General features: G+C 35.1%; 48 protein-coding genes, 1 other RNA gene and 2 pseudogenes (1 of these 51 running past the window's edge). 12 read left to right on the forward strand and 39 right to left on the reverse strand.

Features of this window, described 5'->3' with window-relative positions; genetic code table 11:
- Positions 1-363 precede the first annotated feature (363 nt).
- Positions 364-624, reverse strand: coding sequence for a GlsB/YeaQ/YmgE family stress response membrane protein (locus Q0Y84_RS01030; protein WP_297949932.1), 261 nt, complete (start codon positions 622-624; stop codon positions 364-366).
- A gap of 354 nt (positions 625-978) precedes the next feature.
- Between Q0Y84_RS01030 and Q0Y84_RS01035 the strand changes: the two genes are divergently transcribed.
- Together Q0Y84_RS01035 and Q0Y84_RS01040 are read left to right on the forward strand one after the other, a co-directional pair.
- Positions 979-2,133, forward strand: a complete 1,155-nt coding sequence (locus Q0Y84_RS01035; RefSeq protein ID WP_297949934.1) for a GH25 family lysozyme — start codon at positions 979-981, stop codon at positions 2,131-2,133.
- 136 nt (positions 2,134-2,269) lie between these two features.
- The gene (locus Q0Y84_RS01040; RefSeq protein WP_297949936.1) at positions 2,270-2,881 is read left to right on the forward strand and encodes a DUF5052 family protein; all 612 of its coding nucleotides are present in this window, start codon (positions 2,270-2,272) and stop codon (positions 2,879-2,881) included.
- Positions 2,882-2,918: 37 nt separating this feature from the next.
- On the opposite strand, the gene Q0Y84_RS01045 is transcribed toward Q0Y84_RS01040, so the two are convergent.
- On the reverse strand, positions 2,919-3,377 hold the full coding sequence (locus tag Q0Y84_RS01045) for a hypothetical protein (protein ID WP_297949938.1): 459 nt from the start codon (positions 3,375-3,377) through the stop codon (positions 2,919-2,921).
- Positions 3,378-3,870: 493 nt separating this feature from the next.
- Here Q0Y84_RS01045 and xerS point away from each other — a divergent pair, with 493 nt between their 5' ends.
- Positions 3,871-4,941, forward strand: a complete 1,071-nt coding sequence (xerS, locus tag Q0Y84_RS01050; RefSeq protein WP_297949940.1) for a tyrosine recombinase XerS — start codon at positions 3,871-3,873, stop codon at positions 4,939-4,941.
- A 607-nt stretch (positions 4,942-5,548) separates the two neighbouring features.
- Here the strand turns inward: xerS and Q0Y84_RS01055 are convergent.
- Both Q0Y84_RS01055 and Q0Y84_RS01060 read right to left on the reverse strand, forming a co-directional pair.
- A complete protein-coding gene (locus Q0Y84_RS01055) occupies positions 5,549-6,427 on the reverse strand; it encodes a DegV family protein (protein ID WP_297949942.1) in 879 nt (292 codons plus the stop codon).
- Between the two features lie 68 nt (positions 6,428-6,495).
- Entirely contained in the window at positions 6,496-6,912 is a 417-nt protein-coding gene (locus tag Q0Y84_RS01060; protein ID WP_297949943.1) for a MarR family transcriptional regulator, read from the reverse strand.
- Positions 6,913-7,191: 279 nt separating this feature from the next.
- Here Q0Y84_RS01060 and Q0Y84_RS01065 point away from each other — a divergent pair, with 279 nt between their 5' ends.
- Entirely contained in the window at positions 7,192-8,883 is a 1,692-nt protein-coding gene (locus Q0Y84_RS01065) for an NFACT RNA binding domain-containing protein (protein ID WP_297949945.1), read from the forward strand.
- A gap of 69 nt (positions 8,884-8,952) precedes the next feature.
- On the opposite strand, the gene Q0Y84_RS01070 is transcribed toward Q0Y84_RS01065, so the two are convergent.
- The 11 genes and pseudogenes from Q0Y84_RS01070 to Q0Y84_RS01120 all read right to left on the reverse strand — a co-directional run bounded on the left by Q0Y84_RS01070 (position 8,953) and on the right by Q0Y84_RS01120 (position 20,665).
- A complete protein-coding gene (locus Q0Y84_RS01070) occupies positions 8,953-12,144 on the reverse strand; it encodes a carbamoyl phosphate synthase large subunit (RefSeq protein WP_297949947.1) in 3,192 nt (1,063 codons plus the stop codon).
- 4 nt (positions 12,145-12,148) lie between these two features.
- Positions 12,149-13,204: a carbamoyl phosphate synthase small subunit gene (locus tag Q0Y84_RS01075; protein WP_297949949.1), complete on the reverse strand. Its 1,056-nt coding sequence runs from the start codon at positions 13,202-13,204 to the stop codon at positions 12,149-12,151.
- 4 nt (positions 13,205-13,208) lie between these two features.
- Positions 13,209-14,120, reverse strand: coding sequence for an RluA family pseudouridine synthase (locus Q0Y84_RS01080; protein WP_297949951.1), 912 nt, complete (start codon positions 14,118-14,120; stop codon positions 13,209-13,211).
- Positions 14,113-14,577 (reverse strand): signal peptidase II, encoded by a 465-nt coding sequence (gene lspA / locus Q0Y84_RS01085; RefSeq protein ID WP_297949953.1) that lies wholly within the window; start codon positions 14,575-14,577, stop codon positions 14,113-14,115. Before lspA ends, Q0Y84_RS01080 begins: the two co-directional genes overlap by 8 nt.
- A gap of 6 nt (positions 14,578-14,583) precedes the next feature.
- Entirely contained in the window at positions 14,584-16,260 is a 1,677-nt protein-coding gene (locus Q0Y84_RS01090; protein WP_297949955.1) for a formate--tetrahydrofolate ligase, read from the reverse strand.
- A complete protein-coding gene (locus tag Q0Y84_RS01095; protein WP_366791244.1) occupies positions 16,260-16,595 on the reverse strand; it encodes an EbsA family protein in 336 nt (111 codons plus the stop codon). Before Q0Y84_RS01095 ends, Q0Y84_RS01090 begins: the two co-directional genes overlap by 1 nt.
- A 146-nt stretch (positions 16,596-16,741) precedes the next feature.
- Positions 16,742-17,763: pseudogene (locus tag Q0Y84_RS01100) on the reverse strand (ABC transporter substrate-binding protein); the annotation flags it as partial.
- A complete protein-coding gene (locus Q0Y84_RS01105; protein WP_297950098.1) occupies positions 17,675-17,860 on the reverse strand; it encodes a hypothetical protein in 186 nt (61 codons plus the stop codon). The gene Q0Y84_RS01105 and the pseudogene Q0Y84_RS01100, both read right to left, overlap by 89 nt.
- A 283-nt stretch (positions 17,861-18,143) precedes the next feature.
- A complete protein-coding gene (locus Q0Y84_RS01110) occupies positions 18,144-18,995 on the reverse strand; it encodes a DNA/RNA non-specific endonuclease (RefSeq protein WP_297949956.1) in 852 nt (283 codons plus the stop codon).
- Positions 18,995-19,666, reverse strand: coding sequence for a hypothetical protein (locus Q0Y84_RS01115; RefSeq protein ID WP_297949958.1), 672 nt, complete (start codon positions 19,664-19,666; stop codon positions 18,995-18,997). The genes Q0Y84_RS01110 and Q0Y84_RS01115 overlap by 1 nt, the downstream gene beginning before the upstream one ends.
- Positions 19,667-19,795: 129 nt before the next feature.
- Positions 19,796-20,665: a 1-acyl-sn-glycerol-3-phosphate acyltransferase gene (locus Q0Y84_RS01120; protein WP_297949960.1), complete on the reverse strand. Its 870-nt coding sequence runs from the start codon at positions 20,663-20,665 to the stop codon at positions 19,796-19,798.
- Between the two features lie 66 nt (positions 20,666-20,731).
- On the opposite strand from Q0Y84_RS01120, the gene Q0Y84_RS01125 reads away from it, so the two are divergent.
- Positions 20,732-21,844: a glycosyltransferase gene (locus Q0Y84_RS01125; RefSeq protein WP_297949962.1), complete on the forward strand. Its 1,113-nt coding sequence runs from the start codon at positions 20,732-20,734 to the stop codon at positions 21,842-21,844.
- 105 nt (positions 21,845-21,949) lie between these two features.
- A complete protein-coding gene (locus tag Q0Y84_RS01130) occupies positions 21,950-22,162 on the forward strand; it encodes a hypothetical protein (protein ID WP_297949964.1) in 213 nt (70 codons plus the stop codon).
- Positions 22,163-22,198: 36 nt separating this feature from the next.
- Here Q0Y84_RS01130 and Q0Y84_RS01135 read toward each other — a convergent pair whose 3' ends face one another.
- From Q0Y84_RS01135 to hsdR, 8 genes are all read right to left on the reverse strand, one after another.
- On the reverse strand, positions 22,199-22,645 hold the full coding sequence (locus Q0Y84_RS01135; RefSeq protein WP_297949966.1) for an HIRAN domain-containing protein: 447 nt from the start codon (positions 22,643-22,645) through the stop codon (positions 22,199-22,201).
- A 233-nt stretch (positions 22,646-22,878) separates the two neighbouring features.
- Positions 22,879-23,640 (reverse strand): hypothetical protein, encoded by a 762-nt coding sequence (locus Q0Y84_RS01140; RefSeq protein ID WP_297949969.1) that lies wholly within the window; start codon positions 23,638-23,640, stop codon positions 22,879-22,881.
- A gap of 73 nt (positions 23,641-23,713) precedes the next feature.
- Positions 23,714-25,135: a restriction endonuclease subunit S gene (locus tag Q0Y84_RS01145; RefSeq protein WP_297949971.1), complete on the reverse strand. Its 1,422-nt coding sequence runs from the start codon at positions 25,133-25,135 to the stop codon at positions 23,714-23,716.
- Positions 25,125-26,576, reverse strand: coding sequence for an N-6 DNA methylase (locus Q0Y84_RS01150; protein ID WP_297949973.1), 1,452 nt, complete (start codon positions 26,574-26,576; stop codon positions 25,125-25,127). Before Q0Y84_RS01150 ends, Q0Y84_RS01145 begins: the two co-directional genes overlap by 11 nt.
- A gap of 14 nt (positions 26,577-26,590) precedes the next feature.
- A complete protein-coding gene (locus Q0Y84_RS01155) occupies positions 26,591-27,172 on the reverse strand; it encodes an RloB family protein (RefSeq protein ID WP_297949975.1) in 582 nt (193 codons plus the stop codon).
- The gene (locus Q0Y84_RS01160; protein WP_297949977.1) at positions 27,147-28,454 is read right to left on the reverse strand and encodes an ATP-binding protein; all 1,308 of its coding nucleotides are present in this window, start codon (positions 28,452-28,454) and stop codon (positions 27,147-27,149) included. Before Q0Y84_RS01160 ends, Q0Y84_RS01155 begins: the two co-directional genes overlap by 26 nt.
- Before the next feature lie 93 nt (positions 28,455-28,547).
- A complete protein-coding gene (locus tag Q0Y84_RS01165) occupies positions 28,548-29,336 on the reverse strand; it encodes a CPBP family intramembrane glutamic endopeptidase (RefSeq protein ID WP_297949979.1) in 789 nt (262 codons plus the stop codon).
- 20 nt (positions 29,337-29,356) lie between these two features.
- Positions 29,357-32,575: a type I restriction-modification system endonuclease gene (hsdR, locus tag Q0Y84_RS01170; protein ID WP_297949981.1), complete on the reverse strand. Its 3,219-nt coding sequence runs from the start codon at positions 32,573-32,575 to the stop codon at positions 29,357-29,359.
- 183 nt (positions 32,576-32,758) lie between these two features.
- On the opposite strand from hsdR, the gene Q0Y84_RS01175 reads away from it, so the two are divergent.
- The 3 genes from Q0Y84_RS01175 to Q0Y84_RS01185 all read left to right on the forward strand — a co-directional run bounded on the left by Q0Y84_RS01175 (position 32,759) and on the right by Q0Y84_RS01185 (position 34,352).
- Complete coding sequence (locus tag Q0Y84_RS01175) at positions 32,759-33,502, forward strand: DUF2207 domain-containing protein (protein ID WP_297949982.1); 744 nt, start codon at positions 32,759-32,761, stop codon at positions 33,500-33,502.
- A 131-nt stretch (positions 33,503-33,633) separates the two neighbouring features.
- Positions 33,634-33,966, forward strand: coding sequence for a hypothetical protein (locus tag Q0Y84_RS01180; protein WP_366791220.1), 333 nt, complete (start codon positions 33,634-33,636; stop codon positions 33,964-33,966).
- Positions 33,966-34,352 (forward strand): hypothetical protein, encoded by a 387-nt coding sequence (locus Q0Y84_RS01185; protein WP_366791246.1) that lies wholly within the window; start codon positions 33,966-33,968, stop codon positions 34,350-34,352. Before Q0Y84_RS01180 ends, Q0Y84_RS01185 begins: the two co-directional genes overlap by 1 nt.
- Before the next feature lie 65 nt (positions 34,353-34,417).
- Here Q0Y84_RS01185 and Q0Y84_RS01190 read toward each other — a convergent pair whose 3' ends face one another.
- The 4 genes from Q0Y84_RS01190 to Q0Y84_RS01205 form a co-directional block, all read right to left on the reverse strand.
- On the reverse strand, positions 34,418-35,425 hold the full coding sequence (locus tag Q0Y84_RS01190) for a DUF4767 domain-containing protein (protein ID WP_297949984.1): 1,008 nt from the start codon (positions 35,423-35,425) through the stop codon (positions 34,418-34,420).
- A gap of 12 nt (positions 35,426-35,437) precedes the next feature.
- The gene (locus Q0Y84_RS01195; protein ID WP_297949986.1) at positions 35,438-36,499 is read right to left on the reverse strand and encodes a hypothetical protein; all 1,062 of its coding nucleotides are present in this window, start codon (positions 36,497-36,499) and stop codon (positions 35,438-35,440) included.
- Positions 36,500-36,658: 159 nt separating this feature from the next.
- Positions 36,659-37,885, reverse strand: coding sequence for a metallophosphoesterase (locus Q0Y84_RS01200; protein ID WP_297949988.1), 1,227 nt, complete (start codon positions 37,883-37,885; stop codon positions 36,659-36,661).
- 105 nt (positions 37,886-37,990) lie between these two features.
- Positions 37,991-38,356, reverse strand: coding sequence for a pyridoxamine 5'-phosphate oxidase family protein (locus Q0Y84_RS01205; RefSeq protein WP_297949990.1), 366 nt, complete (start codon positions 38,354-38,356; stop codon positions 37,991-37,993).
- 360 nt (positions 38,357-38,716) lie between these two features.
- Between Q0Y84_RS01205 and Q0Y84_RS01210 the strand changes: the two genes are divergently transcribed.
- Positions 38,717-39,994, forward strand: a complete 1,278-nt coding sequence (locus Q0Y84_RS01210) for an extracellular solute-binding protein (RefSeq protein ID WP_297949991.1) — start codon at positions 38,717-38,719, stop codon at positions 39,992-39,994.
- A 55-nt stretch (positions 39,995-40,049) separates the two neighbouring features.
- On the opposite strand, the gene Q0Y84_RS01215 is transcribed toward Q0Y84_RS01210, so the two are convergent.
- From Q0Y84_RS01215 to Q0Y84_RS01235, 5 genes are all read right to left on the reverse strand, one after another.
- On the reverse strand, positions 40,050-41,282 hold the full coding sequence (locus Q0Y84_RS01215; RefSeq protein ID WP_297949993.1) for a metallophosphoesterase: 1,233 nt from the start codon (positions 41,280-41,282) through the stop codon (positions 40,050-40,052).
- Between the two features lie 3 nt (positions 41,283-41,285).
- Positions 41,286-42,410 carry a class I SAM-dependent RNA methyltransferase gene (locus Q0Y84_RS01220; protein WP_297949995.1) on the reverse strand — a complete coding sequence of 375 codons (1,125 nt, stop codon included), beginning with the start codon at positions 42,408-42,410 and terminating at the stop codon, positions 41,286-41,288.
- Between the two features lie 65 nt (positions 42,411-42,475).
- Positions 42,476-42,843, reverse strand: an RNA gene (rnpB, locus tag Q0Y84_RS01225) — RNase P RNA component class B.
- 26 nt (positions 42,844-42,869) lie between these two features.
- On the reverse strand, positions 42,870-43,283 hold the full coding sequence (locus Q0Y84_RS01230) for a DivIVA domain-containing protein (RefSeq protein WP_297949997.1): 414 nt from the start codon (positions 43,281-43,283) through the stop codon (positions 42,870-42,872).
- 93 nt (positions 43,284-43,376) lie between these two features.
- Positions 43,377-43,946, reverse strand: a complete 570-nt coding sequence (locus Q0Y84_RS01235; RefSeq protein WP_297949999.1) for a DUF1273 domain-containing protein — start codon at positions 43,944-43,946, stop codon at positions 43,377-43,379.
- Positions 43,947-44,014: 68 nt separating this feature from the next.
- Between Q0Y84_RS01235 and recU the strand changes: the two genes are divergently transcribed.
- Together recU and Q0Y84_RS01245 are read left to right on the forward strand one after the other, a co-directional pair.
- Complete coding sequence (gene recU / locus Q0Y84_RS01240; RefSeq protein ID WP_297950001.1) at positions 44,015-44,644, forward strand: Holliday junction resolvase RecU; 630 nt, start codon at positions 44,015-44,017, stop codon at positions 44,642-44,644.
- Positions 44,645-44,646: 2 nt separating this feature from the next.
- Positions 44,647-46,968, forward strand: a complete 2,322-nt coding sequence (locus Q0Y84_RS01245; RefSeq protein ID WP_297950003.1) for a PBP1A family penicillin-binding protein — start codon at positions 44,647-44,649, stop codon at positions 46,966-46,968.
- Positions 46,969-47,122: 154 nt separating this feature from the next.
- On the opposite strand, the gene nth is transcribed toward Q0Y84_RS01245, so the two are convergent.
- The 7 genes and pseudogenes from nth to Q0Y84_RS01280 form a co-directional block, all read right to left on the reverse strand.
- Positions 47,123-47,752 (reverse strand): endonuclease III, encoded by a 630-nt coding sequence (gene nth / locus Q0Y84_RS01250; protein WP_297950005.1) that lies wholly within the window; start codon positions 47,750-47,752, stop codon positions 47,123-47,125.
- Between the two features lies 1 nt (position 47,753).
- Complete coding sequence (locus Q0Y84_RS01255) at positions 47,754-48,398, reverse strand: DnaD domain protein (RefSeq protein ID WP_297950007.1); 645 nt, start codon at positions 48,396-48,398, stop codon at positions 47,754-47,756.
- A gap of 80 nt (positions 48,399-48,478) precedes the next feature.
- Entirely contained in the window at positions 48,479-49,777 is a 1,299-nt protein-coding gene (gene asnS / locus Q0Y84_RS01260; RefSeq protein ID WP_297950009.1) for an asparagine--tRNA ligase, read from the reverse strand.
- Between the two features lie 53 nt (positions 49,778-49,830).
- The gene (locus Q0Y84_RS01265; protein WP_297950011.1) at positions 49,831-50,328 is read right to left on the reverse strand and encodes a hypothetical protein; all 498 of its coding nucleotides are present in this window, start codon (positions 50,326-50,328) and stop codon (positions 49,831-49,833) included.
- A 5-nt stretch (positions 50,329-50,333) separates the two neighbouring features.
- Positions 50,334-53,111 (reverse strand): annotated as a pseudogene (locus tag Q0Y84_RS01270) (helicase C-terminal domain-containing protein); the annotation flags it as partial.
- A gap of 14 nt (positions 53,112-53,125) precedes the next feature.
- Positions 53,126-56,725 carry a helicase-exonuclease AddAB subunit AddA gene (gene addA / locus Q0Y84_RS01275; RefSeq protein ID WP_297950013.1) on the reverse strand — a complete coding sequence of 1,200 codons (3,600 nt, stop codon included), beginning with the start codon at positions 56,723-56,725 and terminating at the stop codon, positions 53,126-53,128.
- Positions 56,726-56,727: 2 nt separating this feature from the next.
- Positions 56,728-57,671, reverse strand: the 3' portion of a protein-coding gene (locus Q0Y84_RS01280) for a PD-(D/E)XK nuclease family protein (RefSeq protein WP_297950015.1). It continues 2,536 nt past the right edge of the window; the window shows 944 of its 3,480 coding nt (coding positions 2,537-3,480); its start codon lies beyond the right edge, outside the window — the gene reads right to left on this strand; it ends in the stop codon at positions 56,728-56,730.

Genomic DNA, 57,671 nt, shown 5'->3' on the forward strand with positions numbered 1-57,671 from the left:
ATTTTGTCTGGATTGAATAGAGCTTGAGCAAAATCTTTGGTAAAATCATTCATGAAGGAGTTCTTCTTTCTGTATGTTGTTTATTTGTTCAAATCAATCATACGAGAAAGGAACTCCTTTTTCTAATGTTTAAAGAAATAAATTTAAGGAATCATTCCATCCTTACACAAACTATTTTACAGTCTCCATATTTAGCTATGGGAATATACAATGAAAGTTGTACTTTTTAGTGTTTATCATCAATTATTTAACACTTTATCTCCCCTCCTCCACAACCAGGGCAGGAGAAAAAGAGCCAAATCAGTCAAAATCACACCTGATTCAGCTCTTTTATAATCTAGCTAGAAAATAATTTGAATAATATTAATCCGCTGCGGGGCTAATTTTATTCATAATGAAGGCAACGACGATTACCAAGATAACTGCACCTAAAATTGATGGTACAATTGCCATATCAGCAACTTTCGGCCCCCATTCTCCTAAAAGAGCTTGACCTACGGAAGAACCAATCAATCCGGCTAAAATATTAGCAATCCAATTCATTGATTTACCATGTCCGGTTAAAGCACCAGCAATTAAGCCGATTACGCCACCGACAATTAATACCCAAATCCAATGTAGCATTTTGATCACCTTTGCTTTCTTGCAAAATATCTTATCACATTTCTAATTAAACAAAGCACTTTCTTTAACTATCTTTATTTTACGTGATTGACTTGATGATTGCCATTACTTAACTATATATTTCAGTTATCTTATACTTTTCTTTAAATTTTAAGCATATTTCTTGCAATTAAATTAAGCGACAAAATATCTCAATTTGATTGCAATCATTTCGGTTTGATTACTAATAGATTAATAAATTATCACGACTATTGCCTTTTAGTGATTACGTCTGTAATCTATAAAGTGTAAAAAATAAACACATTATATGAGAGATATAGATACATTTCTCTCCACTGATATGGAGGAATTAATTTGTTTAAAAAAAGAGTAATTGTCAAATTGGCTTGTGCTACTATGCTAACTAATGCAGGAACTAGACTTTTACCTCAAATGAATCAATTCATTGGTTCAAACAGTATTGTACAAGCTTCATCAACTTCTGTTGCAGCTAAAGCATTGGGGATTGACGTTGCTAGCTATCAAAGTGCTGACTTAACTGCTCATGCCAAGGCAGGATCTCAATTTGCTATTGTTAAAGTAAGTGAAGGTACGACTTACCGCAATCCTAAAGCAGCCAGCCAAATTAAATCAGCTATTGCTAACGATATGATGCCAATGGCCTATCATTTTGCAACATTTAGTTCAAATGCTTCCGCTGCCAAACGCGAGGCTCAATATGCTATTTCTTCAGCCAAGGCCTTAGGCTTACCTGCTGGTTCCTATTTAGCTTGTGATTATGAAACTGGTCAAGGTAATATCATCACTAACGGTAAAAATGTTACAGCCAATGCAATTATTGCTTTTATGGATCAAGTCAAAGCTGCTGGCTATCAACCACTTCTTTATGCTAGTTCATCAGTTTTACAAAATAATATTAATACCCCATCAATTGTAAAAAAGTATCCTAATTCACTCTGGGTGGCGGCATATACTATTTCAGGTCGTGTAGATAAACCTAATTTTAAATACTTCCCTTCAATGGATGGAGTAGCAATTTGGCAGTTTACAGACAACTGGCGTGGAATGAATACCGATGGTAATATTGCTATTTTGCCATTATCAATCTCGGGCGCTCCGGTCTCACAAGCCCCTAAAGCCTCAAATGTTAAGAAAACCGCTACTGTAATGTACAAATCATATGAGTATGATAAAAATGGTAATCGTACTGGTAGCTTTTATAAAGCATATGATTCTATCACTTACTATGGCAATAAAGTGAAAATCAACAGCAAATCAATGATTCGCGTTGGTGAAGATAAATATGTTATGGCAAGCAATGTGTTAGGCAATTCGAGAGTATTCAAGGCCGATGCCGCTGTTTACAAAAATAATGGTTCAGTAAATACTAAATGGGCCACCAAAAAATCAGGTTCACCAATTAAAACATATGGCCCTAAACACTACATCAATAACGAAGCATACTACCGTGTTGGCAAAAATGCTTACGTTAAAGCAGACAAATTCTAATTTATTTCAACCAGTAAGTGCATAAACTTACTGGTTTTTTCATGTGCATCCCTAACTCCATAATTCATTTCCCTGCATCCCTTGATAGATCATGATAAAATTAAAGCATTATATTAGAAACGAGGATCTGACAAAAATGAAACTGAAAAAGAAGCTTGCACTCTTCTTTGGCTTAGGAGCACTATTGCTGTCTCTTACCGCTTGTAGCAACTTCCAAAACTGGGAACTATCTATGCGTTCTAAGATCGGTGCCTTACCATTAACTGTATCAACTTATGATTCTAATGGACAAAAAATTGACCAGATTAGAGCTAAGTCAGTCAATATTCATATCGACAAAAAGATGTCACAAAAAAATAGTACTGGAACTGAAAAATCTAGCGTAATTGACGTTGACTACGGCAGTAATCGCATGATTCATGTTGGCTCTACAATGATTGCATACGAAGGATTAAAGAATTACGAAGATTACTTTAATAAAAAAGTTAAAATTGATGATCAAAATCGTTCTGTTCCATTATTAAATACGATGTATCAAAACTTTAAAAATGACTGGAGTGGCAGTTCTAGAGTAGTTATGATTAGAAGTCAACTAGGGATGCCAATTGCTGTCTTTGTTGGTAATCATGTGTCCATTCATAAGAGTGATATGAAGAATGCGACTCAGTTTGTCATTGATGGACACCGATTATTTGTCTATCGTGCTGATTACACCGTATATCCAATGTCAAGTTTAAAAGCTAATTAACCAAAAAGCCAATCCTTAGTTGAGGACTGGCTTTTCTTTATTTATCATTAATTAAAGCATTAAATGCATCATTAGTTTCAACAATGTCTCCCATTACTTGGTTAATCCAATCATTGAGCTTATCATTGTTATAATTTGCTAAACCACCTTCGGTATCGCCAATATCTGCAATACCATTATTAAAATCTACCATCTCAGTAATTAATTTTTGAGCAAATTCTTTAGTAGTACCACCAAAATTGTCCGCAAAATTATTTACATCCCCATAAGCATCAGCAATATCCGTGAATACTGTTACAGTTTTACCAAAAGTCTCACTTAAGTTATTTACATCTTCTTGAGTTGGTACCGTCAATTCTTCATCTTCATTACTCAACTGTTCATCTAGTCTAACTCCAATATCGTTTAAAACTAAATGCCCATCATACAAACGATTCAATAATTTGATGCCACTAGGATTTTTGGCTTGAAAGTTTACACTAATTTCTTCTGTCATGATTTTTCCTCATCTCACTAAAGTATTTCTATCTATTGTACAATGTTTAGTAAAAAATTACGACTAACAAGAAAGATAAACTATTTTTATAAAAAATGTTATATTTTACTTGATCATTACTGCTAAAGGGCATAAAATAAGCAATTGAAAGTATGTTGTACCATACAAACAACATATGTTTGTAAGTAATACTTGAGTTACTTAATGTAATTTGGCTTTACTTACTAACGAGCAATCACTGTTGCTATAATTAGAATGCTGAGAGTTTTTCATAAGCGTTGCTAGTATTCTAGTTATAGTAACATGATTATCTAAGTTAAGTTAGTTGCAATCATATCCTTTACGTTAGTACTATAGATATTTACGTTTGAAATGAACGCAAGTAATTTTAAATTAGACTGTTTTTATCACCTATTCTTAAGAATAGGTGATTTTTTATGACTAAGATCTTCATATGATATAATATAAACATTAGTTCGCGAAGGGAGTAAATATGGAAACTGCTAAATACTTAGAATTAATTCAGATTGAGTTAAACAAGCTACCTGATTTTGTTAAACAATTTAATCTTGGTACTAACCACTCATTAACTACTACTTATCAGTATTTAACCGAGATTCGTCGTTTCTTTAATTGGCTACGTCAAGAGAACATCTCCTCCGCTCCGGATAATATGCATGTTACTACAGATACCTTAGCTAACCTAAGAAGAAATGACATAATGATGTACATCGATTACTTAGGTCATACCCGAAACAAACAAGGACGATTGAATTCTCCTACGACGATTAATCGCTCAATTAATGCTTTGCGTTCACTATTTAAATTCTTAACCATCACTGCTGATAATAATCATGGTGAACCTTACTTCGAACGTAATGTGATGCTTAAGATTAATTCTCTGAATGATACGCAAACCCTTAATTATCGTGCACACGTACTAGAAAGTCATATGTATACTGGCAAGTTGAAATTTGAATTTTTAAAGTTCATTGATCAAGATTACATTAATCAATGCAATCAACAAGCTAAGACTGGATTTAAACAGAACAAAGAACGCGACTTAGCAATTGCAGCATTAATTTTAGGTACTGGTATTCGGGTATCTGAATGTGCTGGAGTTGATCTAAGCGATTTAAATTTAAAAGAAGCTGTATTAGATGTAACTAGAAAAGGTGGTCAAAAAGATAGCGTGCCAATTGCCTCCTGGACACTTCCTTACATTAAGCAATATAAGGATATCCGCAATGAACGGTATCATGTTGATGATAAACAAGTAGCCTTCTTTCTAACCCAATGGCACGGTCAAACACGTCGTATTACTACTAATGCTATCGAAAAAATGATTAATAAATACTCTGCAGCCTTTGGGCATCCTCTCACTCCACATAAGCTTCGTCATACAGTAGCCTCTGAGCTCTATGAAGTAACCAAGGACCAAGTATTAGTGGCACAACAATTAGGACAAAAAGGCACCTCAGCAACCGATTTATATACTCATGTTGATCAAAAGAAGCAGCGGGCTGCATTAAATGAAATAGCTAAAGAAGATCAAAAAAACTGAATAGTTTCTAATTAATTCAAAAACCGAGTTGGAAGTATTGCATGTTCTAACTCGGTTTTTATATTGGAGATCTACGATAGAGATCACAATTAAATTTATAATCCTGCCAATCTTTGGCAATAATACTATAGCTTTACTTTAGCTTTACTTTTATATTCCTTTTGCTTTTTGCTTTGATTACTAGCTTACACTATATCCCCTATGGAAGGCAGCATCATTGCCGAAGAAGTGCTCAGAGAGTTATCTAAATTTTGACAATCCTTAATAAATAAAAGCATTATCCATTATTGGGGATACATCATATTTTTCTGCTCTGTCCACCAGTAGAAATATCTGCAATTGTACAGATAGACTGTTTTTGGTAATTTGCCTGAATTAATATTTGTACTTTCAGCAAAATTGTATTCCATAGATCGTAATAATATAAAAGTTATGGCTATTTGTGGCTGTCTTTAGCTATAATTATATTGTTATAAAATTCGAAAAGACTGCAATTTGAAAAATATTATGGGTGGGCTTGTCTTTTACAATTGATAATATAAATATTATTATCAATTCAAACATAAAAAAAGCGTAGCTTTCACTACACTTCTTAATCCAGTTTATTCTATTTTAGTTCAAGCTTATTAATATCAAGCATCCAAGCAATCGCAATAGATTTTTCGCCTAAGTGTGTAGCAATTACTGGACTAAATTCAGCAACATCAACCGGTTTATCTGGGAAGTTTTCGTTGACAAACTGCTTAATTTGCTCTGCTTGCTTCAAATCATTTGAGTGAAATACAAACAAACGTAGCTTATCTTTATAAGGCAAGTCTGCTGTCTTTTCCAAGGTTAATTTTTCAACTTTAGAAACTGCGCGCTTTAACGATCTAATCTTATCAAAAGCAACGATCTTTCCTTCTTCATTAAAAGTCAGCAAAGGTTTAATTTGAAGCATTGTACCAATAAAGGCACCAGCATTGCTCAAACGACCACCACGACTAAGGTTTTTAAGATCATCTACCACAAAGAATTCATCAATTGTCTTACGTATCTCATCTAGCTTCTTTAAAATGGCTTCTGGTGTCATACCATTTTTGATCATTTTTGCAGCAGCTAATACTAAGTAACCTTGCAATCTAACAGTCATTTTAGAATCATATGGATACAAATTATATTCAGGATTATTGTGAGCCATATTTACCATATTTTGGTAAAAGCCTGAAATACCACTAGATAGGGTAATAGCGATAATGGCTTCATAGCCCTCTTCATGGAGCTTATTACATAGCTCTATCATTTTACCCATGCTGGGTTGTGAAGTTTTAGGAAAAGCAGCACCTTCCCGTTCCATTTCAAAAAGTTGTGCAGAAGTAATATTAACGCCTTCTAAATATTCTTTATTCCCCACAATAACAGGAATAGGAACTACATTAATATTGTTGTCTTTAACTTCTTGATCAGTTAAGACACTGGTGCTGTCAGTAACTAATGCAATTTTCAATTTATTAATCCTTCCCATTTTTATTAATTATATAGGAGAATTATAGCATAAAGGCGCCTATTACGCACCTATTCCATTTTTTCTAAAGACACAGAAGTATCAGCAACTCGACTTAATTGCTTAATAAAAAAATTAGCAGCATCTCTATCAAAATAGATAAATAGCAAATTCTCAATTTTAGTCAGAGTTTTTTTAAGCTCTCGTGCTTTAGCAGCACCTGCTTCACTCAAATTCACAATTTTGCTTGAGTCTTTTTCTGATCTAGCAATATTGATAAAACTTTTGGTTTTCTTTTGTTGTAATTGTCGACTTAATGTTGATAGTGAGATATTAAGTGCCTCGGCCAGTTTCCCCATCGCCAATGCTTGATTCTCATTTTCATCAAAAAACAGCAAAATTCGAGTTTGTGAAATATTTAAGCCACATTTGTGATTTATTTCTTTTTTCACTCGATCCGCAATCGTACTAAAAAATAATACATCCATACGTATGGTCCTTTTTCCAATGTAGATTAACTATATACATGTATTTTATCATTAAATTAAGCATTTGATAATACTAAAAGGGTTATTTATCAGATTGTTGTATAACACAACACATTAATCTGGTTGTATTATGCAACGTTGCAATATTGCCAAGGCACGTGAAACAATTGGCCTTAGTCAATGAGCTAAAGCATCAATTAGTTTCGTCTTATAAATATAATTGTTTTAGAAACTATCCAAAAATTGATATAATATTAAGCGTATTTTGAGGTGATATTTATGGCATTTGATGGATTATTTATCCATAGTTTATTACAAGACTTAACTCCTACCCTAGTAGGTGGTCGTCTATCAAAAATTTATCAACCATTTGATCAAGACTTAGTCTTAATTTTTAGAAAAAATAGAAAGAATTATCAATTTTTAATTTCGGCCAATGCACAATATCCAAGAATGTATTTGACCAAGCAAAATATTGCAAACCCTGACAAAGCACCTATTTTCGTAATGGTATTGCGAAAATACTTAGAAGGATCCGTTCTACAATCTATTGAGCAAGTGGGACTAGATCGAATTATAAACTTTCATTTTAGCAATCGAAATGAATTAGGTGATCAAGTTAAACTTGTACTTTCAGTAGAATTAATGGGACGGCATAGTAACGTCATTCTCTACAATCAAGAAGACAATCATATTATCGATTTGCTTAAACGAATTAATCCTGATGAAAATAGAGCTCGGATTTTATTGCCAAAGGCTAAATATGAACTGCCACCATTAAAGCCAGGCATAAATGGTTTGACTTTATCAGAAACAGAATTTAAGCAACTTAGTAATGAAAACGAATCTAGTGACCTTGTCCAAAAGATGGATGGTTTAGATAAGGATGACCGAAACGAGTTATTAGGTTATCTCGAAGACGACTATAGTTATTCATCTTTTAAAACCTTCTTTACCCAATTTGATAATCCTCGTGCATTCGTCTTAAAGACTTCTAGAAATAAAAGAAAGATTTTTTGCTACTTGCCATATCATTTAGACTTAGAAAAAGAAAGTTCTAATCCTGATTTAAATGCTGGCCTAGATGAATTTTATGAATATCAAGCAACTCGTGATTGGGTTAAGCAACGTGCCAGCCAAGTTGAACGTGTGGTAAAAAATGAACAAAAGAAATTAACTAAAAAAGTTAAAAAGCTTGAAAAGCAGTTAGATCTAGCTGAAAAATCAGAAGGCTATCGTATTAAAGGAGAAATATTAAACGCGAATTTAGCTCAGGTAAAACCTGGGATGAACAAAGTTTCGTTGCCTAACTATTATGAAAATAATGCTCCTCTTGAAATTAAGTTAGATCCTGCTCTCTCACCTGCTCGTAATGCGCAAAAGTATTTTACTCGTTATAAAAAGTTAAGAGATTCTATTAAACACGTTAATGAACAACTTCGAATTGCCAAGGAAAATATTCGCTACTTTGATTCAATTCAAACAGCTATTGATAATGCTGATCCACAAGATATTGATCAAATTACAGATGAATTGATTAATCAAGGATATCTTCATAAGCAAAAGAAGAATAAACGTAAAAAGAAAATTACTGAACGTAATTTAAATGAATTTCGACTTTCGTCTGGTAAACATGTGCTAGTTGGCAAAAATAATTATCAAAATGATTGGTTGACTTTAAAGAAGGCCAATAAATCTGACTACTGGTTCCATGTTAAAAATATACCAGGATCACATGTGATTTTGCGTGATGATCAACCTACCGACCAAGATATTAAAGAAGTAGCTGAAATTGCAGCATACTTTTCCAAAGCTAAAAATTCTGCTCACGTGCAAGTTGATTATGTTCAAGATAAACGAGTTAAAAAGCCGAATGGTGCTAAACCAGGTTTTGTAATCTACACTGGACAGAATTCAATTGAAGTAACTCCCGAAGAAAAAGAAGTTATGAGTAAAAAAATAGAAAAATAAAAAAGTCATCAAATTTAGAATTTGATGACTTTCACTGAAGCAAAGCTATATTGGCTTTGCTTTTTTTATTTAAATCGGTTGTGTTGTTAAAGCTAATGATTCTAAAACATCTAAAATTAATTCTGCTGTTTCAATACTTGAAAAAACAGGGATATGCGTATTTAACGCTTCATCTCTAATACGTAAAGCATCTTCACTAGCTGCATCAGATAAATTAGTAATATTAACAACCATCACAATTTTATGTTGACGAATTTTATCTAGCAAATTTCTAGGATTTTTATGAACCTTTTCGACTACTCCTGTAGTAATCCCAGCTTCCGCAAACATATTAGCTGTTCCTTCAGTAGCAATTAATTTAAAACCTAAGCAGTCAAAACGGCGGGCTAATTTTGTTACTCGGTCCTTATCTTCATCTCTAACTGAGATAAAAATTGTACCATAACTTGGAATATGTAAATCACTTGCTTCATAACCTTTATATAAAGCTTTAGCTAGCTGCGTATCACGCCCCATTACAGAACCTGACGATTTCATATTTGAATCAAAAGTATTTCCACTTGAATAATTTAGAAACGAAAATACTGGCATCTTAATATGAATAAAGTCGCTCGTTTTCCATAAACCATTTGGATAACCTAATTCTACCAAATTTTTACCAATTAAGGCCTCTGTAGCACAAGCAGTAATATCCTTGTCTAGTGACTTAGATAAAAAAGCTACATTATGTCCAGCATATGGTTTGATTTGCAATAAATATAGATAGCCATTAACAAACAAATAGTGTAAGTTAAAAATTCCTTTTGTTCTTAATTTTTTAACTAATTTAATCGATGCTTGTTCAATCTCACTTTGCTGTGCTGCAGTCAAATTTTGTGGTTGAATTACTGCAATCGAGTCAGACGCATGCGATCCAGTTTGTTCTAGATGCTCAACTATCCCTGGCAAAGTAACATTATCTCCATCAGAGATAGCTGTTACTTCGTATTTATTTCCTTCAATAAAACGAGAAATGGCTATTTGATCAAGTTGGTTTTCAGCTAAATATTTTTCGATTGCTGGGATATCATAAACAACAGCAGATTTTTGCTTGTTTTCTTTATTCATGCCACCAATCAACAATGGGAAGCCATATTCAGAAGCAAAAGCAAAAACTTGATCTTTATCGGTTGTCTTCAATGCTGGTACTCGCTTTAAATCGGTAAATTGTTGATTAAGCAAGGCATTAATTCTATCACGTGGATCCTCATTTACTTTTTGCCCAATAATATGCAGACCACATTCTTCTAATTCCTTACTCAATGCACTAACTCTCTTGCCAGAAAATTGCACTAATACATCAGTAATATGTTCTCGTCGAGCAACGGTCAGGATGTTTTCAACTGTAATTGAGTCAAAATAAACCCGATCGATATTCTTATAGCTTGAAGAAATTGATTCATCATTATTTGATAAAAGCACTGTAACATAGCCATTCTTATGTAAAGTTTTAGCTGCATGCGCAATCATATAATCAAATTCACTAGTTACTGAAACCTGTAATGGCAACATACCCAAAATTAATATCTTCTTTTCAGCAGATAGATCATGCGCCTCGTTTTGAACGCCATATGCGCCATAATATGCACAAACATTAGGTCTATAGATACCTGCCGATCCATCTATCTTCAAATATGATGGCTGCAGATTTATTTCATTAAGCAAAGCACGCACTTCAGTAACTGGCTTTTGTAAAATTTTAGCTAACAACGGGTTAAAGAAGCCGTAATCTTTCGCTTCATGCAGTAAATCAGCTGAAGGTTCATCTTGGTTTTGCCACAAATCCTGTCCAATTTTTACAATATGAAGCAATTTTTGGTAATAAACTGGATGCAAATAGATTACTTTTTGCAATTCAGAGTATGGTATTTCTTGTTCAATTGCAGCCAACAATTTTATTAAATGTAATTCATCGGGATGCGCTAGATCAGTTAAAATATCAGCAGTAGATTTTTTGATTTCTTGAATAAAAACCTGCCAACCTAATTCTAAGTTAATTGTTGCATCTATTCCTTTTAAAAATGATGTTTCAAAATTACGACCAACGCCCATTGCTTCCCCACTGGCTTGCATCCGACTACCTAATAAATAATGATTATAACCAGATTCCGCAAATGACCAATATGGCATTTTAATTGCAACGGCATCTAATGTTGGCTCAATTGAAGCATTAAGTCCAGATAGTGGGTCAGTAATTTCATTCAAACGATAACCAATTGCCACTTTGCTGACAATATAACCAACATCATACATACCGATTCTTTGTGCCCAAACTGAGCTTCGAGTTAAACGGGGGCGAATAGTCAATAATTTTGACTGAATTTGAGTACCATGATGTTTAACTGCAAAATGAAAACTAGCAAAACCAACTAATTCAAGTTTAGAAATGATCTTTCTAACAGCTGCTCTTAACTCTTGAATATGATCATTATTTAAGGTTAAAGATGGCATTACTACTGCAGAGTCCCCTGAATTAATACCTACCGCTTCAATTGATCCAGCAAAATTAATAAATGCTAAATTACCATCTTTATCGCGAATCACATCAACGATAATTTCTTCCCAAGTAGATAAATCTTCAGTCAAACGATAATTCTTCCAGGTAAAATTATCGTTTTGTTTTTCTTCTTTAAAGTAATTAACTAAGTCTTGGGCATTTTCAAATCGTAAATGCTCATTGTGAACAAAGCGATTGTATTTGGTAACCAACACTGGGAAAGTAACTTTTTCATTAATAATTTCTAATGAATTATCCAAATTATCTTGAATACCTTGACTAAGTTCCCAAGATTGACCGGTATCAATATGCAATTTAGTCAATAATTCAGTTCTTTTCTGCTGATTACCCATTTGCAAAGCACGAGAATTCAAAGTTAGTAATTGAATCCCCATTTGCTCTAAAATACCATCTTGCAAGAGCTTATGTGCAACCTTCAAGCCATTAGTCGAACCATACGCAGTCATAATGGCATCTGGTTCTTCCATTCGTAAAATTCTTTTAAGAAAATCGAGTGTCATTGGCTCAAGGTAAACAGTTACGCCAGGTCTTTTATCAGTTGAAATTGTAGCTGGATTAGGATTAACTAAAACAACTTGAATTCCCTCTTCTGTCAGGGCATTAATTGCCTCAGTTGCCATAAGATCCATTTCTGCAACACTACCGATTAAAGTAGGGCCTGATCCGATAATTAAAACTTTATCTAAATCGTTTTCTAATGGCATATAACTACCCCATCATTTGTAAAAAATAATCAAAAATTTCATCTGCATCATTACTGCCAGGTGCACCTTCGGGATTAAAAGCAGTTGCGATTAACTTATCCTTGTTATTCCAAAAACCAGCTAACAATTCACTATGTAAATCAAAATATTCCCGATTCATATTCATCCTCACACTGTCGGGCAGAGCTAGTTGATCAATATTCATAGATGTCTGCCAAATCGTATTAGTATTTTGCTCAATAACTGGATAATTAATACCGTCAAATCCTTGTGGCAGCTTAACTAATTCAAAACCAAGATAATCACTTAGAACCAAGAAACCTAAGCCAATACCCAAAATTGGATACTTACCATAAAAATGATCTAAAACAGGGATTAGCTTATCAATAATTTCTTCTGGTTTCCCAGGACCATTAGAAATAATAATTCCTTCAGGTCGCAAGTTCTCAATATCAATTGAACTAGCATTATAAGGCAAAACTGTCGCATTCACCTTCCGTAAAGATAGAGCCCGCAACATGGAGTGCTTCAAGCCTAAATCCAGAACCGCTACAGTTCTACCCACGTTTGGAGAGGCATATGCATTCTTAGTTGAAACAGTCGCAGATTTATTTTTAGGTAAAACCAATGCCTTAATCTGATCAAAAGCATGCTCATCATCGGTATCCATGATTGACGCCTTGATGGTGCCTTCTTCCATTAAACGATGAACTAGTGCACGAGTATCAACCTTAAAAATTGCAGGAATATTCTTTTCTTTCAAAAAAGAACTTAAATCCTCAAAATTTTCACTATCTGAGATATTTAAAGCGATATCATTCGCAATAATCCCTTTAACTACAGGATCAATACTCTCATAATCAATTGCATTAATACCATTATTGCCAATCATTGGCGAAGTAAAGACTAATATTTTTCCCGCATTAGTTGGATCGGTAAGTGCTTCTTGATACCCAAAATTGGCTGTCTGAATTGCCAACTCACCAGTTGAAATAATACTGGCGCCAATTCCTTCACCCGGAAAAGAACTACCATCTTCTAAAATCAAATAACGTTTCATTTTATCACTTACTTGCTCGTTCTAATTTAGATAAGGTATCTTGAAAAATTTGAGGTGGCTCTACACTAAATTCGAGCCATTTACCAGTTCGTGGATGCTCAAAACCTAAAACCTTAGCATGCAAAAACTGACCATGACCTGATAAAGTCTTGCGTGGCCCATACAAAGGATCACCAGCAACTGGATGACCAATATAATCAAGGTGAACTCTGATTTGATGGGTCCTTCCGGTTTCCAGTTGACATTCAATTAAACTATAACCTTTAAATTGTTCTAGTACCTTAAAATGAGTGATTGCTTTTTTACCAGTTTCAACAACTGCCATTTTCTTGCGATCATAAGGATTGCGACCAATTGGAGCATCAATTACACCATTTTCTTCCGCAAAATTACCATGGACGATGGCTAAATAAAGACGCTTATTGGTTTTATGAGCTAGTTGGTCCTCCAATGATTCCCGCGCTTTAGGATTTTTGGCAATCATTAATAAGCCAGAAGTATCTTTATCAATCCTATGGACAATCCCTGGTCGAAATCCTTCTGGCGATTGTGCTAACTCCTTGGTATGATACAGCAAGGCATTAACCAGGGTATGATCTGGATGACCCGGTGCGGGATGTACAACCATTCCTTGTGGTTTGTTAACTACAATCACATCATCATCTTCATACACAATATCAAGTGGGATATTCTCAGGAACAACATCCAACGGTTTAACCGCTGGAATATTAACTTCTATCTTATCCCCTGCTTGAATTTTATACGATACTTTTTCATTCTTGCCATTCACTAGAATATTTTTATCTTTAACTAGTTCTTTAACCCTAGTCCGTGACAAATCTGGAATCTGTTCTGAAACAAACTTATCTAAACGCCCTTTTTCATTCTTAACTTCAAGAGAATATTCTTTAGTCATTTTGTCCTTCCTTACCTTCAACAAAAATTAGATAAATGAACACAATGATTACTCCAACCGTAATTGCGGAATCTGCAATATTAAAAATATTGAAGTGAATAAAATCAAGCTGAAGCATGTCAACCACATACTTTAAGTGCAAACGATCAATAAAATTGCCGAGGATTCCACCTAAGATGAGGGCTAAACCTACATCAAAAAGCGTATTCTTGTATTTTTTATTAAAAAGAAAGTACAAGCAGACACCGATGGCAATAATACTGATGATATAAAAGAGCCACATTTGTCCGGTTAAAATATTCCAGGCTGCACCATCATTCTGTAAATAATTGAAAGAAAGGATTCCAGGAACCACCTGATGTACTTCACCGACAGCATAATTGGCAACAATATAATGTTTAAGTCCTTGATCAGCAAGAACAACGACTAATGAAATAATTAAATATAAAAACTGCATATCTTTTTAAAATAACCCGCTAATTTTACCATTATTATCAACATCGATATCCAAAGCAGCTGGGTGCTTTGGTAAACCTGGCATATCTAAGACATGACCAGTCGTAACTACGATAAAGCGAGCACCATTTTTTAAACTAATTCCTTTGACATGAAGCTTAAAATTGGTTGGAGCACCTAACTCATTTTTATTATCACTGAATGAATATTGAGTCTTAGCAATAATTACAGGTAAGTTGGCTTTACCTAGTTTTCGTAATTCAGAGATTTGTTTTTCAGCTTTGTCGCTATATTCAACGCCTGCAGCATGATAGATCTTAGTAGCAACTTTTTCAATTTTGTCTTTAACATCGTCATCATCTGCATAAGTTGGCGTTAAATCTGCAGTATTAGAATTAGCTAGATCAATAACTGCTTGGGCAGCTTCAACGCCGCCTTTTGAGCCTTCGCCATGATAAGTAACTACTGCGGCTTTAACACCTTGTTCTTCAATTAATTCCTTGAGTAAAGCAAGTTCTTGTTCCGTATCTGAAGCAAAGCGATTGATCAGAACCATCACTGGCACATTGTATGAACGCATATTATTCATATGCCGCTCTAAGTTCTTAAAGCCTTCTTTTAATGCATCTAAGTTTTCTTCATCTAAGTAGTCAGTTGACCTTAATGACTGATATTTCAATGCCCGTACGGTAGCAACCACTACCGCAGCATCAGGTGTTTTGTCTAAGTGTTTTGAGACAAAGTCCATAAACTTTTGACCACCAAGATCACTACCAAAACCAGCTTCAGTTAAAACATAATCACTTAAATGTAAAGCTAAGTTTGTTGCAATTACTGAGTTAGCGCCGTGGGCAATGTTGGCAAAAGGTCCACCATGAACTAAAGCAGGTGTATGTTCAAGGGTTTGAACCAAGTTAGGCTTTAAGGCATTCGACAATAAGGCTGCAATCGCCCCTTGAAATCCTAATTGCTTAACATAAACTGGTTGATCATCCTTGGTATAACCGACTAACATGTCACCAATTCTGCTCTTCAAGTCATCAATATCCGTAGCTAAGCAAAGAATTGCCATTAATTCATTGGCAACAGTAATGGCAAAGCTAGCTTGGTGTTCAATGCCATTAAACTTGGAACCTTGACCAACGGTAATCTTTCTTAAAGCACGATCGTTAACGTCAAGTCCCCGTTTGAGTAAAATTCGCTCTGGATCAATATTTAAACTATTGTCTTGATAAATATAGTTGTCAACTAAAGCAGCTAAAGTATCAATTGCAGCGGTTAAGGCGTGCATGTCACCAGTAAAGTGCAAATTAATGTCTTCCATTGGAATAATTTGCGCTCTACCACCACCAGTAGCTCCACCTTTTAAGCCAAAAACAGGCCCCATTGAAGGTTCACGCAAGGCAATCATGGTATTTTGATGTAATTGATTGTGAATTGCATCCCCCAAGCCAATTGTAATCGTAGACTTACCTTCCCCAGCAGGAGTAGGTGAAATCGAAGTTACCAAGACCAACTTGCCTAACTTCTTACCACGACGAATGCGATTAATTGCTGGCCAATTAATCTTTGCTTTATCATAGCCATAAGGCTCTAAATCCTCTGCCTTTAAGTTAACCTTAGCGGCAATTTCATTAATTGGTAATTCTTTAGTTTCTTGTGCGATTTCAATATCTGACTTCATTATTGTTTATTCTTCTTTCTAGACATCATTAAAATAGAATAGTTTTGGTAATCACTTTTTAATTGATAAATCTGAAAGTTGTGCCAACTTGAACGCAAAGTCATTTGATCAACTTTTACTTTTGAACGATATGGCAATTTAAGGATTAGTTTATCCTTATCTTTTTGTAAATAAGAAAAAGTCCAAGTATAGATTGCCAACAGCACAAAAATGACCCCAACTACTATTCCAGGTATACTAATTGTTTTGTTCCCTTCATAGCCTAAGATAAAGGCGATAAACAGAACGATTAAGAGCCAGGAATAATAAGTTATTCCTGCAACTCCTAAAAATATGAAATGCCGTTTAGATTTTAGAATTTAGATCACACCCTATTTATTTAATCATGTCTATTGTATCAAAGATTTAAACAAAATAAGAGGGTTGAACTTATCGTGGTAAAAATATCGTTCAACCCTCTGATAGTATTTAAATTTATATTTTACTTACTAAACCCAACCTTATACCAAATACTATTGGCATCTGCAGGTTTAAGCGAATAGTTAACCAATTTGCTGTTAACTGCCTTAATAGAATAAGAATTAATTAGTGGTACGATATAAGCTTCATCATTCATATATTGTTGCCACTTATGGAATGCTTTAATCCGATAATCATGATTAAAGGCCTTCTTGGAATCAATGTCATCAAGTAACTTGTTATTCTCCTTGGTCGCAAATCTAGAATCGTTCATTGCACCAGTCTCACCATAAATTCCTGCAGGTGATGGTTCACTAGATAATAGCCAAGAAGCAATGTACATATCAATATTCTTATCATCTTGATCCAATTTGTCATAGAAAGAATTGAATTCCATTAATCTATTGCCAGTTAAACTTACATGTAAACCCATCTTTTTCCATTGTTGAATGTAATTCTGAATAATTGGCTCTTAGTCATCGCAGCTAAATGAATGCTTAATGGCTTGCCGTTAGGTTGTACTCTCCACTTACCCTTCTTCTTGTATCCAGCTTGATCTAATAATTGGTTAGCTTTCTTTAAATTATATGGAAAACCTTTAACCTTTTTATCAAAGTAAGCACCAAATTGTTCTGGAGTTAAAGTAGGAATTCGGGAAGTTAAACCTTGCGTATATCTTTTTTCAACTTGATTAATATTCATTGCATAAGCAATCGCTTGCCTCAAAGCTTTATTGTTCATTTTAGCCTTAGAATTCATGACGTTCTTGCCGTGTTGCCATTTACCTACTTTAAAGCCAAGATAACTATAAGCAAGAGGGATTTTCGCAACAAACTTTGTATCCTTGGCATCCTTGACAGCTTGCCATTGTGAATTAACTACATCGGCGATATCAAACTTATGACTTTTAATTGCTTGAGAAGCTGAATTAGTTGAAACAACTTGAGCCACAATTTTACTTAACTTCAGTTTCAATTGCATATGTTAAAGTACCACCTTTTTTAGTCGTCTTTTGTGCGGTTTGTTCAGGGAATTTCTTCGCACTTTTAACTGCGTTTTTATCATTTTGACCACAAGCTGCTAAGGATAAGACAGCACCGATAAGTAAACTAGCTGAACTGGATAATTTAATAACTTTCATAACTCTTTCTCTTTTCTGTAACAAAAAAAAGCCCACATCCCAATTAAGAAATGTGGACCTTGTTAATAATCAGTCAATTTCAATTAATTATTTAAAACAAAATTTGTCGCACACCATAATTTAGGATCACAAAATAAACCATCATTTTGGTGGTGGCGTCGTAATTCTACTGTTGCTAAACTTTGTGATTCTAACATGATATGTAGCTCCTTTCTTAAATAAATTTAATATTATATCAATCTGATACTTTGCTTTTGTCAATAAAAAATTTCAAAAATCTTTTTTACCCTACCCGACTAGTCCCTGTAGCATAATTCAAAGTTACACCATCTTGGACGTTAAAAATATAAATGTTGAAATGAACGGCATTTGAGTTAGTAGACTGACCTTCCATTTCAACACCGCGAGCAAGTAGCTCACTACCACGAAAGACCGGTGTTACCCGATAGCGAACATAATTGCTACAGCTTTCTTTAAGATAATCGGCCACTTGATCCTCATACCGTAACATATCTGGATCATTCAATTGTCTGGTTCCCGTCATCAGATTCTTAATATTATTGTTCTGACCGGTTAATTGATAACCGATTAGATGTGAACGATTGTACAGCCAGCCACCATCAATACGTTTATTGTGCCACCCCGTTGGATCAACGTGTAAAGGTTCGCGTTTAGCAATCGGCATCAATGACTGGTTAAGTAAAGCATTAGCAGCAGTTACTCGGTTTAAGCCATCAAGATTTCCGTATTCTTGCCAGGCACCACGATTAGTGCTTAAGTCACTCTGAGAGAAACTTGGATCATTATTATTCACGGTGATGACATTTTTGCCCGAATAATTAAGACTAGCTAACTTGGCAGCACTGACTGATTCAATATTATGCTTGCTTGTGTACTGTTTTAACTTTCTACGCAGCTTGGCAATCTTTTTATCTAAACTTTCAATTTTCTTTTCGGTTTGTTTATTTTCTTGCGTGATCTGTTTCGTCTTTCTCTCAGGACTGTGATCATATTTAACAACCGTTTTTACTTTGGCAATAACTGCTTGATTCAGATTAGGATTACTAATTACTCCACAGCCGCCAAATATAAGTAAAGCGCTAGAAGCAAGCGCAACGATTTTCTTCTTATTCATTATCTCTTCGCCTTTCTATAGCCAGCATTGATCGCATCTTGTTCACTCTTGAAATAAACGGCATTGGCAGAATTCATATGATAACCTGCTTGACCTGGCACGTGGAAAATCTTGGAATTAGCATTGCCAACAATCTTGCCGGTTTCAGCTGTATCTAAATCTCGATTACCACTGCCGCCATCGCTTTCAGTCGAGGAATCAGAATCATCTGTAGCTGAATCGCTTGTTTTTGTAGTATTTTTACGCGCTTGGCGTTGAGCTTGAGCTGCCTTTTTAGCAGCAGCTTTCTCTTTTACCTTTTCCGCCTTTACTTCTTGCACTTTCTTTTCTTTATCGCTTTGCAATTCGGCAGATAACTTATCATATTCTGCTTGCTTCTTTTTCTCTTCGGCTAATAAAACTTTGCGCTTAGCTTTAGCCTGAACTAGTTTCTTCTCACCCACCTTTTTAACGACCACATGCGTTTTAGGACTAGAGGCGGCAGTATCATCTTCGCTATCATTAGTGTTACCAATCGCACTGAAAAGTAAGAAAACAATTGCCAGTGAACTGATTGCTGACCAAGCGACTTGATGTTTCGCCTTGTTAAAAACGTACTTTTTCAACAAATAATACGGCGCTAGATAATACCAAAATAGTACCCATAGAACAATCTTCCAAAATAGATTCATTTTCACATAACACTCCCTAATATATGTTCATATACTATTAGTTTACTCTAATTGATGAATCGATTCAGGAAAAGATATAATATTAAAAAATCGCACCCCGTGCCCGTGTAGGGATGCAATTAATTGCGACTATAATGAACCGTCACGCGGAGCAAATCCAGCAATATCTTCGTAACTAAAATCAGTCGTTAGTTTTTGCCCATAGCAGTGCTCATAACAGGCTTTCTTTTGCTGAAAATCAATGGCGGCCATTTTCTGCATATTTTCTCTAGTCTTTAAGTCAGGATCAGGATAAATAGTTGGCAAAACATGCAAAATCTTTTTAGTTTTGTAAAAATCACGTTGAAATAGTTCTCTTTTAGGAGTTACTTGAATTTCGGTAAAAGTTGAAATAATTGGCTGATTAAACTTGGCAGCATAGTAATACGCCCCCTTCTTTAAAGGGCGAGGTTTCCGATAATTAAACCACAATTCTTCTTCGGGATAAATCAATATCCAGCCTGGTTTTTGCAGAACTTTTTCGACTTTTTTAGGAAAAATTCGGCTTAAATAGTGCAAATTACAATCAATTGGCAAAGAATCGAAATTTCGCACCGCCCACCCAATTAAATTAGGCATAACCAGATTGCTGGCTTCAACCACAATAAAAAGGCGCCGATGTTTCTTTAACGCTAATTTTTTCATTAATAATACATCGAACTGATTATAATGGTTCCCTGTAACAAAAGCCGTTGAACTTTTGGGTAAATTATTTAAACCTTCAATGTAGCAACGACCTGTTAAAATTTGCGCTGCCACGGCAAAAATAGCTCGAACAATTGGGTTAAACAAGCGATAACTAAAAGTTTGCGTATGTTGCCAATATTTATTGACCACTTCATTAGTATCTTTAGAATTAAGGATAGGGTCATGCAATTCAGCTTTTGCGTTAAATTGCTTTTTAGCTACATTTTTCTTAATATTGTCTATAACTTGTTGCCGCTGAAAACCAAAAATCATATTTTATCTCCAATCTACTGACTATATTATAACGAAATATTTATATCTGCACATTAAGGAGAAGTCATGAAACTATTAATTGTAATTGATGATTATTTCAATAAGAGTAACGGAATGTGTATCTCAACTCAGAGATTTGTCCGTGAATACAAAAAGATGGGACATGATGTCCGCGTACTTTCAATCGGTGAAAATGCAGACTTTCCTGTCCCAGAATTAAAAATCTGCCTTCCTTTTATTCATGGTTTGATTGCCAAACAAGGCTTCCACTTCGCTAAGCCAGTTAAAAAGACTTTAATCGAAGCAGTCACTTGGGCAGATATTATCCAAATTGAGACTCCCTTCCCTATTTCATGGCAAGCGGCCAAATTAGCTAAAAAACAAGGTAAACCAGTAGTTGGAACCTTTCATATTTATCCTCAAAATATTACAGCTTCAGTCCCTATTTTAAATAATCACTTGGGTAATTGGTGTTTTATGCTCTTTTTTAGAGAAAAATCCTTTAAAAATTGTGATGCTCTGCAAGTACCAACTATTAAAGTAACTAAGTGGTTACAGCAATATAAATTTAGACAAAAGTTATTTGTAGTTTCCAATGGCATTAGCAGTAAATTTATCAATAATCCGCATAAAGATAAAGTGGGACACCCTTTTACTATTTTGTGTATTGGTAGATTCTCCCATGAGAAGCAGCAAATAACTCTATTTAAGGCAATACAATTGGCCCAGCATTCATCAGAGATTAGACTAGTCTTTGCTGGTCAAGGGCCTTTGAAGAAAGAATATGAGAAATTAGCACGTAAGTTGCCTAACAAACCGACTATGAAATTTTTCACTCCCGCTCAGTTAAGACAAGTTATGTCGCAAAGTGATTTGGTAGTCCACTGTGCCGATGTCGAAATTGAAGGAATGGCCTGCATGGAAGCCTTTGCCAGCGGCTGCGTTCCTATCATTGCAGACAGTCCGCTATCTTCTACGGTTAGCTATGCTTTAAGTAAAAATAACCGTTTTCCCGCCAATAATAGCCAAATCTTAGCGCAAAGAATCGATTACTGGTTCGAGCATTTCCAAGAATTAAGCAAAATGCGGCAAAAATATCGTGAATATGCTAAGACACTAAGCGTCGCTCATTCAGCTCAAACTGCTTGGAATAATTTAGAAAAACTAATTGCAAAATAAAATGCTAGTTATCATTATACTTTCAGCAACCTAAGCACTACAATAGTGGTGTACAGGGATACAGTCAAAGCACCTGCAATTCTGAATATGAGAAAGGAAGATTTCATGAAATATCTATCAAGAAATCAAGCAGAACAATGGCTGAATCAACACACGCTTTATGGTCAACAGAAGAAAGTTTTCACCAATAAATTTATGAGGAAGTTAAAGAATAGCTATCGTTTGCTTCCTGATAAAGATAGCATCTTCGGCAAGAAATATAGCATGCGAGAATTAAAAGAGTATGCAAACGACGTAAATCCCAGAAAAATCGCTTAAGCAAAAAGGGCACCACTTTAATGTGATGCTCTTTTACTATGCTCTCATGTAAGCTTTTACTACTAAATACAAACGCTTGCCGCCCCAATGAAAAGTCTTGGTTTTGCCAAACAACAGATTACCTTCATCCATCAAACGACTTAAGATCAAATTATTGCTCTTAGGTAAGTACCCTAGCTTGAGCTCACCTGTTGTGTGCACACTAATTGCATGCTCATCGAATTCATTATTTGGTTCACGCATTAAAGCTAGCGGATCATTTTCAGATAGCTTCGGCACCACGTGATCTGCTAGATTGAGATATTGACTACCAGCTAATTCACAACCATATAGGAAAACATCACGTGCGTTGCTGGAATTACTATATTGAAGTCGCTTGAGTTTGTCCACTTGTGTTTGCAACTTTTCGACCTGATCAATTAGATTTTCAAAAATATCTTGTGGTGGAACATGGATAGTATCGTTAGGATTGTGAAATTGCATGGGGTTAGTCCTTTCTGTGGGTGAGTTTTATTTTTCAATGACGTGATAAAAAATCATAATCATAATAGTATTAGCTATGATTATTAGCTTTTGGAGCCTCATTCAAACTTTCGTATATATTTTTTATTTATGACCAGTTTATAGTTTAAAAAGAGCATCCTTTATTATTTATTTCATTCATGTTCATAGTAAATACTATTTCTCCTTGAAAATAGTCTTGCTTTTTCTCCATATCATAGTCTCTGTATAATCCTTATTTGTAGCATAAAATCTTTTCGATATAAATTATCATAAAGATCTTTATATTGTATGCTAATTTTCCACCCAGGAATATCTAATTTTTTGGTATCTTCATTTAACATTGGTCTATTTGAATAATATTTTAATGTTTTAGCCAAAATAGCCAATAAGTATGCTCTTGGTAGTTGAAAAGTAATACTTTTTTTTGAAAAAATAAACGGTTGACTATCAATCTTGAATTTATTTGAAGTCATTAAACCATTAAATTTGTCGTTTATATCAAAAAGATAATCATCAAATTTTGTTGGGTTAACATATGTTACTTGTAAGTCTGGATTATCACATATACTTTCTAGTGTAATACGATTGTAATTAATATCGTTGAATAACTTTACATCTTTTGCAGTGTTCATTCCTACATTAGTAAATGTAAAAAGGATTGGTGTATTAAGATAATTTGCTACATTAAGTTGATCATTGCCACGATTCTTAGTATTCCATGTAAAAGTCAAAAGTCTATCACTTGAATCAGCAAAAACTAATGGTTCCATGCTTTTCTGATTTTCACTTTTGTTTTCTTTAAATTGCTTAGAAGCATAAATAACGGCGATAAAATTTGAAATACCTACTAACCAGGTGCCTGGTGTGCCTAAATTATTAAATTTTCCACTTAATGACAGTATTAAAAGAAATATATCTGTTAAAAAAGCTATATAAATAAGTAAATTTAGCCCATTTTTCTTTATTTTTTTCATAATATAACACCCTATCTTTGTCTGTATATCATAAAGTATTATCTTTTTTTATTTGATGAGTTGGCTTTCAGCTTTAAATTAAAGTAAACAGTTGCTTTATTTTAGCGCTAATTTTACTTTGCTCTAACAAAGGTGGAAGTGGTACAAGTGTAGTTAATAAAGAATTAATCTTCATCCCTTTCACCGTAATCCCTGATGTTTCAAAATTTAGATGAGAGTATATATATAGCAAATATTTATCAAATAAATATTTGCTAGTAATTAGAGCACGCAAATCTTGATTTATACAAGCATCAATTGTATTCACAGCAATTCTTCCGACTGCCATTCTCATTACAACAATAAGAGTATTTGCAGTAATAAAATTAGTTGCACTATTTTTTAATCCTAATTCGGTTATAGAATCTTGTGTGCTTGTAATTTCATAATGATTTTCATGGACATCTTTGACGCTAATCCAAGGAATTTTTCCATTCCAAAATTTCGAGTTATTTTTTGATGGGGTACCTCCACCTATTGTGTCCAAAAGAACATCCCCCAATCTAACCCATTCCCAACTATCAGGAATATCAAATGGCTTCTCTTCATCAGCGATTGGAGGAAGTGGTTTACTCTTCTTAATCTTGCCTTCCTTAACAAGTTGTTCCTTCTCTGCTTTGATTTTTTCCAACAAAACACTAGCTGGCTCATCATGGGGATCTTGCTCGACTAATTTTCCGCGCATTGCTAAATCCAATACCTTCGACTTCAGCAAATCTTGAAGTTTTGTGTATTGTTGAGTAGAAGATTCGACTTTGCGAAGCAAAGCGAATAGCTGCGCTATTTTAGCAGCGATTCGACTTTGCTCTTCTAATGGTGGAAGTGGCACAGGAGTGTCTTTTATTACATTTCCATTTATTGCTTTAAAAGTACTACCACTAGAATGAGACTCATAATATGCTTTTTCAGACATCAAATATCTAAATAAATAGTTTTTATCTATTTTATACCCTTTTATTCCAGCCAAGCCTCGTCCTATGTATATTTTTCGATCTAATAAATTAACATCACCAACTGGAGCTCGAACGGCCATCAAAATATAATCTTCATTTACTACCTTGTTATTGAGAGTTGTAAATTTGTTTGATTTTTTAATAAATTCATCTGAAAATTCTGTTTTGCCTTGATGAAATTCAATCCCATTTCCAACTTGATTAACCGTATTACTCTTAGGGGCTTGTCCCATTTCAATTTTTGCTACATCCTCCAATCTAACCCATTCCCAGCTATCAGGAATATCAAAAGGCTTCTCATCATCAGCAATTGGAGCAAGCGGCTTACTTTTCTTGATCTTCTTATCCTTAATAAGCTGCTCTTTTTCAGCCTTAATCTTCTCAAGCAAGACACTAGCTGGTTCATCATTTGGATCTTGTGGGACTAACTTTCCCCGCATGGCCAAATCTAATATTTTTTCTCTTAAAGCTTGTGCATCAAATTCTAAAGTATTAGTCTCCACTGTCGTCAATTCCTTCTAACGCCTTATTAAGTTCATCAAGTGCATCCCTAATCGCCTTAGACTTGTCATTCATCTCACTCAAGATATCCTTAAGTGAACGATTATCATGTTCTTCTTCATCGTTCATCCAAGAAATATCAAGACTAGTATTAGGACGCGCCATAATTTCATCAATCGTAAACTTGCGCCATCTACCATTAGGATTCTTTTCCTTATCCCAGGTCTCCTTGCGCTTAGAACGATCATCTACGCAGAATAACTTTTCAAATTCCGTAAAATCTTTGTCATTCAATGGATTACGCTTACCAAATGACCGCATCTGGTGGCGCATATCGTAAATCCAAGTTTCCTTAGTATTATCCTTATCACTTTCACCACGTGTAAAGAACAAAACATTAGTCTGCACACCTTGAGCATAGAAAATCCCAGTTGGCAAACGCAAAATTGTATGCAAATTACACTTATTCAGCAAGTCTTTTCTAATTGCTTCGCCAGTACTATCAGCAAATAAGACGTTATCTGGTACAACAACTGCGGCTCTAGCCTTACCATCTTTTTTAAGTGAATTATAGATAATCTGTAAGAAGTTAAGCTGTTTATTAGATGTTTCGTAAGTTAAGTCATCACGAGTAACTCGCTCGCCACCTTTTTTCGTCCCAAATGGCGGGTTAGTTAAGACAACATCGAAATTCTTCATCCACTTACCATTAGCAGACAAGGAATCGCCTTGTTCAAGGCGACCATCCATTCCGTGCAAGTATTCGTTCATGATAGCTAATCGGTGCGTGTTGGGTACTAATTCCATACCAGAGAATGCTTCATGAATTTGAAATCTTTCTTGATCTTCATCTAATGTAGAATACTCATCAGTCTGATCTTTCAAATATTGATCTGCAGCAACCATGAAGCCAAAAGTGCCAGCTGCTGGGTCATTGCAACGATCACCGATCTTAGGCTGCGTCATTTTAACCATCATATTAATCAAAACACGTGGCGTAAAGTATTGACCTGCACCAGACTTAACTTCGTTAGCGTTTTTCTCCATTAATCCTTCGTAAAGATCACCTAAGCCCTCTTCACGAGCAGACCACCAATCAAGACCATCAATATCTTTGATAATCTTTTCCAAATTAGCTGGTTCATCGATTGCAGTTGATGCATTAGCATAGATGGCATTAATCCGTTCACTTTTAACGATTTCAGGATTACCTAAGTCAAGGAGTAGCTGACGATAGAAGTTCTTAAGCTCTAATCCTTCCTTAGAAACAAGATTATCCCAACGACATTTTTCAGGAATATCTTTTTCTTCACCTTGTTCTTTGCTCATCTTTAAGAACAAGATATAAGTTAATTCCGTAATGTAGTCTTGATAGCTTACCCCATCATCACGTAAGACATTACATTCATTCCACAACTTTTGAACGATTTCTTGATTGTTCACTTGCTTTTGCTCCTTTAAAAATTATCTCGTTTGAAGATCTCTGGTAAATATAATTGAATATTAGTAAATGGATCATCATTTATCCAATCATAATTTTTTTGATATAGCTTATCTGCATGATCAACTGCATTTTGTACTTTATCAAAAATGTACTCTCGATAACTGTTCCCTTTGAACCGACTATAATCCTGATTAAAATAAGCAGTCTTAGAAAGTTTTTGAACTAACTCATCTCTTGTATAAGAACGCGTCACAGGTTCAAAATGCATTAAAATCCAAATTTCGAAATCTATTGAAGAAAACATGATTGCAATACCATTCTTTTGAGCAAGTGTATCACATTCTCTTAATTCTGCTTTCGAGTGTTCATCTCTATCAAAAGCAACATAGGTTTTATCCAAATGATTATATTTACTAAACTTAATGGCTTTTTCAACTAGGCTTCGACCAGATAAATCAGCAGCTACTACCTTTATTTTAATATTTGCCAAACGATATTTTTGTTTAAGCATCGTAAAATACTGCTTTTCAGATTCACCTTCACATAGAATGCCAATAATTGGATTAGATTTAACCTTGTTTCTCTTTCTTCCCATGCTCATCCCCATATTTTTCATGAATCATTTGCAATACATCAAGCAATCCATCTACATCTATCACAGGAACTGCACCGAATTTACCTTGCAAGTATCTCTTAGCAAAGGAAATGTCATGTCGTCCTTTATTGCGTGCATCTTCAAAATCAAAGATTGATTTCAAATTGCTGATTCCGTGAAAATCTTTATCTAACAAATAAATTTGATCAATTCTCAGATCGCTGTCTAACAACTGAATATCATGAGTAGTGATAATAAACTGATTCAAATTTTCTGTTGAATTAAAAATACGAACTAAAGCAGCTGCAAGTTCAACATGCAATGAATCATCAAATTCATCGATTATAATCGTCTTCTCGTTACCATTCATTTGAGCAAGCATCATTGCTAATACTATATAAAATAAACGACGTGTACCAACAGACTCTTGTGTTAATGGAAGTTCCCCAGAATTAATAACTTCATTTTGATGATAAATCTTGTGAACCGTATATAGTTCTTTAGTTGTTTTAGGATAATCAATATTTAAATTCTCTACAATCTTTTGTAATTGTGGATTCAACGGATTAGCAGGTACTTCTCTAATTCTAATATCAGAGATATTAAAATCCGCAAAACTTAAGAATGAGATCATTTCTTTTTTGAGGTATTCATCTTCCATCAAATTTAAAAGTTCGTCAGGGATATTTACTGGATAGCCGCTGCCAATAAAAATCAAATCATTAGCAAACCATTTATAAATAGCAATGCAGTCTGCATCATTTTCAGATTGTGCTAAATATAAGAACAGAGAATTACTTCTAAGTTTGGGGATGCTTCCTTCTAAAAGTTTATTAGAAACCTGAACATCATTATCATGTCTAGAGAAGATATTTGTTTCTTTATTACCACTAATTAAAGTTAATGATTCATAAGTAATGTTCTCTCGATTATAGCTAAATGAATAATCATAAATTTTGCCATTTAACTCAAGCTTTACTTCAAAATGGGTATCTTCACTTTTTGATTTTTCATCAAATAAAAAAGGATAATAATTCAACTTATCTGTTACTGCTTGAGTTGGATGAGTTATTATTCCTTCCATTGTTTGCAAAGCTTGAATTAATTGTGATTTACCTGAACCATTAGGTCCAAATAGCAAAAGACTTTTTAACAATGATGGCTTTTTATTAGAGAAAGTATTAGTTTCTTTCAATTTACGTAGTCTATTGCCCGTTTCTGCAGACAAAGTAGTGCTTTCCTTAAAAGAAGCGTAATTCTTAACAGTGAATTCAATTAACATGTTGTGCCCTCCGTGTTACTTTAAGTTTAGCACACGCTCATTTTAATCACAACTTTTCGTGATCAAAATAAAAATGCCGTTTAAGGCATTTTTCTAATTCAATCTCTCTTTTAAACAATGATGATGATACGCCCAAATAGTTAGTAGTGATATTCCACTAATCCAAATAAAAATGACGATAATACTTGACCACGGTGCTAACGCGTCCCCAGTCAACACAACTGGCGATATATCAAAGGCAATATGCATAATGACAGAAGGCCACATATTATTTGTCAATATTCTTATTGTACAGAACATCAATCCCATAGCGGTCACTACTATTACCTGTTGAGCGGTTACTGTAAAAGTTTGTCTAATTAAGTTTATAAAATGGAGTAACCCAAAACACAATGAACTCAAAATTGCTGGCAAAATCAAAACATAGCGTTGCTTAACAAATAATTTAGTAAAAATATTAAACAGGAGGTCGCGGAACAAAAATTCTTCACACAGACCTGCCGCAATTGCTGATAAGAAAATAGTCACCATTGTGAATAGTGGCTGATGCGCAGTTTCAATCCATTGGCTAACTTTTCCATAATAAATAATGATCACTGATAAAGTGAAGAAAAATGTAAGCCAAAGTACTTTTCCTTGTTTAATTCTCCGAACAAAGATTCCAAAACTTTTCCCTGCAAAGATATTAGCGAAATGAGCACAAATTAATGAAATGATTAATCCGATAACCGCTAACAGTAATTCGCCATTATTACTTTTAAAAAAAGCAACATTTAAGAAAATTATATTTCTAAAAGAATAGATTACCGTTAAGACAATAAAAGCAATCGTCATCTGCGGTATTGAATATTTGTTTTTAGTGACTTCTAAATTATCTTCCATCTTTTTGCACTATACTCCCTTTAAACATATAAATTTTCATTCAAAACATAAATAATCTGATCGGCGTTCTCTGGGAAGATCTTCTTAATCTGTTTGTAGCCGCCATGCCGTTTGAAAAAGTAGTTATCATCAAAGGCCTTTTCTGCATTAGGACCTAATACTGTTGACGACAATAATTGATTCTCTATGCGTTTTAACCATTTCTTCTGCGGAATAGTCCAATCAGCTAAACCATAAACTTTTTGCATGGCATTATGAATTCTAACATCATGATCCACCAACTCAGATCCAGCCGCAGCTTGTCTAATGAAGCTAATAATATCGGCAGTGGTCTGAACATGGTTAACGTTTTTCCATGCACTTTGCAAATCATTTTCTTTAAAGCCATTTTGCTCTAGCTTAAGTTTAATATTTTTGAGTTCATCAAAAGTTAAATCCTTCGGTCTAGTAGCTACAACTTGTAAGGCTGGAATAGTATTGACGTTTTCCTTAACGAATTTATTGAAGTTTTCAATATAATCCGCTGGTTTTTGATTGCCATGCCCATAACCTCGACTTACATTAACTACTTTGTCTACTGCGTCAGATATTATTTGCTTGGATTTGACTGGGCTAATGTGGTCTAACTGCTCAAACTTAGGCCATTGCTGTAAAAAATGGGCCTTATCTAATTTACTTAATTCACGCGCCCACTGATCAATCGACTTAATTTCAGCTAAACGTTGAAACTCATTGCGTCTAGTATCATCCAGGCGCTTAATTTTCCGTTCCACTGCACCGGCCATATCTACTTGATATTGCGCTGAATCTTCATTGGTTTCAAAAAAATCATCCTTATGGTTCAAGAAATAATGAACATTATGACCTGGTTGTTTAACAACCGGCTTCATATTCGTTACTTTGTTCATTGCTTCATAGATTCCAACTGCATCATAAATATTGAACTTTGATTTATTAATCTCAGGACAAAGTCTAGTTGCACGACCAAGCATTTGTTCATACAAAATTCTTGATTGAACCCGTCTCAAGAAGACGATATTAGTAATCTGTGGTACATCAACCCCAGTAGTTAGCAGATCAACAGTTACTGCAATATTAGGGTTCACTTCATTTTTGAAGTTTTTAATTTCTTGGTTAGGATGGCGAATTGAACCAGTAATCTTTTCAATCGCATCATCATCAACTGGATTACCAGCCTTTTTGAAAGATTGCTTGAGTAAATCAACTACCATATCTGCGTGAGCATCAGTTGCCGCAAAGATTAAAGTTTTACCTAAATCAGGATCATTAGGATCTAAATATTTTTCAGCCAATTCATCACAGACTACTTGATTAAAACTACGCGTAATTACCCGATGATTAAAGTCTTTAACATCAAAGTCCATATTATCTGGTAATTTTTCTTTATCAATTGTTTGTTCATCTTGATTGAAGAAAGAGGCTTCTGCACCCTTTTTAAAATGAATCCCTTCTTGAGAAAGCTGCGTTTTAATTATTACTGGTGCATCATGATCAACCAAGTAACCATCAAGAACTGCTTGTTGATAGCTATAAGAATATACTGGATCACCAAAAATATCGATAGTTTGCAAAGCTGGTGTAGCTGTCATACCAATTGCAGTAGCGTCAAAATAATCAACTACTCGACGATACTGACTAACATAATCTTCCTGACTATAGAATTGATATTCTTTATCACTCAATTCCTTATCTTCAGCATAGCCACGGTGGGCTTCATCAACGATAATAAAGTCATATTGTCCAACAGATGGTTTATCATCATTTTTTTCAGTAAAGAAAAGACGCTTGATCATTCCCTGAACCGTTGCAATTTGAATTTTAGTAGAAACTTCAGGTGCTTTATCGCTCAATTCTTTTATGCCATAAATGGAAGCAATCGACATAGTACCGATCTTATTATCTTTAATTGCATTAGCAGTTTGCCGACCAAGAGAATTACGATCAACTAAATAAAGAATTCGCCTAGCCCTCTTATGTTTCAACAATCGATACATTAAGGCAATAGCTGTTCTAGTTTTACCAGTTCCTGTGGCCATTGCTAGAAGGATACGTTTTTTCCCCTCTTTAATAGCAGTTTCCATTGCTTTAATTGCATCAGTTTGATATTCACGATCTGCAAAATCAGGAAAATCTTGATCGTCTATCAAGTCTCGGTTTGCTTCTTCTTTATTCTTAGCAGAAAGCTTTAAAGACAAATCGTCAGGTTTATGGAATTCTTCCAGAGCATATGCACTTTCTTTAGGATTACGTGCATCCCAGAACCAAATACCAGACTTTTCTTTATATTGTTTAAGATATGGACGACCATTTGCAGTATAAATAAATGGAACTTTGTAATTACCCATTTCATTTGCAACAAGACGATAATCTGACCTAAAAGGTACTTCCTTTGCATATTCTTTAGGCTGAGCCATCTGTCCTGCAATGTCTTGATCCCATTTTTTTGCTTCGACAATTCCGTAGAACTCCAAGCCTTTGAATAATGCATAATCTGCTCTTTGTCCATCTGGTAAAACCCATTCAGCAATTGCCATATTATGACCTTTTTGCGGCTCAGTTTTTTGAGTCCAATTATTCAATTTTTGAGAATCTACTTCCCAGCCTGCATCTCGCAATTGTTGATCAATTAACTGACGTGTTTCTGCTTCAGTTAGCTCATGCTTTTTAGCAAATTGAACGTTAATATTTCGTCTGCGTTCACGCTCTTCAGGAGAAACTATAACTTCTTGCACCCTATTTTGTTGTAACTGCTTAATCTTTTCTTCCAGAGCCTTAATTTTATCTTCTTGAGTTTTAATTAAAGCTTTTTGGTCTTGTGGTTCAACATAATCTGCAACTTCATCAAGAGAATAAACTTCTAAAAACCATTTCCATACCAAATAAGCACTCTGATCAATTTCAAGTGCAATCTTTTTGGTAGCAATAAAATGATCATCATGAGCTGCCTTATTACGTCTTAACCTGATCAAATTAAGAGCATTCAAAACAGTAGGTGGATATTCATTCTTAGAATATGCCATTTTTTCAATTCGTTGTTTTTGATTCAGATCCCAATCGCCTAAATCATCTAAGTGCATGATTTCTTTAGTTAATTGCTCGCCGAAAGTACCAAAAACAGTCAAACTACTTCTAGGATCAGAATAAATTAGACTCTCTGCACTAGAAGCTAGTTTGGCGTATTCTTGGTAATCTTTTTGTGAAGTTTCAAAATTAGACATTACTTTTCCTCTAATAAATTAAGTCAATATAACTTTATTTTACTCCGAAGCTTTGTTTAATCACAAGTAGTCCAAATACAAAAAGGGGCATCAATATAGCGCATCCCCTCAATATTTTTTTCAAAATCTTTTTCTAAAACTATGCTAAATCGAAAATAATTTATTTTTATAAGGACTATTTTAATGAAAAAGATAAAACTCATCTCCCTAATAGTTGGATTTTTTGCGCTCTTTATTTTCGGCAATATCACTCAACCTGTTGTTCATGCAGATGTAAAATATAAAATAAACAAGGTAAACGTTAATGCTACTGTTAATAAAAACGGCTCTTTATCTATCAAACGTACTATTTACTATAAATTTAACAGTATAGCCAATGGAGTTTATTACCAGCAAAATTTGAATTCTGACCAGAAATTAATCAAGCCTGAAGTTCATATATCATTTGCTTCAGATCCACACACCGATTTCAAGCTAGATAAAACAAATTCTGAAGTAGATTTTCCCTATAAACTTTCAAATACCAAAGAGGGTTATCGCTTTAAAGTTTTTGTGCCAATTATTGATGGCAATAAATTAAAAGTCACCTATTCTTATATAATTACTAACGCCGTCATTAATTGGCATGATATAGCAGAATTAAATTACAAAATTATCGGTAATGGCTGGAAAACTGAACTTAAACATACTAAAGTTACAATTAATTTCAAAAAGCAAAATATTTCCAAATTAAAAGTCTGGGCACACGGCCCTAGTTCCAGTTACACCAAAGTCAATCGTAAAAAAGGACAAATGATTCTAACAGCCAATAATGTCCCTGGTGATATGGGAGTAGAAGTTCATACAATCTTTTCCCCATCTGTCACTCGCTTGAATAAAAATATTCGTCATTCTAATCATTTTTTCTCCAGGAAAAAGAACTGTTAGCTCAAACAAAACGCGCACAGAAACGAAAGAAGATACTGAAGCAGACTATTTCAATTAGTTCGCTAGTTATAGGTATTATCCCCTGTCTCTTTATCTTTAGGAAATTATTTTTTAGCGAACGTAGTGGTACCATGCCACGACGTACATCTAAATCACCTCATAATTATGAAATTCCTGACGTAGATCCAGTTACTGCACAAGTACTAGATACTGGAGAATATCTAAATAATAAAGCGTTTCCTGCTTATTTGATGTATTTAGCAGGAAAAAAACGTATCACAATTACCAAAGTTGAAAATTCTAATTATAAGATTGAATTAGTTGATCCTACAGTAAAAGAAGAATCAAGATTCATTAAAGAAATGTTTGATATTGTAGGCAACGAAGAATCTTTTACAACTCAAGACCTAAGAGATTACTATTTATCTCATGACTCTTTTAAATTGGAAAGAAGAAATGTATAATCAATCAAGGATTCATTAGCAAAAAGCTTAAAGCCAATTACGACGGCATCCGCTTCAAATCAGTTTTACTAAATATCTTACTGTTTATGCTAGTCCCTATATCCTTATTTATAATCAAAGCTGATTCATATATTTCAGTTACAATTACCACTTTATTTTTAATCAATATTGTTGGTAGACGAATCCATAAAAAACGTAATTGTACTTACACTAAAAAAGGAGCTAAAAAGACCGAAAAAATACGTGGGTTTAAAAAGATGTTAGCTGATATTGGTAACTTTGGGGCAAGTGACTCTGGTAGCTTTTCAAGTGGAGATTCTGGTGGCTTTGGCGATGGTTCTGGAGGAGGAGCATTTAGCACCTTAACTATTACTAATAATGATTAAAAAATAAGAATTTGCCCCAATTACGTTTGAAGCAAATTCTTATTTTTTTATTTATAGTCTTACTTTTACTTATCCGCATCTTCAATTGGTTTCAAGGCTTTAACATATCCATTAACTTCGGCCTTTTGACTGCTATTTACATAGTAATCACTCTTTAAGCGGTCAATGGTATAATGTTCTGTTTTAATCGGGGCCTCTGCAACTGATTTAGCATGGCTATCATCAACAAATTTAACAGTAACATCATTACCATTCTGTTTAAACCAAAAGTAACTAGTAGGATCACCGTTAGCGGTTATGTAATCATAGCCCTTCATCTTGCCTTTATAATCCCAGTCAGTACCATAATACATTTGACCTTCCTTAAGTCCATCTTTAAACCAGTCACCAGATTTTAAGAGTCCTACAAATACACCAACTAATTTAACGTCTTCGGTATCCGAGTCTGAATCATTAGTATCTGTATCATCATCTGAATCAGGCATTGATGCATCTTTACCTGCAGCAATTGCATCAAATCCATTAATTAAATCCTTGTTAGCCGTTTCTTTAACTTGAACATACTCACCATTAGTAGTTTCATCAACTAACACAACTGGTTGACCATTATGAAAAGCAAAAAAGTAAGTAATATGACTTGCACCCTCATCTTTGTCATAATTATAAATTGCTACAACATTGTAGTCACTATTGCCTTTGCCATCTGGTTCATATGATAAGCTCGCTTTTTGACCATTTACTTGCACACGATCAAATTCTTTTGGGAATTCTTCGCCAGCGGCAGTCTTGATTTGACCACTACCGCTATACTTTTCATACTCTTGATCCATGCTATCAGCCCAGTCATCAAAGAAGTCATCAAGCTTATCTTGCTTTTCTGAATCCCAAAGGTTGGAATCATTAGTCTCAGAACTACCATTATGGCCAAAAACTCTTTTACCAGACGTTCCAGTTTTTCTAACACTACCAACACCAGTTGTCTTCTTCACATTTGCTGATTTATGACTCTGGCATCCCGTCAAAGTCAAAACAGCCATTGTAGTAATTACACCAGCTAATATTTTCTTTTTCATTTTTGCCTCGTATTATTTTAAATCAACAGTAAAATCAAATGTTTTATCAAGCGAATCATCATCAGTGTCTTGAGCATTACCAGTGAATTTAATTCTGATATTTTTAATTGCTGAAACTGACTTTAAATGTTGAATCGGTATGGTAATTGTACCAGACTTAGTAACATCAGCATTAATATCGCCATCCCAACTTTCGCCGTTATCGGCATCATGTTGTTCACCATTTGAATAATTATATGTACCTTGTGAAGGATAAATCGAAATATCATCCTGAGCACTAACTGACATATAAATTCTAGCAAAGCCATTCACTTGAAACTTACCATCATTAGCAGAATCATACTTATATGATTTAGTTGTTTGATAGATCTTAATCTTATTAATTTTGATTGTTCCACCATCCCAGCTCTTATCAATGTAGCCAATTCTGTAAGTTTTGACTGCCTTGATCTGATACTTTTTGTAACCAACATTAATTGTATTAGCACTAGACTTATGACTTTCTGCAAATGGATCAGTACTTGCGCTTGAACTTCTAAAACTACCATCAGTCATAATCAAGAAGGCTCCTGAAATGAACACAATGGTAGCAATAATTACCAACCAAACCCACCAAGTTTTGTACCAAGGAAAATTAGTCGTAGCCGTATTAGATTCATTACTTTCAGAATCAGTAGAATTATTACCACCATAGGGATGCTTCCTATATCCTGCCTTACCCCAGGGACAAGCAATCGCATAAAAAAGCATTAATAACACGCCTAAAAAAGTCGCATCACTATAATCAAGCATTGCACCATAGATTGCATTAAGCCCAATCACCACAAAGAAAATGATTTTAGCAATCATTTCAGCTTTTTTGACGGGTGCTTTCTTTAAGGTAACTAAATACCAAATTGTTAATCCCACTGCCCATGCAGCATAAAAATACAAGAAGTATTGGAATTGGCGCACAATACCGATCCACGCAACTGAAGCTAAATACTGAGCATAGCCTAATGTACCAACTGCAAAAAATGCTAAAAGAATCGCTCCCACTAACCTTCTAACATTGATTTTATTACTTTCTTCCACCTTTTTTCCTCCAAATCAAAAAATTACAAACAGATTTATTATAACAATAGAAAGGCTCTTATTAAAAAAGAGATTGAAACTCAATTGTTTCAATCTCTAATAAAAACTATTTAACAATATGCCTAATACTAGCCTGCCTACTACATCTACTATCACTAATTACCATTTAAGTAGCAACTGCTGACTGCTCTGCTTTACCTCTAAAAAAGAGTCGAGATAACGTTTGAAATCTGGCAAATATTTTGCGACTAGTTGATATTCAGCCGAATTAACAATCTTGTTTTTCTCTTCGTTGGAATAATTACTTTTACCAATAAAAAAGTTCCAATTTAATTGATCTGCAAAGCTAATTACAGCTTCAGCTTCTTTTTCTTGCATAGCTTGCTTAATTTGAATTAACTGTTGCTCGCCCAGGTTAAAGAATAGCTGCTGTAAATATTGATGAAAATCTTGCTGCGGCAACTTTTGTTGTTCTGCTTTAGTCAGCCAAGGTTTCATTTCAAATGAGTGTACCTGGTATCTCATCCTCGTCTCGTTCAACTGAACTTGACCATATTCTTGCGTAGTCATACAAAAACAAGCCCCTGCCACTTCCGCAATCGGAGAATTGGCAAATGGTCCAATAATATTTTGAGCATGCATGTGTCCTGAAAAAACTATTTTAACGCCATATTTTTGTAGCAGAGCTTGTAATTCGACTGCATTATCCAAAATATAACCTTGGTAAATTACCTTATTATGCCGATATAAGTTGTGGTGCATGAAAAATAATACTTGTTGCTGGTGTTTTTGGGCATCAATTAGTTCTCTTTCAATCCAATTCGATTGAAAAGTTGAAATCCGCCCATTAGTAATTGGATGGGACCGCGATTCTTGACTACCATAAATGTTTGAATCTGCAAGAATTAAGCGATATTGCGGATTTAAATTAACACTATAAGCTAATGAACTAGGATCTTCGTGAAGTGCATCCTGATAAGAATTGGCAAAAATTTCCTTCCAAATAGCTGGTCCAATTTGCAGCGTATAGTATTCCTGAGCTCCCTTAAATTTACGGGCCCAACCATCAAAAATATCATGGTTGCCTGGCAAAACGAAAAAAGCAATGTCATTTTTAATTAAAGGCTGAAAAATATCGGCTAAACGCTCAGCCGATATTCTAGCGCCATTAAAAGTTACATCCCCAGTAATTATCACTGCAGTGGGTTTCTCGGCAATTGCTTTGCGTACAAAGGCTGTTAAAGCAATTTCTTGATAATCTAAATCTTTGCCTGCACTGGTATTACGCATATGCTGAAAAGCAGCGCCATCATCATGTAGACTATCTGCAATTAAATGTGTATCTGATAATAGCCATAGAACTGGCTGTTTTTTATTAGTAATCACAATTTACCTTTTTTCAAAATTTATCCTTATTTTAGTTACACTTCAATTATAACAACTAAAAAAGCATCCCGTCCTCGGGATGCTTTATCAGCTCAATAGATTAAATTAAGCATCAATTTCTTCGATCTTAATGTTAACTACAAATGCATTTGGAGTGTCAGTGCCTGAAACGATCTTCTTAGCGTAATCGTCACCTTCGTGAATTTCAGCGTGACCTAAAACACGAAATGCCTTGTGAGTAGGAACATCAGCAACAACGATAGCTGCTACTGAACCATTCTTCAAGTTTTCATAAGCAGTTGACTTGGTCTTTTCAAGGTATTGAATAGTTGAAGGATCAATTGCCTTAAGTGAAGCCTTAGGACCAACTTGTGGCACACCGTTAGCATCTACAGTTGCCATGTATGGTAAGTGTGAGTTAAAGAATTCAATTTGTTCGTCAGTAAGTTTAGTAGTATCTAATTTTTTCATAAAATTCGACCTTTCTTTCATAAGCTCATCTATAATTATAAGCTACTTGCTGAAAAATAGTTATTATTTTGCTTCAGCTTAAGCAATTCTTACATTTTCTATATACAAGATATTGTATTTGATGAAATGTGTTTTTAATTTGATTTTCCCTGCTACTAATATTTTTATTAAGCAAATAAATGTTGATGTATCAATGTTTTCAAACACTAAAAAAAGTCAAGAGTTGATTTTCACTTTCTTAACCAGTAGTATATTATCTTGCATTGATTAATAAGTGACACAAGATATTGTACTTATTAAAATAAAAATTTATTTTAAATTTCATTTTTATTAATGCTATTTTTTAGTGAGGAGAATTCGATGATAAAGAAAGGCTTAAAAAAATATTTATCAATTGGTGCAGTAACTACCGCAGCATTATTTTTAGCAGCTTGTTCAAATCAGAAGAGCACTGCCCCTGCTAAAAATGGTAAGACTGAAATTACCATGTGGCATGCAATGAACGGTGCGCAACAAAAAACTTTAAAACAATTGACTAATAAATTTGAGAAGGAAAATCCTAATATCAAAGTTAAGCTAGAAAATCAAGGCAATTACCCTCAATTACAAGGGAAAATCACTTCTACTCAGCAAAACCCTAATAACTTGCCGACAATGACTCAGGCCTACCCTGGTTGGCTTTACCAAGCTGCTCAAAATAAAATGTTGGCTAATTTGACACCATACATTAATAATTCAACTTACGGTTGGGGCTCAGCTGCCAAATCTAATATTCGTCCTGAATTAATGAAGGGTGCGCAAATTAATGGCGTCCAATATGGTATTCCCTTCAACAAATCAATCGAAGTCTTAACTTACAACAAGACCTTGCTTAAGAAATATGGCTTAAAGGTGCCTAAGACAATGGCAGAGCTTAAATCTGTTTCTAAAGCAATTTATGAAAAATCAAACCATAAAATTGTTGGTGCTGGTTTTGACAACTTAGCCAACTACTATGTTCTAGGCCTCAAGAATGAAGGACAAACTTTTGGTCGTTCAACCAAGTTAGAGTCGGCTGTCTCTAAAAAAGTTATTAACTTCTATGCAGATGGCGTACGCAATGGCTACTTTAGAACCGCTGGTAGTGAACGTTACCTCTCCGGTCCTTTTGCTAATGAAAAAGTCGCAATGTACATCGGTACTTCAGCTGGTGAAAGCTACACTAAGATGGGCGTAGGTAATAAATTTACATATGGTGTTGCTCCTCGCCCTGGTGAATACACTATTTCTCAAGGAACTGATCTTTATGTCTTCAACTACGCTTCAAAAGCACAAAAGCAAGCCGCAATGAAATATATGAAGTTTTTGACTAACAAATCTAGCCAATTAACTTGGGCTAATGAGACTGGCTATATTCCTGTTAATGATAATGTATTAAATAGCAAGGCATACTTGGACAGCAAGATGAAATTACCAAGTGTCTTAAAGAATTCAATGAAGCATCTTTACAGCGTTCCTGTAGCTAAGAATTCTGACTCTGCTTATAATGGTATGAATCAAATTATGGAAAACATTTTAATTGCTGCTAATAAGCATCAAAATATTAATGCTCAAATTAAGGCTGGCCAACAAAAATTAGATAGCGCTTGGCGTCAATAATGATATGAAAAAAGCATCCTCTTCTTGATATGATGGGGATGCTTTTTTGTGCTTTTTAATACCGAATTTTCACTTGTAAATTGCTATGCGTCGAAGTGTCGTACAGCGTCTTCAAATATAACCGATATTCTGGGTGATGCTTAATCAAAACTTGGTATTCTTTAGAAGCGTGGATCTTGTTTAGCTCGCTAACCTTGATGTGATTATGACCATTAAAGAAATGGTAGTTCATCCAACCAAACAAGTCGCCCATTGCTTTAACTAATTCAATATCTTCATGATATTGATTCAATTCACTTTGCATCATATCAGCTGAGATACTGCCTAACTGCAGATCTTTCAAATATTTACGAAAGTGAACCAAAGTATAATTCTCTTTTTCTTCATCATTCAAATATCTGGTCATGTCAAAATTACAACGCACATAAGTAATATGTCGTGAATGCACGCGTACTACACCATATCCTTGATCATTAGAGCAAAAACTTGACGTAACAATCTCTGTTGTCGGTGTCATATCTTGCGGTCCCATGATATTTTGCGCATGAATATGACCAGAAAAAGCCAACTTCACATTATACCGCGCACACAAACGTCGCAGATCAACTGCATCGTCAACCACGTAGCCTTTATTAACCGCAGGATTATGTGCGTATAAATTATGATGCATAAACAAAATTGGCCGCAATTGATGTTCTTGTGCATAGCGGAACTGTTTTTCAATCCACTTTAATTGCTCTTTGCCGATTTTACCATGAGTATGTGGTGCTTCAGTTGTTTCTTCTTTACCATAAATATTGGAATCTGCTAAAACCAGAAGATATTGTGGATTCAACTGGACACTATAAGCCAATGAATTACTATCTTCATCTAAAGCTTCACGATACGATTTATCAAAAATTGAACGCCAGAACATTGGACTAATTTCACCAGCATAAAATTGTTTTTTTCCGCGAAATTCTCTGGCCCAACCATCAAAAATATCATGATTACCAGGTAAAACCAATACTTTAGTTTCCTTTAATGGTTTAAAAATTTGGGCAAATTTCTCAGCCGAAACTCGCTCACCATTAAAGGTCAAATCGCCAGTTACAATAATTGCAGCAGGCTTTTTCCGCTGTGCCATCCGCATAAAAGCCGAAAGCGCAGTTTCTTGATAATACAAATCCTTCCCTTGGCTAGTCTTTTGCATCCGTGAAAAAGCTTGTCCTTCATCATGCAAACTATCCGAAATTAAATGTGTATCCGAAATTACCCAAAATTCTGTGTTAAGCTCTTTCGTAATCATTTTTTACCTTCTGTTAGCCCAATACTGGTAGAAATCAACTCTCAAATTACCATTAAATAATTTACGCTTCTTGGTAGCTTTTGCGCCAAAGCATTTTTCAAAGTTAGGATCTGCAGTTAAGTAATATTGACTAAACGAACTGAGTGGTCGCAATACTTCTCCCATTTGACGGTATAAATCTTCTGCCGACTCACGATCTTTCAATCGTTTACCATAAGGCGGATTGGCAATAATAATGCCGTTTTCTAAATCAGTAGTAAAGTCTTTAACCGCAACTTGTTTAAATCTAATATCTTGCAAAACCCCAGCATTATGAGCGTTTAATTTTGCTACTTCAAGAACTGATTGATCAATATCACTAGCCCAAATTGGTGATTCAAGCGGCTTTACTTCACTTTTTGCCTTAGCTAAAGCTTCGTCATGCAACTTAGGGTTAAACCAGTCAAAGCCATCAAAGGCAAATTCACGCCAAGTACCAGGTGCAATATTTTTGGCAATCAACGCTGCTTCAATTGCTAAAGTTCCTGAACCGGTCATTGGATCGATTAAAGGATGAGTACCATTATATGGTGTCAATTTTAACAAGCCAGCCGCAAAGTTTTCCTTCATTGGAGCGCCACCATGTTCAACACGGTAACCCCGTTTAAATAAACTCGCGCCAGTTGTATCCAAGGAAATTCTGGCTACATTTTTATAAATATGTACATCTAATGGATATTCATTACCAGTTTCTGGTAAAAAACCGCGACGATGGTATTGATCAACCATCTTATTAACAATTGCCTTCTTCACAATCGACTGCACATCTGGCTCAGAATGTAGTTTAGACTTAACAGCTCTACCTTGAACTGGGAATTTTGCATCTACTGGCAATAACTCGGCCCAATCATAGTCATAAACTTCATTAAATAAAGTATCAAAATCTGTTGCTCTGAATTCTTTAAGCAAGATTTTGATTCGATCAGCCGTTCTCAACCAAAGATTAGTTCTAACAATATCTGCTTGATTTCCTTTAAAAAAGACGCGACCATTTTCTACTCGGGTCTGATACCCCATCGCTTGCAGTTCTTTATTAACGACGCTTTCGAAACCAGCGCCCATGGTTGCATAAAGTTGGTATTCTTTCATTATTACTCTTTCATTTTCAAAATAAAAAGAGCTGAGCTAAAAAGCCCAACTCTGCCTGTGTGAATCTCTATAAGCCACGTTTTGTTCCAATGATCTTTGGCCAAGATCATCTTCAGTAGTCATCTATCTTTATTGCCTGAAGCAATAACCCGGTCTTTAGTTCATTTCCTTAGACCGAAACTCCCCCACCAAATTTGGGTTTCACACTCGCAGGGTTTACCTCGTTCCACCAAAGTCATTTCTAACTTTGCTTCGTCACTGTGGCACTTTTCAGGATAGTCATGCATGTCCGAAGATTTAGCACTTTTTCCGCCGTGAAGGCCTAAACCTTCCTCCAGCTTATTGGGCTGAATACGATCACTACAAGCATCTCAGCTTGTGCGTGCGTGGACTTTCCTCAGCTAACATCAGCTAGCCGCGCCTACTCGAAATTCACACTGTTAATCATTATAGCAAAAATTAAGGCTTTTGTAAGCCATAAACATGTTGTTCTAGATTATAAACTTTTCGCTCCAAGGTTGAAATCCGTTGAATGATTGCCATATTGGTTGAAATTTCGCCTTGTGCGTCATCTTCTTCATCAGCGAATTTTACTGGTGCAGTTCTTCTATGCGTTGGCGTATAAGTCTTAATCTTTTCTTCTTCAGCTTTCGCTGTCTTCTTTTCCTTTTGCTTTTCATCCATCAATTGACGCTGAAGTGTGCCAATTTGGCCATACAGATCTTCAATAATTTGTTGAAAAGTAGTATAGTCGGCAATTACTTCATCCAAATATGCATCAACTTCGTCAGGATCATATCCTTTTACTTTGCTTTTAAATTGCTTTTTTAATATATCTTGTCCTGATAATTTTATATCATTTAAATTTGCCATCTTACTGACAACTCCTTTACATTCCACCCTATTTTAGCAAAAACAACGTCGACTTAAAACAAAGAAACAGACTTTAATAAAATTTTTACCTTATTATTCTGAAAAACGATTCGTTTGATGATTCTCTTGATATTCTTCTGCCGCATCCTGCAAATCATAAAAATCAATTAAATCTAAAGGATATTCTTTAGTTTCTTGATATTTTTGGATTAAATTATAATCATATTTGGGTTTACCTGGATGTTCTGGATCATAGATCATTACTGCTCGATCAGTGTGTTGAATCATAAAATTCTGATAATTACGCAATTGCAATGGACTTTGATAAGGAGTATTAGAGGTTGAAGCAAAAAAATCAACTTTTTCTTTTAGATTAAGAAACTTTGCTTGATTACTTTCATTCCAGCGATTCGCAAATTCTTCATATGGAATCATCATTGAAGTTCTCACTGGATATTTTGTTCCTAATTCAATTCCAACTTCAGCTGCCCATTGCTCTACACCAAGATTTGCGCCAGTAATAATCCAATCCAGCCGTCCATCATCTAATAAACTTACCAAATAATTTTTTAGGGCATATTTAATGACAGTTATCTTAGGATCGCGATCACCAAAAACATTTAATTCATAGCCGCGATAACCAGTCACCCATAAGCGCTGCATTTGTTTAAGCCCCTCTCTTATTCAAAAATGTAGTCTTTATTGCTATAATGCTAACAGGAGTGAGGACAATGGTCAAATATCCTAGCGGCAGTTTAGCCGCATTTAGAAAACCTGTAACTAAAAAGGAAGAACATCAAGTTCGTCGTTCATATCACCATAAAAAAGGAGTTAACTTTTCTGATCGTGGGATGACGCTTGAACAACAGATTAATGAATCTAATAAATACTATTTAATGGAAGAAATTGCAGTTGTTCACAAAAAGCCAACGCCGATTCAGATCGTTAAGGTAGACTATCCTAAACGCTCCAAGGCAGTTATTCGAGAAGCTTATTTTAGACAAGCCTCGACTACTGACTACAATGGCGTTTATCAAGGCTACTACCTTGATTTTGAAGCAAAAGAGACGCGAAATAAGACTAACTTCCCGTTAAAAAACTTTCATGAACACCAGATTTTTCATTTAGATGAATGCTTAAAACAACAAGGAATTTGTTTTACAATAATTAGGTTCGCTAGTTTGGAACGCTATTTTGTAACTCCGGCTAGTTTTGTAATTCAAGCTTGGCGTAAAAAAGATAAAAGTTCTATGAGTTTAAAGGAAATTGAAGACCACTCTTTTGAAATAAAAAGTGGTTTTCGCCCTACCTTGCCTTATCTTGAGGCAGTAGATAAATTCATTGCAGATAGGAAAAGATAATAATGGCAGACAATAACAACAATATGAAACGAGAATCACGTAGAGACTACCACGGTCGAAGGCCAAGCGGTGGCCATTTATGGATTAAAATTATCAAATGGGTCTTTCTATTAGTATTTTTAGTAGTAATTTCTGGAATCGGGCTTTTTGCCTTTTATGCTAAAGACGCACCCAATATTAGTCAGGACCAACTTCAAAGTGGTAAATCTTCTAGTCTTTATACTAATAATGGTAAGTTTTTATTATCACTTGGTTCTGAAAAAAGAATCTACGTTAAAAATAAAGATATTCCTCAGCAATTAAAAGATGCTGTTGTCTCAGTGGAAGATAAACGTTTTTACAAGGATAGATTAGGCGTTGATCCAATTAGAATTGTTGGTTCAATGTTGACTAATGCTAAAAGTAACAGCATTGCTGCAGGTGGGTCAACTATTACCCAACAATTAGTTAAGTTAACGGTCTTCTCTACTGCCGCTTCTCAACGTACTTTAAAGAGAAAGGCGCAAGAAGCTTGGTTGGCGATGAAAGTTCAACACGAATTCAGTAAAGATCAAATTTTGGAATTTTATATTAACAAGGTCTTTATGAACTACGGTAACTACGGCATGGGTACAGCTTCAAATTATTACTATGGTAAGCCTTTAAATAAACTGGATTTGGCACAAACTGCATTAATTGCCGGGATGCCTAACGCACCTGTGGCATATGATCCATATCTTTACCCACAAAAAGCAAAATATCGTCGTGACATTGTTTTAAAAACCATGTTACAAAACGATAAAATCACCAAGGCTGAATACAATCAAGCAGTAGCAGAACCAATTAACAAGGGCCTCAAGATCCATCGAGCAAGTAACGAATCTAAAATTCGTCAAGTTGATGATCCTTATATTAAAGAAGTAATTTCTGAAGTTAAGAGTAAGGGATTTGACCCATACCATGACAATTTAAAGATCACTATCAACATTGATCAAAAAGCTCAAAATAAGCTTTACCAATTAGCTAACAACGGCTCTGTTCCGTTTACTAATAATCAAATGCAAATTGGGGCAACTGTAGTTGATCCAAATAACGGTCACGTTGTGGCAATCTTAGGTGGTCGGCACTTACCTTCTGTTCAATTAGGACTAGACCGTGCTGTTCAAACTGGTCGTTCTACTGGTTCATCAATTAAGCCTGTCCTTGACTACGGACCAGCTATTCAATATTTGAATTGGTCAACCGCCAAAATGATTGATGATAGCAAATATATTTACCCTGGTACTAATATTCAGCTTTATGACTGGGATAACAAATATGATGGCATGATGACCATGCGCAAGGCGTTAGAGCAATCTCGTAATGTCCCAGCAGTTAAAACTTTAGCTGACGTTGGTGTAAAACGTGCTTCAGCCTTTGCTCGTCGTATGGGAGTTAATGTTCCAGCAAATTCTGGTCTATCAGTTGCGATCGGTGCCAATGCATCTAGTTTACAAATGACTGGTGCGTACGCTGCTTTTGCCACAATGGGTGTTTACCACAAGCCACAATTTGTTTCTAAAATTGAAACTCCAGATGGCTTGACTAGAAATTATGACTCAAACGGTGTTCGGGTAATGAAAAAGTCAACGGCTTATATGATTACCGATATGCTGAAAGGTGTAATCAAGCGTGGCTCAGGTACGAATGCCAAAATTCCTGATCTTTACCAAGCTGGTAAAACTGGTACGGTTAAATATTCTGATGAAGATTTAGCTAAATATCCTGGCTATAATTCAACACCAAAGGATTCATGGTTTGTAGGTTACACTAGATCATACGTCATGGGCGTTTGGACTGGATATGACAATTTGAAAGATGGTACTATCTCAGGAATAGGTCAACAATCGGCTCAATTAATGTATAAGAGTATGATGACTTATCTAATGAGAAATAAACCTAACCTCAATTGGAAGCAACCTAAGTCTGTTGTTAGAGCTAAAATCGTTAATAATTCTAATCCACCTGAAGTAGCAACCAGTGGTGGTACTTGGCAATTATTTGTTCGTGGTCATGCTCCAGCTGGTATTGGCAATAGTGCCGCAAGTTATGACGAAGATGATGAGGAAACTGATACCAATAGTGATAATGGTAATACTGGTACAACAACTACTACTTCATCTAGAACAACACAGCAATCATCAAATCAAGAAAACGGTTCTGCTTCACGATCTAATAGTAGTCAACGTCAACGAGCTTCATCTTCACAAAGCAGATCTCAATCTTCTTCAGTTCAACAAAGTTCTTCTATCAGAAATCCTGGAAAAGAACAGCATGAAAATGACGATGATTCAGATCATGATTAATTGAATATGTCTAAAAGAATGGTACGTTTACCGTTCTTTTTTTTTTGCCGAAACGTAGTGAAGGCGTGGTTTTTTATAAGAATAATTTAGTAACAACGGATTATATAAAATTACTCAATAAAAAAAGCAGAAGTTAACCTCCTACTTCTCAAAATTATTTTTCAGAATTCAAATATGAATACGGATCGCCTTTAGCTCGTGCTGGCATCGTATACCGCCCAAATAAAATCATCGCATGATGTGTCTTCACCCATTGATCTTTAGGCAGTAGTGACTCCAACCGCTTTTCTACTTCATGTGGCGTAGCCTTTTCGTCAACAATATGGAATTTCTTAGAAATCCGTGATACATGCGTATCAACAGCAATAGCAGGAATTCCAAAGCCTTCAGCTAAAACGACATTAGCAGTTTTCTCTCCTACTCCTGGCAATGTCATTAGTGTCTTCTTATCTTCAGGAATTTGACTATCATATTTATCAACTAAAATTTCGGCAGTAGCCTTTAAATGTTTAGCCTTCGAACGAAATAACCCAATAGTTTTAATTTCTCGTTCAATTTGTTCAATTGGCGCCTTAGCCAAATCTACTGGCGTGGGAAACATCTTACTAAAACTTGGCATTACTCGATTAACCATCTTATCAGTTGTCTGTGCACTCAACATAACTGCACAAAGCAAGTGAAATTTGCTATCCCATTGCAATTCGCCACGTGCATCAGGATACAATGCTAAAATTTTATATAAAACCGCACGTGCCTCATCATCGCTTAACAATTCTTCTGTCATTTTATCGATTCCTCTTCAAAAATCTTTCAACTTCATCAGTTGTTTTAAGATTATGTCTTTGCCAATTAAGTAAAACTCGATCAATATATTTTAAAGAATAAGCTTGCGATAAAACAGCCTCACGTAAGGCAAGTTCAATTATTTCAGGAGTATAATGATCTACACTCAACCATTGTGCAATTTCTTCACGTTCAATTGGGCTCAGATAACGTCCAAATTCTACTTCCACTTTTCGTGATAAATAATTTAATGGGTTATTCTCTAAATCATCTACAACCGAAACTGTTTTATCTTTTTTCTTGTCCTTAATCAAAACGTTTTGGTCAAGATAGTGGTCAAGTGCATTATACAACTTATTAAGACTATATTTGTTGCCGATCTTATCTTGACTATCTGTCATTTGCTCAATCGTTAAATAATTACGCTCAATAAGACGTTGAATCAAATTTCCAACATCACTAACTGATAAATTAGTATTAGCAGCAATTTTTTCATTAGAAGGGAAACTCTCCCCTCGTTGACTGAAAGCTTCCAATTGAATTATCACGATTAGTTCCGCATCACTAATCCCTAATCGCGAGTAATAGGCAATTAATCCGTTTTGCAAAGTTGTAAAGCCTAATGCTCGATAATCTTTGAATTCCAAAATAATTTCCTTTCAAAAATAAAAGTTGAACTATTACTAGTCCAACTTTATATTCAAATATTTAATTATCAAAGATGTAACTAAGGTTGCATTCTGTTAATCAATCTTGGGAATGGAATTGCTTCACGAATGTGGTCAAGGTGACAAACCCAAGCAATTGTACGTTCAAAGCCCATACCAAATCCTGAGTGAGGAACACCACCAAATTTACGAAGATCAAGGTACCATTGGTAATCTTCCAAGTTTAAGCCAGCATCTTCAATTTGTTGCTTAAGAACTTCGTAGTCACCTTCACGTTCTGAACCACCAAAGATTTCGCCGTAGCCTTCTGGTGCAATAACATCAGCACATAAGTATTCCTTTGGATTGTCAGGATTCTTCTTCATATAGAATGGCTTAATTGAAGTTGGATAGTTGACAATAAAGACAGGACGATCGTATTGCTCTGAAATATAACCTTCATCTGGAGCACCAAAGTCATCGCCCCACTTGATATCATGTCCAGCATCTTGAAGCATCTTAATTGCATCATCGTAAGGAAGACGAACAAAGTTACCTTCTGTAGTTGGACGAAGCTTTTCTGGATCTCTACCAAGAATCTTAAGTTCATATTCATTATTTTCAAGAACTTGCTTAACCATGTAAGCCAAGTATCTTTCTTGAAGATCTAATGATTCATCTTGGTGCATCCAAGCCATTTCTGGTTCCATCATCCAGAATTCAGTCATGTGACGACGACCCTTTGATTCTTCAGCTCTAAAGGTTGGGCCAAAAGTAAAGATCTTACCATAAGCCATTGCACCTGCTTCACCATACAATTGACCTGATTGTGAAAGGTATGCATCATGATCAAAGTATTCTACATGGAATAATTGCGTAGTTCCTTCTGGAGCTGAGTGCATAAAGATAGGCGCATCAAATTTGATGAAACCTTCCTTTTCAAAGAAGTCTACTGTAGCCTTAAACATCGTGTTTCTAATTTGCATAATAGCAAATGGCTTCTTTGATCTTAACCACAAATGACGGTGATCAAGTAAGAAATCAACACCGTGTTCCTTATTAGTGATTGGATAGCCTTCATTATTTGAAACTACCTTTAAATCTGAAATTTGAATTTCATAGCCAAAGTGTGAACGCTCATCCTTGTGAACAGTACCAGTAATGTAAAAGCTGGCTTCTTGACGTAATTCCTTAGCAGCTTCAAACACTTCTTCTGATACATCATTCTTGCGAATTACCCCTTGGAAGAATGCAGTACCATCACGTAATTGCAAAAAGATAATCTTTCCGCTTGATCTTTTATCTGTTAACCAAACATGCATCTTAACTTCTTCGTCAACATGTTTAGAAGAATCTTTAATTGAAATCAATTCTGTCATAAATTCCTATCCACCTTTTTATCAATTATACAATTTCCATAATACCAAAGTTTCTACAAATTATCGACTTCTGAGATATCATTTCCATTTTTGAATTCATATAAAGTATAACCTAGGTTGCCGTTTTGTTTTTTATAGGCTACTTCCCAAGCAGCTTCGCCCTTATACCAACCAAGATTAATATTATTTATTGTAGCATCTGAATGGGTAGATTTAAACTTGTTTTTAATCTTGCTTTCAGTAATTCCTTTAGTTGCCGGATATAAATAAGCTTTCTTAGAATTTGGCAAATAAATAAAGTAGTATTGTTTACCCTTTTTATTAGTACCCGCTACCGCATAACTACTTGTACCACGATCTAAATGATAATAGCCTTGAATCTTACTAATTGGAGTTTTACTAGTAGCTAATTGAGCGATTTTTTGATCATTGCCCCGACTTTTAGAGCCAGCATAATAAAAAATCACAACGCTAACCAAAAAAGCAACTATTATCAAGCCAATTACCCAACTTACAAACTTAATGATTTGTCTTGTATCATCTTGTAACATAATTATTTATTTTCTAATTTCTTTTTCAATTCTTCTTTAGTAACTTTTTCGACTTTAACAGGAATAGTTTGTAAAAATTCTTGCCCATAACCTTTAGTCCATATTCTTGGATCCAGGATTACAAATTGACCATGATCATGTTCTCCTCTGATCAAGCGTCCCATTCCTTGTCTAAAGCGAATTACTGCTCTTGGTAAACTATCTTTAGTAAAAGGATCAATCCCTTGATCTTCTAGTTTCTTTTGTCTTAAACGGACTTCAGGTTGGTCTGGCGATTCAAACGGAATTCGTGCCGCAAAAACAACGTCAATGCCGCAATCATGGAAGTCAATCCCTTCCCAAAAACTATCAGCCCCAATGATAATTGCCTTTTTAGCAATCACAAAGCGTTTTGCAATTCGGTTATTCGAACCTGACAAGCCCTGAGCTAAAATTTCAAAATCCTTGAGCTGTGGCTCATTCATAATCATGGTAAAGACAGTTTTGATTTTTTCCAAGTTGGTCATCAAAACAAGCACATGATCCTTATTTTGAATGTCATGCAACAGAATATTGGCAATAGTCTTTTCAAAATTTTCACTATCAGGATTAGGCATATTGTTAACAGCCAAGACTTGCAAATGCTTTTTGATATTAAAAGTACTCTTACCAATATATTCTACCGGCTTTAAATCAGCTAAAGCCAGCTGACTGATTGCATATTCAAAATTATGATTGCTAGTTAAAGTGGCACTAACAAAAGCAATATGATCAAACCGACTATAGATCTGTTTTAACACTTCACTAGCATCAAGCATCAACCAATCTAAGTTAGTACTCAAAGGATCATCAGGATTAGTAATCATCAAAATAAAGCCATCTTGTTCTAAACCCTTTTGATCAGAAAGCAAATCAGCTAATTGATAGCCCTTTTCAGAATAGTAATCTAATCGATCAATTTGCTCAGTGATTTCATTAACCAATATTTCAACATTGGCCAGCATCCGTTCTTGTTCATTGTACAATTCAAACAAAACTTGATTGGTTAAGTCTCTAACTTCTTCTAGCTTTTGTTGAAACTTAGGCAAAACAGTCTTAAATTTGCTATTTTGTCCAAACAAGCCCTTACCTTGAAAACTAAGCTCCAGATTGCCATTAGCTAACAAGGTATGATTTACAGCATGATCTCGCTGCATATACAAGGCCTTTTGTAATTCATTAATTAATTGAATCAGTTCCAAAATTTTAGGATCTAGCTTTTTCAGCAAAAAGTTCAGTTGTACATCGTCATTAAATTGCGCTTCAACGCTTTCGTTTGAATAATAAAGCAAATTGCGCAAGTGACTTAAAACACCCCACAGTGCTTCAAAACGTAAAGAGTCATTGCGTGAACTTACTACATTATCTGTAAAGCGGTGTGCTTCATCAATCACCAGGTATGGATTTTGTCCCCAAATCGTATCCATATAATGGTTAGCTAAATAAGCATGATTGGTAACTAAAATATCCGCTGCTTCTTGTCTTCTGCGTGCTAAATTCCAAAAATCAACTGCCGCAAAACGACTACCAACTCGTGCATCCCCCGGGTGCTGGATCTGCGTAAAAAGTGGTGCACTATAGTTAGTCAAATTCAACTCATCCAGATCACCAGTTTTAGTCTTAGTTAACCAAACCAAAATCTGCATTTGCAAAATCAAGGTTGGTTTATTAGGCGTGCCCTGAAAAATTGTTTGCACAAATCCATCTAAATCAAGATAGCGACTACTTGACTTGACTACTTCGGCAGTTAAATCCAGCTTAGTAACCTTAAACAATTGCGGAATTTCATGTTCGATCATTTGCTCTTGCAAAACCTTAGTTGGCGCTGCTACTACTAATTTTCTCCCAGAATAAAGCTGATAGGCATAGGCAAAAAGATAAGAAAAAGTCTTCCCTGTCCCATTAGGTGCTTCAACCAACATCGCTTTTTTATCTGGTTCATTAATAAATTGGTGTAAATGATTGATCAAATCAACCTGCGCTCGCCGAAAATGAAGTTTGCCTTTAAAAATTTTGCGCTTTTCTTGATCAGTTTGGGGAAAATGGGCATTTTCTCCATGCCGCTCTAGATTATCATTTTGCTTTTGCAAAACAATATTGCGCACCTGCATATATTCTTTGCCCAAAGGCCGCTTTTCTTGCCTTAAATTATCCGCAATCGTCGTAATTACCCAAGAAGTATCACGAATCAAACCATGAGACAATGAACTAAGCGTATTCAAAGTAGCCTGTGGCAAACTCTCCAATTTGTTAATAATCTTTAACAATAAAATTGCCGTGCCGTAAGCATCAGAATCAGCCTTATGCGGATTTAAATGTTTGATCGCTAACTGAGCTGTTAAATCACTTAGTTTATAAGAAGGCAAGGTTGGAAAAGCAATCTTAGCTAATTCAACCGTGTCGATTGCCTTATTAGTCAAAGCATCGTAACCATGCTGGACTAATTCACAATTTAAAAAAGGTAAATCGAAATCTACATTATGCGCTACAAAAACAGTATTCTGTAAAATTTTGACAATCTTGGGTGCAAAATAGTTAAAATCTTTTGCTTTAGATACATCTTCATTCTGAATTTCCGTTAAGTTAACTACTGATTGGGGAATTTCCCGATGAGGATTAATTAAAAAAGAATATGTTTTAACGACTTTCAAATTCTTAATAATGGCACATCCAAATTGAATAATATGATGACCATTTTCGCGTTGGGTTCCTGTGGTTTCTAGATCAACTACGGCAAATGTATCTTTTACAAAACTCTTTGCCATATTCTTCCCCCTCTCTACTTCACTTCAACTACTTGTTTAGCATCAAGTAAAATTAAATATTTTCCAATAACCTTTTTTTGACTAAATTCATTAATAGCTTGTTCATATAACCTAAGCTGACCAGTATATTTTTCTTTAATTAATTCAATCGACTTAGCCAAATGCGATTGATCAACGTGGTCAGTTTTGTAGTCAAACAAAATAATACCATCATTTGTCACAAAATAACCATCAATTGTACCATGAACCAAAATTTTAGCATTAGGATCTGAGAAGTTTTTAAACAAAGTTCTGGCAGAAACCAAACTAGAAAAATCAACTTCTCTTTTTAAATTCTCCGGCTTTTGCCAAAAATCCTTGGCAAAGTCACTATGAACGAACCATTCGATTTGGTCTTGTTTTAAACTAGCCACAATTTCTGGATTTAATTTTTTCTGTTCAACTAATTCTTGAATTTCTGTTGCTAACTGCTCCTGACTGCCGCTCCCTTGATAATCATAATACTGCAAAATCAGGTGAGTCGCGGTCCCAATTTCTGCACCAGTAAACTTAGTTTGATACAAAAAATTAGGCTTAGTATCAATTGGCTGTAAATAGCGATTAGTTGACGTCAACAAATGAGAGTTTTCCAGTTCAGTATCAATCGGATCATTAAATGCTTTTTTAATTTCTGATACCGCTTGATAAGCAGTTGTTTCACTTGCATCTTTAAAAGGATAGTCATATTGATAAAGCTGCTGGGTAGTTTTCGTTAGCAGCTCACTTTGGCTTTCATTGCCTTGAACTTCATTTACTTGAGGTTCAACCGCTTCTTCGACTGTATTTTCATAATTAATATACAAAAACGGCTGACTTTGATCCAATGAATTGGTAATATCAGTCATCTTAATCGCTAGATGCCGATCTAAAGCCAAAGCTGGACCCATAAAGCTTAATGGATTAGTAGCCGCTAGTTTATCAGCTAAAGCTAAATGACCCGCATGATTCAACTCAGTTGACCATTCCTTTAATCTTTTGCCCAAATTAGGGATATCGCCCACCAAAATCAACTTTTGCTTAGCCCGAGTCAAGGCTACATAAAGAATACGTGCTTCTTCTTCCAGCAGTTGGCGCTTTTTAATTACATTGCCCATTGCCTTAACCAAAGAATCTACTCGATAATGCTCTTCGCGCAAAGTAATCCCCACACTATCTGAGTTAATAACATAGTTTCCTTTCAAATCACACATTTGATATTTATGTTGCATCCCGACATAAAAGACAATTGGAAATTCTAGCCCCTTAGAGCCGTGAATCGTCATCAAACGAACGGCATTTCCTGCTTCCTTAGTCAAAAGCGGCTGGGCCAAATCTTTTTTACTACGCCGCATCCGGTTAATAAAATTAATAAATTGATATAACCCCTTAAAGCCAGCACTTTCATATGAAGATGCGCGCTCATATAAGGCCTCTAGATTAACTCGGCGCTGCTCGCCATTAGGCAAAGCCGTCATTATTTCTAACAGATTCGTCCGCGCATAAATGCTCCAAATCAATTCAGAAATTCGGTGAGTTGTCGCAAATTGCCGCAAATCAGCTAACTGATTCAAAAAGTCCTTAATTCTGCTGCTCAATTCATCGCCCACACCGACATAAGAGGTTAAGGCACTATAAAAAGTAGAATTTTTGCTCTTAATGCGGATCTTAGCCAAATCTTTTTCACCAAAATTAAACAAAGGTGAACGCAAAACCGAAACTAACGGAATATCTTGGTCAGGATTATCGATAATCTTCAAATAATTCATCATGACCGTTAATTCAAAAGTTTGGAAATAATTTTCGGCATCAGTTACAAACAAAGGAATACCTTGTTTAGCAAATTCTTGCATGATCACCAAATTATCGCTCCGGCTTCTAGTCAAAATCGCAATATCACTGTAGCGCAACTCACGCATGCCAGTTTTGCTATCAAAAATTTGCAGATGCTCTGCTTTAAGCTGCTTAATTCGAGCCAAAACCATTTGAATTTCAGAGAAATCTAAGTCGCCGTTATCATTGTCACTCTTCTTTTCGTGAATAATTACTTCACTAGCCTGCGGAGTATTTTCAGGATAATATTTAGCTCCGAAAATCAACTGACCTTCCTTTTGATAGTCAATTCCCCCAAAATCAGAACTCAACACGCTTTTGAATACCTGGTTGACAATCTGCGTAACCGGCTCAGTCGAACGGAAATTATCTGATAAAAGGATTCTCTCTGTTTGTTCATCATCATCCGCAAAATCATGGTATTTTTTCAAAAACAAACTAGGTTCTGCTTGTCTGAAGCCATAAATCGACTGCTTAACGTCACCAACCATAAAGATAGTGTTTTTATGCTTATTTTTAAGCTGTTGAATGATATTTTCCTGCAAAGCATTGATATCCTGATATTCATCAATCAAAATTTCTTTAAATTTGTCTTGATAAAATTCTCGCGCCATTTGCGAATTAGAGGTATCTTGACTCAAAACTTGATAAGCTAGCTGCTCCATATCACTATAGTCAAGCAAGTTTTCGTTCCGCTTTAATTTGTTAAAACGGTCAATCAAAGCCAATTCTGCTTTGGCAATCGCTGCTACAATTTTTTGACTCTGCTCCATAATTTTGACTTGTTCAGCTTCGTTCACCGCAAAAAATGAAGTAAAAGTATCAAAAATCAGATTTTTAGCTTCATCTTTTAATTTTTGCATCTCTTCGTAAAAGTCTAAAATATCTTCATCCCATTTATTTGACTTGCGATAATTTACGGTAAAAATACAGGAGCGCAATAGTTCACGCTGTTGATCATAGTCTTCATCTTTTTCTAGCGCCGTCATAAAATGCTCTAAATTTTGGGCAAATAAAGTAAAAGCTTCTTTAACTTTGGCTAGCTCTTTAGTTTCGATGACTGGATTCTCCAAATAATCATTAATCTTTCCCTGCAAATTACCAAGATTAGTAAGCAAATACGGTTTAATTTGTTTTTGCCATAAAGCAGAACTGACCACCTGCTCATCAACTGCATAAACATCAGCTAATTTTTTTAACCATGAACGATATTCCGGTTTAGCCATCGCAAAATCATACAGATCTAGTAACAAATCACGGGGACTGTCTGCATCTCGGTCACCGGCAAAATTATCATAAAAGTGCCTAAAATCTTCATCTTTGCTCTCTAAAAATTCGCCCTCAATCTCATGTAAAGCGCGTTCTTTCAATAAAGCAGCTTGCGTATCATCAGTTAAAATGCTAAAGCTAGGATCCAAATTAACCGAATAATAAAAACGGTGAATCACTTCTAGACAAAAGGCATCAATAGTTGAGATATTAGCTGTATCAACTTGGTTCAACTGTTCACGCAAATATTTTCGATTAGCGCCTGGCTTAGCTAATTCCACTGATAAAGCCTTTTTGATTCTCGTCTTCATTTCTTCAGCAGCTGCTTTAGTAAAGGTAACTACTAATAGTTCGTCTACTTTAGTACCAGAAAGGATTTCCTTTAAAACCCGTTCTACCAGTACCGTGGTTTTACCACTACCAGCTGAAGCAGATACCAAAATATCATGACCGCGGTCATTAATTGCTTGTTGTTGCTCCTTAGTAAATTGCGGCAATTTTATTGTTCCTTTCCTAATTTTTCTTTGATCTTAAGCATTAATTCCTTTTTGTTTAAATTATTAATTTCATGATATTGATTTTGCCGTAACATGGCATCAAAGAAGAAAACATCACGATAGTCAGAGTAAGTCAATGCACTCTTAGATTTTCCATAACGATAAGGATTAAGCTCAATTTTTCCAGATAAGATCTGACTCGATGCCTGACGAATCAAGTATTCATCATACTCAAGCAATAATTCAATCTCTTCTTCACTAAAGTTGCGATCACGTGGCAAGCTAAAGCCAGTTTTTGCTTTAGTCTTAACCCCAGTATACAGCTGCGAAGGATAACTGGGGCGATCATCAAGCAAAGGTTCCGCCTCAGTTAAAATCTCGGGATCATTACTGATTAAGCCCGTGTACATTAGCTTGGGCTTGCTATCAGTAGCGGCCTTTTTCAAATTCAGACTGCTATCAATCAATTTATTGCTATTCAACCGTTCCAATTGTCTAGTAACCGTCTGATAAAAAGCACCTAATAATGAAAGGCGGTCTTTTCCTGCAAAGAATTGATCATTCTTAGTTAAAACATCTAAGTAAGACACCATCTGGAGGGCGATTCCATTGTAAAACATCCCTAAATCAAATTTTTTTGCTGAAGACTTGTAGTCAATTACTTGCGCTAAAACTTGGTCTTTATTATCAAAATTAGCCAAATCAACACGGTCCATTTTACCGCGCAGATCAACGCGGTGTTTACCTGACAAATCTGGTACATCCATGCTTAAGCCTTTGATCTTTTCACCTAAGCCAAAACTTAATTCTGAGTACTTAGCCCGAAGTGGCGTCTCTTTTAAAGAACGCCGCCAATTATGGGCTACTTTTGAAGTAGTATGGTCTAGACACTTAAACAGATATTGATTAAAAGGATCATTCATTAACTGAGCATATTTATCCTCAT

Source organism: uncultured Lactobacillus sp. (genome assembly GCF_947367125.1).
Classification (GTDB): domain Bacteria; phylum Bacillota; class Bacilli; order Lactobacillales; family Lactobacillaceae; genus Lactobacillus.

Excerpts from the sequence above, each read along its gene's own strand:
- Q0Y84_RS01030 (WP_297949932.1), bottom strand. The coding sequence starts at position 624 with ATGCTACATTGGATTTGGGTATTAATTGTCGGTGGCGTAATCGGCTTA.
- Q0Y84_RS01040 (WP_297949936.1), top strand. The coding sequence starts at position 2,270 with ATGAAACTGAAAAAGAAGCTTGCACTCTTCTTTGGCTTAGGAGCACTA.
- Q0Y84_RS01045 (WP_297949938.1), bottom strand. The coding sequence starts at position 3,377 with ATGACAGAAGAAATTAGTGTAAACTTTCAAGCCAAAAATCCTAGTGGC.
- xerS (WP_297949940.1), top strand. The coding sequence starts at position 3,871 with ATGGAAACTGCTAAATACTTAGAATTAATTCAGATTGAGTTAAACAAG.
- Q0Y84_RS01060 (WP_297949943.1), bottom strand. The coding sequence starts at position 6,912 with ATGGATGTATTATTTTTTAGTACGATTGCGGATCGAGTGAAAAAAGAA.
- Q0Y84_RS01065 (WP_297949945.1), top strand. The coding sequence starts at position 7,192 with ATGGCATTTGATGGATTATTTATCCATAGTTTATTACAAGACTTAACT.
- Q0Y84_RS01070 (WP_297949947.1), bottom strand. The coding sequence starts at position 12,144 with ATGCCATTAGAAAACGATTTAGATAAAGTTTTAATTATCGGATCAGGC.
- Q0Y84_RS01075 (WP_297949949.1), bottom strand. The coding sequence starts at position 13,204 with ATGAAACGTTATTTGATTTTAGAAGATGGTAGTTCTTTTCCGGGTGAA.
- Q0Y84_RS01080 (WP_297949951.1), bottom strand. The coding sequence starts at position 14,120 with ATGACTAAAGAATATTCTCTTGAAGTTAAGAATGAAAAAGGGCGTTTA.
- lspA (WP_297949953.1), bottom strand. The coding sequence starts at position 14,577 with ATGCAGTTTTTATATTTAATTATTTCATTAGTCGTTGTTCTTGCTGAT.
- Q0Y84_RS01090 (WP_297949955.1), bottom strand. The coding sequence starts at position 16,260 with ATGAAGTCAGATATTGAAATCGCACAAGAAACTAAAGAATTACCAATT.
- Q0Y84_RS01105 (WP_297950098.1), bottom strand. The coding sequence starts at position 17,860 with ATGAAAGTTATTAAATTATCCAGTTCAGCTAGTTTACTTATCGGTGCT.
- Q0Y84_RS01110 (WP_297949956.1), bottom strand. The coding sequence starts at position 18,995 with ATGAATAAGAAGAAAATCGTTGCGCTTGCTTCTAGCGCTTTACTTATA.
- Q0Y84_RS01115 (WP_297949958.1), bottom strand. The coding sequence starts at position 19,666 with ATGAATCTATTTTGGAAGATTGTTCTATGGGTACTATTTTGGTATTAT.
- Q0Y84_RS01120 (WP_297949960.1), bottom strand. The coding sequence starts at position 20,665 with ATGATTTTTGGTTTTCAGCGGCAACAAGTTATAGACAATATTAAGAAA.
- Q0Y84_RS01125 (WP_297949962.1), top strand. The coding sequence starts at position 20,732 with ATGAAACTATTAATTGTAATTGATGATTATTTCAATAAGAGTAACGGA.
- Q0Y84_RS01130 (WP_297949964.1), top strand. The coding sequence starts at position 21,950 with ATGAAATATCTATCAAGAAATCAAGCAGAACAATGGCTGAATCAACAC.
- Q0Y84_RS01135 (WP_297949966.1), bottom strand. The coding sequence starts at position 22,645 with ATGCAATTTCACAATCCTAACGATACTATCCATGTTCCACCACAAGAT.
- Q0Y84_RS01140 (WP_297949969.1), bottom strand. The coding sequence starts at position 23,640 with ATGAAAAAAATAAAGAAAAATGGGCTAAATTTACTTATTTATATAGCT.
- Q0Y84_RS01155 (WP_297949975.1), bottom strand. The coding sequence starts at position 27,172 with ATGGGAAGAAAGAGAAACAAGGTTAAATCTAATCCAATTATTGGCATT.
- Q0Y84_RS01160 (WP_297949977.1), bottom strand. The coding sequence starts at position 28,454 with ATGTTAATTGAATTCACTGTTAAGAATTACGCTTCTTTTAAGGAAAGC.
- Q0Y84_RS01165 (WP_297949979.1), bottom strand. The coding sequence starts at position 29,336 with ATGGAAGATAATTTAGAAGTCACTAAAAACAAATATTCAATACCGCAG.
- hsdR (WP_297949981.1), bottom strand. The coding sequence starts at position 32,575 with ATGTCTAATTTTGAAACTTCACAAAAAGATTACCAAGAATACGCCAAA.
- Q0Y84_RS01175 (WP_297949982.1), top strand. The coding sequence starts at position 32,759 with ATGAAAAAGATAAAACTCATCTCCCTAATAGTTGGATTTTTTGCGCTC.
- Q0Y84_RS01180 (WP_366791220.1), top strand. The coding sequence starts at position 33,634 with ATGCCACGACGTACATCTAAATCACCTCATAATTATGAAATTCCTGAC.
- Q0Y84_RS01190 (WP_297949984.1), bottom strand. The coding sequence starts at position 35,425 with ATGAAAAAGAAAATATTAGCTGGTGTAATTACTACAATGGCTGTTTTG.
- Q0Y84_RS01205 (WP_297949990.1), bottom strand. The coding sequence starts at position 38,356 with ATGAAAAAATTAGATACTACTAAACTTACTGACGAACAAATTGAATTC.
- Q0Y84_RS01210 (WP_297949991.1), top strand. The coding sequence starts at position 38,717 with ATGATAAAGAAAGGCTTAAAAAAATATTTATCAATTGGTGCAGTAACT.
- Q0Y84_RS01215 (WP_297949993.1), bottom strand. The coding sequence starts at position 41,282 with ATGATTACGAAAGAGCTTAACACAGAATTTTGGGTAATTTCGGATACA.
- Q0Y84_RS01220 (WP_297949995.1), bottom strand. The coding sequence starts at position 42,410 with ATGAAAGAATACCAACTTTATGCAACCATGGGCGCTGGTTTCGAAAGC.
- Q0Y84_RS01230 (WP_297949997.1), bottom strand. The coding sequence starts at position 43,283 with ATGGCAAATTTAAATGATATAAAATTATCAGGACAAGATATATTAAAA.
- Q0Y84_RS01235 (WP_297949999.1), bottom strand. The coding sequence starts at position 43,946 with ATGCAGCGCTTATGGGTGACTGGTTATCGCGGCTATGAATTAAATGTT.
- recU (WP_297950001.1), top strand. The coding sequence starts at position 44,015 with ATGGTCAAATATCCTAGCGGCAGTTTAGCCGCATTTAGAAAACCTGTA.
- Q0Y84_RS01245 (WP_297950003.1), top strand. The coding sequence starts at position 44,647 with ATGGCAGACAATAACAACAATATGAAACGAGAATCACGTAGAGACTAC.
- nth (WP_297950005.1), bottom strand. The coding sequence starts at position 47,752 with ATGACAGAAGAATTGTTAAGCGATGATGAGGCACGTGCGGTTTTATAT.
- asnS (WP_297950009.1), bottom strand. The coding sequence starts at position 49,777 with ATGACAGAATTGATTTCAATTAAAGATTCTTCTAAACATGTTGACGAA.
- Q0Y84_RS01265 (WP_297950011.1), bottom strand. The coding sequence starts at position 50,328 with ATGTTACAAGATGATACAAGACAAATCATTAAGTTTGTAAGTTGGGTA.